Here is a 57,671-nt window from a genome sequence, read left to right on the forward strand (position 1 = left end):
TTACTTATGATTCTCTTTCATTTGGGTAAAAATTTGAGAACACACCCTAATTAATGTAAATCGTCGAACCTTCACACATTGCCGAGTAAACGTCAATGCAGTAACTTAATTTTATAATTTAATTTATAGTGATTTATTTACGTAATTTGATAAATGAATAAGAATTGTTTCTTTATCCGCTGTCTATATTATTAAATTCTTTTGGGGTAAAGACGTTTTTCCCAGCATGAATATCCTTAACAAGCATTGAAAAATATTCTCTAGGATTTATTCCATTTAATTTACAAGACTCTACAAGAGTAAACATAATAGATGCTGTTTTTGCACCTTGTTTTGAATGAGTTCCATACCAAGTTTTTCTTCCTATAACAGGACTTCTAAGTTGTCTTTCTTGGTGATTATTATCAATGGGCAATTCAATATTTTCGATAAATCTTGTAAGCCCTTCATAGTTTTTTAAAAAATAGTTTATAGCGATTGCTAGTGTACTTTGAGCAGAAACTCCTTGTAACAATTTTTTTCCTATTATCTTCATGTCTTCAAAGAGTGCTTTCATTTGATTTCTATTTTTTTGCAGTAGTTGAGGATCTTTTTTTCCATCTGATTCTAACCTATAAATTTCATGATACTGTTCAATGAAGAATTTACTTTCAGGGAATTTTTCAGCTTCCATGAATTTGCGACGACTATGCGCATTGCAATAAATATTTTTAATTAATGGAATATTTTTATTCTCTCGCTTTTTATTTACTTCTGTTGTTGATTTAACGTAACCGGAATAAATGTCACTGACTAAATATTCACACTTAGATTTGCCAAGAATCTCAGAAGCGACATCGCCTGATCTGGTATTCCTGATTTCAAAGTATGAGCTTTGTTTGTTGGAAAATCCCCATAAATACCAGCTCTTTTTTTCATCTCCTTCTAACATGCGGTGAGGGGTTTCATCCGCATGTAATACGTTTGAAGATAATATTTCTTCCTTTACTTTATTATATGCCAGTTCAACATATTCGGCTAGTTTATGTGTCGTACCTATTAAACTATTGGGTGGTAAATCCACAAAGCCTTCACGCCCTGCTATTGAACTGTATCTTTCAATAGGGATGAGATCACAGTACTTTGTCATTGCAACATCGACTATCATTTCGTCACTATAAACTGAACTTGGTATTATTTTTTTAGGAGTAGGAGCAGTCTTAATATCTCCATGACATTTGGTACACCGGTATTTATGTCGCTTTTGTTTTATTATGTAGTAATCTTTTGGCTCTGTTGTTAAAAACTCACTATCTTCAGTCATTCCAGAATCACGCATTTGTGAACCACAGCAGTTGCAAATAGGCAGTTCCTTAAATTCTACATGTTCTTCAATTATTTCTGCTTCAGGATATCGCTCAGATGGAAGTCTTTTAATTTCTTTGGCACGTTTTTTTGAGCTGTTTTTCTTTATATTATCAGATGGTTCCGAAGTATTTTTATCTTTTACAATCCTTTCAGATTTTTCTCTAAATATCCTTCGTCTAAGTAATACAAGTTGCCCCTCAACTTCAACAATTTTATCCAGTAACTCTTTATTATGCTTTTTTAAGCTATCTCGTTCTTCAAGAATGAGATTGTGTTTTTGAATAAATTCATTATGAGAATTTAATATTTTCTCAGTATATTTCTTTTGATTTTCAAAGAATTCAATCAGCTGTTTGCTATTGAATTTTAAAAGATCATTCGCGGTAATTTTTTCGAATAGATTTTTTTCCATTCGCGCAAGATAACACCTAGTTCATTAAATTTCAAGTGTTTGATTTGGTTATGTATTTTCTAATTTCTGCAGGACTTTCAACAAATCTTTTTTTAGATCTGTTCCTTCAAAAAATAAACTAAATTCAGCTTGAGTAAGAATAATTTCTTTTTTATACCTCGGATTTATTCTTGAAAATAAACCTTTTTCTAGCCTTTTGGATATGATTACGAGTCCAGTACCATCATAATAAAGGCACTTACAAGAAGACCTTTTCTTATTTATAAATAAAAATAAATGTCCCGAAAAAGGATCCTTACGAAGAACATTTTTTGCGCGATTAAATAACCCATCATACGATTCTCGCATATCCGTGGGACTCTTATTTACATATATCTTTGTTCTTCTATTAAAATTAATCATGCGCTTTTCTTTAAATAATCCAATAAAAAATCTATGTTTGAAAATCGAATCAATTTACCACCTGGTAACACTAACTCTGCAGCACCACATACAGATGTTGTTACTGTTGCATGTTCTGAATTTAAATTTTGTTCCGTTGATATCTTTATTTGTTTAAAATCTTCGTCACTAAAGTGACCTTCTCTTTTTAACCTTTTTGCTTTACCAATTAAAGATGCCATTTGGGCATGAGTAAAACCTAAAGTACCATAAAATTCCTTACTAGAACCTGTCCAATTCTCCCATGCTAATAACACTTCAAACAATATGTCATCGGGGACATGCTTTAAATACCCTTTATCTGATACATAAGAACTTAACTTCCTTTTTAAGGTTACATTCTCCATTATCATCTCCTTTCTCTTCTTTTATGATGACTATTTTAATCTAACAAATTTAATTTTTATTGAAATGTGGGCTTGTGCGATGATTTACTAATTAATTCTTAATAAATAAATATTTCTGAAGTTATTTACTCATGATAAGATAATTGAAATAAAACATATCAAAAAATTGTAAAATAAACTTATTTAAGTGTATAATTTTATAGATATTATTATAACTTTTTTTCCTGAGCATAACTAACAATAACTTCAATTTTCTGGAATGTTTTTTTATCTAATTTTTTCCCATAGTAGATATATTTATAATATGAATTTTCAAAGTTATAATTTTCTAAATCAATTTTGAACTCTTCAGTATCAGACATATCTTTCTTCATCGTAAGTTCTACATATTCTGAGTTTTGAAATTTATAGCTTTTGTCGAATATTCTAATTATTGTTCCTTCTTTTAAGCGATTGATTTTTATAGATCGAATGGGTTGATCGCAACGAAACTTATTTAAATCACTGCTTCCTGATTCAACAATAGAAAAACCACAAATTAAATTTTCAGTATCAAAAGTTAAATCCTTGTAAAATAGAATACCTCCAGAATTTAACCATTGGACATATTCCTTTGCATCACCACTAGTAACGTTATCTACAGCGACATAATTAGGCATTTTTTCTGTTTCAGGAAGACAATATTTTTGTTCACGGGTAAAAAGGGCTTTAAATTTATTATCAGAAGTTGAGTGCGGATAGAATGGAATACCATGAAATTGGTTCATGACAACCAGTCTCTCCCATTGATTATAAAAGTAACTGCTTTTTTTTGTACTTAAAGGTATTTCTGGCCAACGACTCACACAGGCATAATTGTGCGAAAGATAGGTATCTCCTAAGCTCCAATAATTTTCTACTGTTAAATCAGGTCCAAAGATTAAATGGATTTCTTTTCCATTTATTTCGTAGTAACCTGAATTTCTTTTATTATCAGTTATAATAACTAAACGTTGATTTTTTTGAATCAACTCTTCTAAACTAGGCCATTGTTTGTATTCTGCCCAAACGCTTGGATTAAATAAAAATTCTTCTAATCCTTGAATTTTTGCAAGTTCTTGCTCGAGCATTGATCTGCTACTATGATCCTCTAAAAAGATAGTAACAACTTCTCTTGGGTTATTGCGCAAAAAAGGAATTACTGAGTAACTGACTGTTTCAAAAAATTTTCCATAGTTGCTAAAGTAACAACTTTTATGGCATAGATAAATGCTATTTTCATAATCATATAGATCTAACATGAGACCTCTAACACCATACTTTAAAAGTTCACTTACCGGTAATCCATATTGATTCGAAAAAATATTGTCGTTAGAATATGCATTATGTGCAACAAGCCAAGTATAGCTACTAAAAGGTTTAGATGTGTCTTCTATCACAATATTATTTTTCCTATTTAGATATAATTTCTTTGCATGTAAACTTGGAAATATTGAAAACAAAAATATAAGTAATATAAATTTGGCTGAAACTTTTTTGATGCGCATATTTTTTCCTTTTTCTAATTTTTTTTACAGTAGATAAATTTTTGTTAAATTTCAAGATCTATATTTTATGCATTAAATATTTAATATATTTAGTAGAATAATTATTTATTGAATTTATTTGGATAAGAAAAGAAGCTCAATTAAAGAATAATAATATTAAAAAATTGAGCTTTTAAAAGAATTTATTGCGGATTTTTTTTGTCTTCATCACCTGGTTTAAGAGGTTTTTTCAATATATTAAACCTGTCTAAAACATTTGATAAAGTAGGAAGATTTTCTTGAATATTTTGGGCAACTGATTCTTTAGCTGCAAAAGCTGCTGATTGAACAGCATCTTGAACGAGTGAAACCATAATATTCATGAGGCTTGGACGTTTTGGAGGATTTGTTGTTTTTTGAGTTCCACGATCTTTGCGTTTATCAGAAGCTGCTTTAGCTGCCATCCGTGCTGCATCGATTGCTTCTTTCGCTCTTTCGTCCCTTCTTGCAAATTTATCTGCTTGGCGATTCAAGCTGCCATCCGTTTGTTTACTTGCCTGCTGATAGTTACTTTTTCTGTTGGCATCAAACGGCTTTTGTTGAAACGCTTGAGTTTTAGCTTCATCTCTTTGTTCACTTTCAGGCCGCGGATAAAGTTTGGTTTGTGACGCTGAAGTTGTAGCGGATGATGCAACTGAAGCTGACGAAGTTGCGGATTCTTTTTGGGCAATGCTTTCCAAATGAATTTTTTTGCCAACTTTTGGGAAAGATTCTGTTGGAACTGTATCTTCTTTTTTGAGGGCTGTGCGGAAAGATTCGCTTGGCATGCTTTCTTCCACAGGAGTAGCGACAATTTCTTGCTCGTAGGAAACACCAATTCTTTTTACTTTACCGCTAGCTTCTAGAGGATATTCAGAAGTATCCTTTAAATTAAAATAATTTTTATCAGGTGTTGCAATATGGAGTTTAAAGCCTAAAGAAGTTTCAATAGCTTTAATATTAAAACCATAGTCTTCACAAATGAATGAAACAGCTATTGGATTTTTTGTGCCTTCAATTCTTGAAAGTCGTTCCATGAATTGCTCAGGTGAGTTTGGCAAGTCAAAATTGTAAATGCAATTTAGTTCTTTAATACCCAAGTTTTTTGATAAGACATCGGTAGTTACAATTGCGTTTACTTCACCTGAATGGATTGCTTTTACAAGATTTTTTCGTTTCGAAAGATTTAACGGACTTGTAACAAGTTCTACTTTAATTCCGTTACCATGGAGTTTAAATGCAATCCATTCTGCTACAGTTTTAGTATTTGCAAATATTGCCGTACAACTTGGCTTGTGGGTTTTTAAATGGCCAAGTAAGACTTGAAATTTTTGGACAGCTTGTAAGCTATGCGCAAACTGCTTAGGGTTTCTTTCCTTAACTTGTGAAGGTAATGTATTGACGTACTCAGGCTCTTCCATAAATTTAAAAGCCAATTCCCGCACATTTGGTGCATTTTCATTGGCAATAATTACTTTCTGAGTTCTTTCTGCAGGTAGTTCTCCAAGTATTTTTTCCAAATCAGAAAGTGATTCTTCTTGAGTAAAACCATGAGTATCGTAACAAACACATAAACCAACTTGCTTTAATTTTAACGTTTTATTTTGAATGAATTTATGCAAAGTTTTAGGGGTAGCAAGTAGGACATCAAATGATTCGTTTGACGATAATTCATTTTCTGACTCAATTGCTTTTGCTAAAGATATACCTAAGCTTTTTAACAGATGTTTACTTAAAGTATAAATCTCTTCACATTTGTTATCTGAATTGCACAGAAATAGAACTGAAGGTGCTTGAATATTTCCTTTCGGAAGACTTTCTGCAAGAATTTTAGCAGCACTTGCTACAGAACCAACCAAAAAACTTTCTTTTAATTTTGGTTTTATAATTAAAACATCGGAGCCTCTTAAGGTAGCAGAAAGAGCTTTTTGCAATGTTTCGTTAGGTTCTTTGTGGCCTGCTTTTTTTAGAGCTTCAATAATGAAGTCATTTGCTATGATGTTTTCATATTTGATAACTTTTTTATTTTGTTCTGAAACTTCTGGGATGAAATAAGCAGGGACAGGTTCACTACTAGCTTGCAAAATTTCAATTTTTTGTTCTGTTGCAATGATAGGAAAATGCTGATCGGTAGCTTGTTTTTTGGGTTCATTTGGCAAGATTTCTTTTTCACTGACAGCAATTGCTAGTTCAGGAAATAAGGTTTCTTGAGGATGATACGCAACTTCTTTAACTACCTTAGCTTTTACAGCTACTGGAGACTCTTTTTTTGCAGGTGTTGGTTTTACCGGGCGAGAGGTCTCTACTTTAGTTACTTTTTCTACTTTTTTGGGAGCTGCTTTTTCTTTTTTTGCAGCAGTTTTTTCAGCTACCTTTGGAGCAGCGGGCTTTTTCACTGTTTTTTCTTGCTTAACAGCTTTGGGACTCTCTGTTTTTTTAGTTTTTACAGCAGAGGATTCCGCTTTTCCAGAAGCTTTACTAGCTTTCGATGTGGCAGCTTTTGTTTTTGTGCTTTTCTCTGCTTTAGCTTCGGAAACTTCTTTTTTCTTGGTCATGCGTGTCATTTAATAAACCCACTTTGTGAAACGAACTTGAGAAATCTTTATTGCTGTGCAATACCTATCCTTCTTGAGAGTAAGGCATACAGCCTTTTCTATACTGAGGATACTAAGATGATTTCAACTCTTCTGACAACTCTTTTAATCATAGATGCCTTAGTTTTAATTATCCTGATTATTGCTCTTCAGCAAGGAAATGAAGGCGGTTTAGGTGGAGCCTTTGGAGGAGGTAACACAACCGGCTTTTTTGGTGCAACAGGTGGTGTCAAACTTATCGTTAGGGCAACATGGATTTGTGGAGTTCTATTTTTTGTATTAGCAATATCTTTATCTTGGAAAAAGACTCATGATAAATATGAGCTCAAAAATCAATTGGAAAAATCGCTTTCCGCTCCTGTAACTGAAGGAGTTAAGCAAGAACCTATTGGGGGCTTACCTGCTAATAATCCGAGCGTACCTGTTACTCTTCCAAGTGTTCCTACAACAGAACCTAAATTGCCAACAGTACCAAATCCAGAACCGTCCTTACCTGGAAAACCTAAATAAGCTTGCAACTGGCTTAAAGCTATTAGCGAACTTCTTTGGAAATGAAAAGCTCTATTTTAATAATAGAGCTTTTTTGTTTAATCTAGAGAAAGATTTTTTCGCATAAAATAGGTTTGAAATTCCTTAAAATACCCAAGTTCTTCATAGAATTTAATGGATTCTTTGCGCAAAATTTGGGTTGCTAATAGTATCGAAGCACAGTTTTTAATTTTGGCCCATTTTTCAACTTCAAGCATTAATTTTGTCGCTGTTCCTTGCCTTCTGAATTCTGGTAATACAGCAAGTCCGCCTATTTCAATAGTTTTACAGGTGAGTAGGGAGGGTGCCTCAAAAAAATGAATGAATCCAATTAATGTAGAACTTTTTAAATCTCTAGCAATTCTTACTTGATGTGCTGGAAAATCAATCAAGTCAAAAAAGCGGGATTCTAAATTTTTGAGCGAACCTTCGAAACCCAAAATATCACAAAGTGGAATTAATCCATTTAGATCGTTTTTTTCTAGATTTTTGATTTCAATATTTAGCATAAGGTGACTTTCTTGCATTTAAATTTGGTAGGAATTTTTCGAATAGAATTTAATTTTGAGAAAAAAATTCTCTCTAAAATATTAGAGAGAATGCATTTTAAAGATTAATTTGTTTTTGACAATAATTTTTTACTGCGGATAAATCTGAAAACTCATAATTTGGCAATAATTGTAAGTCTTCTAGTTTATTTAATACTAGGAAAGATATCCAGCAATGGGCATAACTTGTTGGGTGTGGAGAATTCCAAAAGATAGCGAATTGATTTACTTCTTTTTCGCTATTTTTACAGGATTTACTTAATCCACTTAGATAAGCGTCATGATTTGTTTTTAACGCATTTTTTGCTGCATCAAGGTAACTGCCTTTGTAACAATAGTCCTGAATATATTTGCCTGGTTCATTTGGAATTTCATATTTTGAATCCAGATTTGTAAATCCATAATCAAAATTTTCTTGAGTATAAATATTTTTTCCTTCTAATAATAAATTAAAGTCTTTATAAAAATCTAATAAGTTAATATTTGCATTTCCATTTGTGCTTTGTCTTAAATTATTTAAGGAATTAGTTAAATAAGCATTATAATATTTTATTACTTCAGATATATTTTGTGAAAATTCTCTTTTATCATTAATATCATCTAAATTTGGATCATATTTTACATTCAAAGTTATTGGTGTCTTTCCAAAATCTGGTAAATTTATAACAAGAAAGTTTTTTGCCCCTCTGGATATCAAAGTATTTATTTGTTCAGTTATATTATTTACAGCTCTTTCTGAAATTGTTCTTGATCCATTTATGCCATCAGGATATTTAAAAAAGTCTTCGGAATAAACAGTTTGTTCAAATTTAGAGATATAGTCATTAGCTCCAACCCAGATAATAAAAAGTGTTTCATCAGGATTAGTTATTCTAAAAGATTTATTGGCATAAGAATTATCAGTTAAATAATTATTTACATAGTTATTTACATAGTCCCTAGAGCTTCCAGTTACTAAATTTCTTCCTGCTGCGCGGAGGTATTCTAAAAAGTCTTTGACGTAGAAATTATTGTTACCTTCTGTTTTAGCACCACCAAAAGCAAAATTTAGAATTGGTAAGTGAGCGATTCTTTTTAGATAATCATTCCAAATAAAGCCATCGGAAAATCTGCCATACCAAAAAGGATAAGCTGGCATGACTTTCATCCATCTTTTTAAATTTCCGGTATCGGAAAGACTATCACCAAATAAAACTACTTGTTTAATTTTTCCTTTTTTATTGTCATCTTTTAAAAAACGGATTGGATATTCATAAGCATTATAATTAGAAATACTAGCTTTAATGTCATAAAGTTTGTAACTCTTTTTTGAGCGCCAGAAAAAAGTTCCTTTATTAATTGCATTTAAGCATTCTGCTTTAGCTTCTTCATAACTTTTGTCTTCAGCATAAAAGAAACCATCAACAATTTTTCCTTGCAATTTTACATATTCATTATTTGTTACGTTGGTTGCCCAAAAATAATTGCTAGCTGCTCCTGGTATTGCTGTGCTTGGACGCATTAAACTAGGATTATTACTATTTTCACCTCTATTTGTGTCATAATAGTAACAGGCCATGTAAAAGTCACTAGCTAAAGCTGAGGAAGAAGGAAATAGAAAACTGAATAGGAAGTATTTTTTTATGAATTTACTTAGATGACAAAGCATAATAACTCCTTCTTTTTGGCAAAAAGTTCTGCCACTTTTTGCAAAGCAACATTCATGCCAATTTGATGACAAAAAGATGAAGTAAATTATGTAAATGAATTAATTGACTGATTGGCTAAAATTTTATTGATTTTAGAAAAGGAAAAAAACCACATTTTTCTTAAAAAGAAGAAGGTGGTTTATTTTTTTTATGAAGAGTTCTTATTAAAAGGGAATATTTTAAACCATTTCTAATATTCCTGCTGCTCCCATTCCTGTTCCAATACACATGGTAACGACACCGTACTTCTTTTTATGTCTGCGCATGCCATGAAGAATTGTTGCTGTACGGATAGCGCCAGTTGCTCCCAAAGGATGTCCTAATGCAATAGCACCACCTAAAGGATTAACTATTTTAGGATCAAGCTCTAGATCTCTAATAACAGCAAGGCTTTGAGCGGCAAAAGCCTCGTTTAATTCAATCCAATCTATGTTACTTTGTTTTAGTCCAGCTTGTTTTAGTGCTTTTGGTAATGCTTCTTTGGGACCGATTCCCATGATTTCAGGAGGTACTCCTGCTACGGCAAAAGAAACAAATCTTGCAATAGGTTGGAGATGATATTTTTTGATTGCCCTTTCACTAGCCAGTAGGACAGCTCCAGCTCCATCACTCATTTGTGAACTATTTCCTGCAGTAACACTTCCTCTTGCGGCAAAAACGGGGCGCAATTTTGCTAGAGCTTCCATTGTTGTGTCCGCTCTTGGACCTTCATCCGTTGTAATGACTTTGTTATTGGTGAGAATTTCTCCAATTCTGCCAGGAAGCGCTTCTGTGGTGGTAAACGGTAAAATTTCATCGTTAAACTCACCTTTTTTGATAGCCTCAATGGCACGTCGATGACTTTCATAAGCAAAGGCATCTTGATCTTCACGCGAAATTTTCCATTTATCTGCTACCTTTTCAGCAGTCATTCCCATGCCAAAAGCAATTCCAATATTTTCATCTTTAAATATCGCAGGATTCATAACAACTTTATGGCCCATCATAGGGATGAGGCTCATGCTTTCTGTACCAGCAGCAACCATTAAATCAGCTTCGCCCATGCGAATGCGATCCGCAGCCATTGCTACAGCTTGAATACCTGAAGAACAAAATCTGTTGATTGTCATTCCTGGTACTGCGTGTGGATATTTCGCAAGTAATAATGCAATACGCGCAACATTCATTCCTTGTTCTGCTTCTGGCATTGCGCAGCCAACTATTACATCGCTAATTTCAGCAGGATCCATTTCTGGATTTTTAATTAACAAACCTTTTAAACAATGGGCAAGTAAGTCGTCAGGTCTTGTCAATTTAAAGACTCCACGTGGCGCTTTGCCGACAGGTGTTCTAATTGCTGTACAAATATAAGCATCTTGAACTTGTTTTGACATGAACAGACTCCTTTTTAGTTTCTGAGAGGTTTTCCATTTTTTAACATGTATTCGATTCTTTGTTGTGTTTTTTCGGTTTTGAGCAGTTCGATAAAGAAACGATATTCTAATTCTAGTAACCATTCATCAGAAACGCTGTTACCTTGTTCTATTTCTCCACCAGCAAGAATTGTTGCTACTTTAGATCCAATATTAAAATCATGCTCTGAAATAAAACCACCTGCTTGCATATTTACTAATGCAGCTTTGAAAGTAGCAATTCCACCCTTTCCTGTTACGATAATATCTTTTGATTTTAAAGGTGGCCTGTATCCTGTTTCATACATTGCTTTTGCTTCTGCTATTGCAACATATAAAAGTTCATTTGGATTAAAGACAATGGTATCTGATGGGCGTAAATAACCAAGTTCTTTTGCATCTTCTGCACTTCGGGATACTTTTGCCATTGCAATGTTTTCAAAATATTTTTGTAAGAATGGAAAGATGTTTCCACCTTTCGCATCTTTTGCAGCTCGTAAAGCGAATTCTTTACAACCACCACCAGCAGGCAATAACCCGACCCCAACTTCTACAAGTCCCATGTATGTTTCTAAAGCTGCAACAGCTTTACTACAATGCATAACAAATTCACAGCCACCGCCTAAAGCTAAGCCTTGTACAGCTGCTACTGTAGGAACAAGAGAATGTTTTAGTGTCATTGAAGCTTCTTGAAAACGCTTCACCATTTTTTCTAAGATTGAAAAATTGTTACTTTGTAGAGCTTGAGTAACTTGTGTCAGATTTGCGCCTGCACTAAAAGGAGGTTCTGTTTGCCAAACCACTAAACCTTTTAATTTTTGCTCTGCAATTTTTACAGATTCAATCACTCCATCTAATACATCTGAACCAACAGCGTGCATTTTACTTTTAAATGAAAGTATTCCAATTTCATCATCTTTTGTCCAGAGACGAACTCCTTCATTTTCAAAAACTGTATCTCCATAACTATGTTTTTCACCTAAAACTTTTTCAGGATAGTATTGTCTTAAGTAAACGGGAAGTTGTCTTCTTGGAGCATTTGCATTAGTTGAGGGTGCGTAACTTCCTTCTGAAAAGTGAACGGCTACTCTGTTACTATCAGTTACCCATGTCGGTAATGGAGTTTTTGTTAAAGCTTTTCCTGCTGAAATATCGCTTTGAATAGCTTCTGTAATCATTTTCCAACCAGCAGCTTGCCATGTTTCAAATGGTCCAAAAGTCCAACCGTAACCCCAACGTACAGCTAGGTCGAGATCTCTTGCATTTTCACAAATATCTTCTAAATGAACAGCGCAGTAATGAAATAAATCACGAAATATAGCCCAAAGAAATTGGGCTTGTGGATGAGTTGATTTAATAATTTGTTTAAATTTCTCTGTAGGATCTTTTATTTTTAAAATTTCTTGGATGCTTGAGTCGAGTTCTTGATTACTTGTTCGATATCCTTGTTTTTCTAAATCGATTACTTGGATTTCTTTTCCTTCTTTTTTATAAACACCAGCCCCTACCTTTTGTCCAATAGCCCCTTTAGAAATTAGAGCTTGAATCCAGTTTGGTACTTTAAAGAAATTATGCCAAGGATCATTAGGAAGTGTATCTCCCATGGTTTTTATGACATGTGCTAATGTATCAATTCCAACAACATCAAGTGTTCTGTATGTAGCACTTTTTGCTCTACCTATTGCAGTTCCTGTAAGAGCATCGACTGTATCAAAACCTAATTTAAATTGTTCTGTATGATACATCGTAGCTAACATAGAAAAAACACCAATTCGATTTGCGATAAAATTTGGTGTGTCTTTCGCACGAACAACTCCTTTGCCTAAAGTAGTTGTTAAAAATGTTTCTAATTGATCTAATATTTTTGCATTAGTAGAATTTTGGGGAATAATTTCTACTAATGTCATATATCTTGGAGGATTAAAAAAATGAATTCCACAAAAATTTTGGCGCAGATGATTTGGCAAAGCTTCAGCCAGAGAATTAATTGAAAGACCAGAAGTATTTGTTGCAAAAATTGCATGTTTTGCAATGTGGGAAGAAACTTTTTGATATAAATCTTTCTTCCAATCCATTCGTTCGCTAATTGCTTCAATAATAAGATCGCAATTTTCTAATAAATCTAAATTTGTTTCATAATTTGCTGGAGTAATATAATTTACTTTTGATTTTACTGAAAAAGGAGTTGGTTCTAGCTTTTGCAAAAAGGCAAGTGATTTTTGCACAACGGCGTTTAGATTGCCATCCTTTCCTGGAAGATCAAATAATACCACGTCGACATTGGCATTTGCTAGATGCGCAGCAATTTGTGATCCCATAACCCCAGAGCCTAAAACAGCTACTTTTCGAACTAAGAAACGATCTTCGTTTACCATTTTTAACCTCATAATTAAAACGTAACAGAAACAAATACTACTTCTAGGTTGCGCTGGAGTTTAAACTTTTAAATAACTTTTGACAATATTTAATTAAGTAAAAGAAAAGAAATGGTAAAATATATTTATTTAAAATTATTGGAGGAATAAATGGTAAGTTTTAAGTTAAAATCAACATCTAATATTTTTCTTACTGTTCTGGGAAGCGGAATTGGGAATGTTGTTGAATGGTATAGTTTTTTAGCTTATGCCTATTTAACCCCAGTTTTATCTAAACTTTTTTTTCCTGATGTAAATGAAAAAAAAAGCATCATTTATGTTTTTTTAATTTTTGCAATTGGTTTTTTAGCAAGACCTTTTGGGGCAATTTTTTTTGGATATTTAGGAGATAAAATTGGCAGAAGAATGACCTTGATCACTTCTCAATCGCTTATGGCAATTCCTAGTTTGTTGATCTGTTTAATTCCTACACACGAGCAAATAGGTTTTTCAGCAGCTATTTTACTTTCTATTCTTAGATTTATTCAAGGTTTTTCTATTGCAGGTGAATATACAACTTCTCTTTGTTATATTTCTGAAATGAGTCCAAAAAATAAACGAGGTTTATACACTAGTACTGTTCCTTCTAGTACTGCAATTGGAATTCTTTTAAGTTCATTTATTACTTTAGCAATTATTCACTACTTTGAATCAAACAATACATTGTATACTTATGGTTGGAGAATTAGCTTTTTTATTGGATTTCTCTTAAACTTAGTCGTCATTTTTATAAGACTTATGTTAAAAGAAAGTACTGCATATACCAGTCAAAAAAAAGAATTAGGGAAAATCACACCGAAGAAATTTCTCTCGCTTTTGGTAAAAAAAGATGTTTTAAAAGTTGTACTTTCAGTTGTTTTAATGGTTGTTGCTTATGCTTATTTTTATCAATTAGTATATATTTGGAATCCTACATTTTTAGAAAAATTTATGAATAAATCAAGTGATTTTGCTTTGTTTATTAATGGTACTTTTATGATAGTTTTTGCTGTTTGCATCATACTAGGTGGATATTTGTCAGATAAAGTAGGAAGAAAAAAAGTAATAATCTTATCTTCAGCTGCAATTATTTTATTTTTTGGCCCTTTATTTTATATATTAAAAACTGAAAATACTGACTTATATATTTATCTATATATGACTTTTCTTTCTATTTTCTTTGGTTTTTACGTAGGTTCATCAAGTACACTATTTGCTGAAATATTTGACATAAAAATTAGATCAACTGCATTGTCTTTATCTTACAACATTCCTTATGCAATTGTTGGTGGTTTAACACCTGCATTATTATCTTATGTTTTGTTTAATTTCAATTATTTGCTAATCGTTCTTATAACTGCAATTATTATGTTTATTGCTTTTGTTACAGCAGTAAAGGTTAAAGAAACATATAAAAAATATTAGTTTTATACAAGTAAATGCTGGATAGACATTAAAGCGGCAATTACTTGTTGTGATAAAGTATTAAATTTGGAATTTTTTCCTATAATTTCGTCTTCTGAGAATTTTTCACCATTATGAATTCGAGAAACAATATTTCCTGCTTCTGAATGAAAATCAGCATGAATGGTTTTTAATTTTTTAAAATTATTATTACTTGAAAATTTATTTTCCATTGAGTAAATCCATTTTCCTAAGTCACATAAGTTGTCTTTACAAATATCATCAGATTTTAAAGAATTATCAGGATTTTTTAGGTAATTTACAAGTTTTACTTTCCAACTGGAATGCGCTTTAACTGCTTCATCATAATTCATAAGGTAATCCTATATTAAAAGATCAAAGCTTTTATGAAGATTCCTTAATTATATAGGATATTATTTTTAATTCAAATGCAGAAAAGAAAATTTTGGTATTATGATATTGAAATTTTAAAGTTTAGGTAGCTATGAATTTGAGAAAAAAATTACTTTATGGAATAGAATTATTCCATAAAGTAAGAAAACAGGCGTTTTTGAATTTTGTTTCGTAAATTTTCAGGAACAGTTCCTATTTTTCTAGTAAAAATATTTTTTTGTATTGTTAGGATATGATCACAAGTTATATAAGATTCGCAAAATAAACCAGTTTCTTTATTGCCATCAATAGAAATAGCAGAGTAGTTACCTGTACTATTCAGTAGAATAGGTAAAATAGTTGGTGCGTGATAAGTATCTAAAAAATTTTGTCCTGTAACAACTACACAGTAAGTAAAATCATTTTTATCTTCTGAAAATTGAGTTAAAGTTACTGGATCGGTAATTTTTGATAAATCTACTCGCCATATTTCCCATTGTCTCATAATTATTTTCCTTTTAAAGGTATGCTAGAATAAGGTACTAGCCTGAAAAAAAGTAGCAAAAAGTATATTTAATGTCATTAATAATTAATATTGGTATGAAATAAAATCTTTATTGATAATAGATACTTCTTCTTTTCTTCATTTTATTGTCATAAAAAATCAATCAATTTCTAATATTTTGTTACATAAATTCGATGAAATAAATTATTTTTGTTGGTTGATTGCTTTGCTTAACTTTATTTTGTATTTATTTTAATAATTTCAAATAGTTAAAAAATATAGGTTTTTTTCTTCGCTCTTGGTATGAATATATTTTAAGTATTGAGGGTTTCTAATTCGTCTTCGAAGGAGCATCATGCAAGAGTTTGATTTAATTGTAATTGGTGGTGGGGCAGCTGGTTTTTTTGGAGCTATTTCCTGCGCTGAAAAATGCGAGTCTGACCCAAAACCTAAGATTTTGATCTTAGAAGCTACTAATAGGGTTTTAACCAAAGTAAAAGTATCTGGCGGTGGGCGTTGTAATGTTACCCATCATCAATTTGAAGCCAAATTATTAGTCCAAAATTATCCAAGAGGGCAAAAAGAACTCTTAGGACCTTTTCATAAATTCCAGCCAAAAGATACGGTAAATTGGTTTGCTGAACATGGTGTTACTTTAAAAGCCGAAGATGATGGAAGAATGTTTCCAACTTCAAATAACTCTCAAACAATTATTGATTGTTTAGAAAGAACTGCAAGTCAATTATCTATTTCGCTTAAGAAAAATTCTCTTGTGGTTGATATTAAAAAAAATGCCTCAGATTTATTTTTCCTTGAAACAAAATCTGGAGATAAATTTATTAGTAAAAAAATCTTAATTGCAACTGGTAGCGCTCCTTTTGGAGTAAAATTAGCTGAAATATTGGGACATAATTTAGTTTCTCCTGTTCCATCACTATTTACTTTTGAAATTTCAAATCCTTTAATTAAAGAATTATCTGGAACAAGTTTTCAAAATGTGCAGTTGGATTTAAAAGTAGGTGAAAAAGTTTTTCACCAGAAAGGGCCTTGTTTAATAACGCATTGGGGGCTTAGTGGACCTGCCGTATTAAAATTATCAGCATTTGCTGCAAGAGAACTTTTTCAGACAAATTATAAAGCTGAATTAATTGTTAATTGGGAACAAGGTCTTTCTTTCGAAAAAGCCATTTTAAATATTGAAAAAATTAAGAAAATTCATCCCAAAAAGAAAATAGTGAACGAAAACCCTTTTTCATTTAGCAAAAGATTTTGGGATTCATTATTACTTTATTTAAATATAGATGAAAACTTAATATATGCGGATTTAAATAAAAAAAGTATTATGGATATTGCAAAAGCAGTAACTGCAACAAAATTATTTGTTAATGGAAAAGGAGTTTTTAAAGAAGAATTTGTTACAGCAGGAGGAGTTAGCCGAGAAGAAATAGATTTTCGTACACTGGAAAGTAAACTTGTTAAAGGATTGTATTTTGCTGGAGAAATTCTTGATGTAGACGGAATTACTGGCGGGTTTAATTTTCAAAATGCATGGACAGGAAGCTGGTTAGCCGGGAATGATATAGCTAAAAAATTGTTGGAAAAAAGTTCTACTTAAAAGCTTCTTTCATTTTATTTTTAAATTCAGCTGATTCTCTTACTGCAGCAACTGAATCCCATATTTTTTTTGCTTGTTCTGCATTGTCTGTAACAAATTTATGCGAGAGGATTAAAAAATACGGTTTTTTCTCTAAGGGAGGATTAATTTTCTCAAGTGCAGACAGTTCTTTGTTTGACTTAATTGCATGTTCTGCTTGCATAACTATGACAGCAGCGGCGTCTAAATTGCCGTTTGCCACTTTTGTTAGTAAGGCCACTGAATTTTTTGCTGAATCGTCAAGAAATTCAATATTTTTTTCTTCCTTTTGTTTCTTTAATAATTCCAATATTGAAAATCCACTTTGTGCTCCTACTTTTTTTGCTCCAGTAATTTTTTTCCCATCCCATATTATTGCGGAACCTTTTTTTACATACAAAGCATATTCGGAAATATGCAGCCTTTTTGATTCGTCAGGAACGCCTTCTTTTGCGTTCACAGGAATACCTGGATAAGTTCCATTTTGTAACCTGTCTGCTTTATAGCTAGCAGCAAATGCTCCATCAAATTTGTTTTCTTTTAATTCTTCTAAACATCTCTTCCAAGGCATTGCTTGGATTTTGAATTTAAGATCTGGCAATTTTTTTTCGACAAGTCTTAATTCGATATGACTTAAGCCTTTTTCATTAGCTAAAATCCAAGGGAAAGAGTCATTATCTTCGTGACATAAGGTAATTTCTTTTGCATGGAGTTGAGTAAAAAACAAGCTAAACGTTATTAAAGTCAATTTAATGTTGTTAAAATTAATTATTTTTAATTTTTGCATATTTATCTCCTTTTTATCTTTATAAAAGTAAACTTTTATTTGTTTCTATAAATATGATACTTTGGAAATAATAATAATACAATACTATCGAATATTTTAATTAATAACGTGTTTTTGATAAATGCGATCTACTTTTAAAATTCCTGGCCAAGTATTTTCTATTGTAAGAATAAATTGATCTGTAGGTATAATAGAATGATTTCCTAATTTTGCTTTTATAATAACATTTCTATCTGGCACTTCTATTTTCATAAATAATAAAGTTTGTCCTTTGAACTGTTTCAGTATTTTTTCTAGTAAAATTAAATTTTCAGGTTCTTTTAGAAATTTTTCTTCTGTTTTTAGAACAATACCTTGGATTAATTCAATGCGTTTGTTTGAAATTCGTTCTATGCTTTGCACAATTCCTTTGACACTTCCTTCTTCAATGCCTTTTTTTAATTTGCATTCTATGATAATTGCTTCATTAAGTTTTATAGGTTCTTGCATAGCTGTAAATTGTTTATTAAATAAAGTAACTTCTAATTCGCCAAACCCATCTTCAATTTTTAAGACTAAAAAAGGATTTCCTTCTTTATTTTTTTTCTCTAGAAGCATGGTTACTATACCTGCTACTTTAACAATTTTTCTTTTATAATCTGGTACATTATCAGGTTCTAAATGAATAGCTGTTTGATCTAAGGAAATTTCAGTTATTTCTTTAATATCAGCACGCAATAAATCTGCAGGGTGCCCAGACATGTAAAAACCTAATGTGGAAAATTCATTGTTTAGTTGATCAAGATAATTCCAAGGTTTTGTTTTTTTCAATTGAACAGACAATAAGTGATTTAATATTTTCTTTGAACAAGCTTCAGTTTTAATTAAGGTTGGCAAACGGGTTGGTGCAAAGTCAAAAGAATATTTTGACTTTTTAGTTTCAATTTTTTCTTTATTATTCTCTAAAGATGCAGAATTTTGTTGGCTTGTATTAGAAAAAACGCCAAAAATATCATAGCCTGTAGATTCATCTCTTTCTGCTTCTTTTGCAATAGTTCTTAGCCAACTATCTGAATTAGCTAAGAGTTCTGCACGATTGGAAGCTATAGCATCAAATGCGCCAGCTTTAATTAAACTTTCCATCACTTTTTTATTTAGTTTTCTTGCATCTAGCCTAGCAATAAATTCTGGAACAGTAGAGAATTCTCCATGAGCTTCTCTTTCATTTACGATCATGTTTATAATTCCCGAACCTAATCCTTTGACTGCTCCTAATCCAAACTGAATGATGTTTTCAGCAGGAATACTAAATTCAAAACGGGAATGATTCACACACGGGGGAAGAATTTTTATTTTCATGCGTTTGCAATCGCGAACGTATCCAACAATTTTATCGGTATTGTCTAAATCGCAGGACATGATTGCAGTCATAAATTCAGTGGGGTAATAGGTTTTCAACCATGCCGTTTGATAAGTTACCCAGCCATAAGCCGCCGTATGACTTTTGTTGAACCCGTATTCAGCAAATTTTGCCATCAGATCAAAAAGTTCGGCTGATTTTTGCGGGTCATGTTTATTTTCTGTAGCTCCGGAAACGAAACGACTTTTTTGTCTTTCCATTTCATTTTTATCTTTTTTACCCATGGCTCTACGTAATAAGTCAGCTTCACCAAGTGAGTAATTTGCTAAGACAGCAGCAATTTTTTGTACTTGTTCTTGGTAGACTATAACTCCATAAGTGTCACTTAATATGGGTTCTAGTTCTGGAAATGGATATTCTACTTGTGTTTCTCCATGCTTTCTTTTCACAAAATCTTCAACCATCCCTGAGCCCAGAGGGCCTGGACGAAATAATGCGAGCACGGCAATAATATCAGTAAAACAAGTGGGTTTTAGATCTGCAATAAGTTTACGCATACCTGTAGACTCAAGCTGAAATATCCCTGTTACGTGGGCTGTAGAGATCATTTCATAAACTTTTTTGTCGTCTAAATCGATATACTCAATATCCAGATCAGTCTTTTTTCTTTTTCTTATTAGTTTTACAGCATTATCAATTACTGTTAAGGTTTTTAAGCCTAAAAAGTCAAATTTTATGAGACCTATTTTTTCGGCGTATTTGTTTTCAAACTGTGTTAATAATTGACCTTCCGATTCTAGCAAAGGACAGCGTTCATCTAATGCTCTATCCGAAATAATTACTCCAGCAGCATGAATTCCTAAAGAGCTTAAAGTACCTTCTACTTCTAAAGCTCCTTCCCAAAGCGATTTTGTTTTTTCTTCATTTTCTACTTTGAGGCGAATTTTTTCTTCTTCCTGAAAGGCTTGTTCAAGGGTTATACCGGGAGATTCAGGAATTAATTTTGCAAATTCATTGCTGTCATGAAAAGACCAGCCATTAATCCTTGCCAAATTTTTAATGGCGTTTTTCGCCATCATTCGACCAAAAGTAACAATTTGAGAAACTGCTCTATTGCCGTATTTTTGATAGACATAATTTAAAACATCACCACGTCTATCTTGACAAAAGTCAGTATCAATATCAGGCATGGAAATACGCTCAGGATTTAGGAAACGCTCAAACAGTAAGTTAAAGCGGATAGGATCGATATTTGTAATTCGTAACGCATACGTAACTAAACTTCCTGCCGCAGAACCTCTTCCTGGTCCGACAGGAATATTTTGTTCTTTTGCCCAATTGATAAAGTCTTGAACGATTAAAAAATAGCCTGAAAATTTCATTTTTAAGATAACTGAGAGCTCATATTCTAAACGTTTTTTATAATCTTCCCAAATTTCATCAGTAAAAAGTGTACCCATCCAAACTTGGACTGAACTTTTGCGTAACTCCAAACCTTCTCTAGATAAACGAATTAAACATTCATCTGAGGATTCGTTTTCTCTCTGCCGATAATCAGGCATAAAAATACTTTTTGTATCAATTTTTACGTTGCAGCGTTCTGCTATTTTAACAGTGTTACTTAATGCTGTAGGATATTTTCCAAACTTTTCTTTCATTTCTTCAACAGTAGTTAAATGAAAATCTATATGACTTGGCATTCCTCGAACATCAGACTTCTGTAATTTATTTTTAATTGCAAGTAATGACAAATGTGTTTCTTTGTCTTTTTTATTTAAATAATGAACATCAGCGGTTGCAACAATATTTAAATTATTTTTATTAGCTATTGCCACAAGTCTATCAATAATTATTTTTTGTTCCTCAAGTCCATTATCTATGAGTTCAACAAAAAGATTATTTTGACCAAATATGTTAATTAATTTATTTAAATATGAATCAGCTAGATCATAGTTTTCAGCAAGAACATGCTGAGCAAGTTCTCCTTTTAAACAGCTAGTTAAACATATTAATCCTTCGGAATATTTTTCTAGCTCAGACCAATTAATTGAAGTTGAATTAGAGAATATAGCATCTTTACCAGACGTGTTTGCAATTGTGCAAAGCTTTATTAAATTTGCATATCCAGTATTATTTTCTGCTAAAAGAATTAAATGGGAAATTTGTTTTTTATCAGCCATAAAAGCAGATTCAATATTTGCTTCATAGCCTATAATGCCATTTATTTTTTCATTTTGACAAGCAAGATAAAACTCTAGAACACCGTGCATACCATCATGATCGGTTAAAGCAGCAGCCCTCGCCCCTCGTTTACTTAATTCTTTAATTAGTTTTTTTAGTTTTATCGAACCATCAAGAATTGAATATTCGGAATGGATATGAAGATGGACAAATTCGTCAGAAGACTGTTGCACTGGTTAAGTTCTCTCTTTTAAAGAGTCAGCCACCCATTGAAGGAGATTCGTCAGAAGACTTTTGATTTGCTGCAATGCGTTGGCGGACTTCATTATAACACTTATCATACGCTATGCACCAAGCATGACTGTATGGTTCTTCTCCGCTTTTCTTATTGACGATTTTTTCGACCGCTTCAATGATTCGGTCGTCTTCAATGCGAAAACGGTGTATTGCTCGCGCAATACAATTTTGAACTTTCATATCTTCGCTATAAAAGTCAATACTGTCGATTTTCCAAATCGCTTTTAGTACTTTTTCTGCTAGAGAATCAGCTCGTTCAGGATCATCACCGAGGATGACCCGTTTCGATTTAGCCAAACGGATTTTAACTTCATCAACAAGGTTTTCATAGCTTTTGCCAGATGATTTAGCTATTTGGCTTTGTTGTTGCACTAAACGCTCTGCTTCCCTTGAAAGTCTGTCTTCAGTGCGAGAATCATCTTCTAAAACGTTTGTAATTTGCTCTATAACTTTTTCTTCTATGCGTTCTTCGGTATCATAGTCTAGTTCGATATGTCCAGAACACTTTAATACTTTAAAAACTCGTTCAGCTAGTCGCTCAAGTTGTTCTGAGGAGAGTTTCATCTTAGAAATACCTTTCATAAATTAGACTAAAAATAGATTTTAAACCTTTCCCTCTTCTAGTTTAGAGGGATTTCAATTACTATAGTTAACCAATCTGAAACGTGCGTCAATCAGATTTCTTCGAACCGTCCAAGTTTTTAGCTTCTAGCTGAGTCAAAGTGTCTTGAGCTTCTTTGCTTTCGTTTTCATAGTTTTTATCATCTGAACTTATTTCTATAAACTTTTTGTAATAAAATGCTGCTTTTTTTGGATTATTTGAGCTGTAAATTTTGCCTAGGAGATAAAGGGCTTCTGGATAATCTGGCTCAGAAGAATAAGCTTTTTCTAATTTTCCCTTAGCTTGAATGGTATTATTTGCTTTTAGATCACATTTTGCTGAATCGGTAAGTGTTGGGGCTAAAAAAGGTCTAGATTTTAAAACTATGTCAAAGATTTTCTGTGCTTTTATGCAATCATTTATGCCGGCATAAGCATTCCCTAAAACATTTAATAATAAGATTTTTTCTGTTTCAGCTGTTGTTTGATCTCTGCTAACAATTTTGAATTCAGATTTTTCAAACTCTTCCATTTCTTTTATTGCTTTTGTGTATCTTTCCTTTTTTACATCAATACTAGTCATAATTAGCATTAATTGGAGATCGAGAGGATTTTTCTCATAACTCTTTTTTATCATCCTCTCAGCAGAATCATATTTTCCAGTTTTTAAATAAACCCAGCTGATGGACTTAATTACTCGCAAATCATTTGGATTGATATTTAATGCATTTTGATAAGCTTTTATCGATTCTTTTTCAAATCCTACCCCTCTGTACGCTTCTCCAAGAAAATAAAGTAATTCAGAATCCTTTGGATAATTGGGAGCAACTTCAGTTAATAATGATAAGGCTTCTTTGAACTTATTAATTTTAACTAAAACTAATCCCAGATTTCTTTTGGCTGTAGCAGAATTAGGTTCAATTTTTAAAGCTGTTCTATACTGTTCCGCTGAACGAGAAAAGTCTCCTTTTTCAGCATATTTGTTTCCCATCGTAATATATTTGATGCTGTCAGATGAATTTGATGATGTCATACAACTAGAAAATAAACCTACTACACAAGAAATTGAAATAATTTTCAATATGTTACTTTTTTTCATTCAGACTGCCCTTTCTGCCAAATTTCAATTTTGGTTTTTCCATATTTTCTTTCATCAACTTTCGCCCAATCCTGTGAATTGGATTGTAATTGAATTTTTAGAAGGAGAGGCATTTCAAAAATGACAGTGCAAAATTGATTACAAATATTTGCGACATCTAGTTCTTGCAAGGCATTTTCGTACCATTTTGATAAATAAGGAGGATCAATAAAAATTATGTCGAATTTTTCTTTTTCTATAGTATTTTTAAGAAACAAAGAAGCATCATTGTTGACGAGTTGGAAATTTTCACTAGGAATTTGGAGTTGATGTAGGTTTTGTTGAATTATTTTAAAAGCTTGAGGGTTTTTTTCTACAAAAACTGCTTTTTTTGCTCCCCTACTTAAAGCTTCAATACCTAAAGCACCACTTCCTGCAAAAAGATCAAGAACAATTGAATTTTCAATAGAATCAGAAATAATATTGAATAGACTTTCTTTCACTCTATCGGCTGTGGGGCGGGTAATATCACTTCCTGTTAAAGTTGAGAGGTTTCTACGCTTATATTTTCCTGCAATGACCCGCATTTAATTACCTTATTGATTGGATATAGCTTGATTTAATTTCAAAAAAAAGTCGTGGTAAGCATGGACATCGAATTCATGTTCATCAATTTTTTTAATAGGAACAATCCCACGTATTGAGGAAATAATTCCACAACCTTTTACACCGCTCATATTTGCCCGATTCAACATGCTCCAGTCAAATGGTATTTTCATTTTTTTTAAACCAACAATTAATTGATTTAAAGTAACACCAGCTAAACATTGGCCTTTAAAAGGAGCAGAGTAAACTGTTAGTTCTTTGTTAAACCAAATAAAATTTGCAGTAGTTGACTCGGAAATATTATTTTCTGCATTGTAAAATAATGCGTCATCAAAGCCAGAATTTTTTGCATTTTCTAAAGCAATTAAATTATATAAATATGAGCATGATTTAATATCTATCAATCCTTGTGATCGCAAATCTTTAATACACATTAATGATATACCATTTTTATATTGATCTTGACTTGGGCCTGTTACATTTCTGCAAATAATTATAAAATTTGAATTAGGTAAACTATGAGATGTTTTTTTGATTGATAAATCAAAAGAGTTTCCCCCTGAGATTATAATTCTAAGTTGACATTTATCACTTATTAAACCAGATTCTTGAATATTTTTCTGAATCGTTTCTTTTACATTTAAAAGAAGTGTTTCTTTATCGGGAGGAAGAATAAATGCTTCCTTGCAGCTTGATAGTAATCGACTAAAGTGTTCATCCCAGTGAGTTATTATTCCATTTTTTATAAGAATAGTTTCAAAGATAGAATGCCCAAATAAAAAACCGCGATCGGAAATAGAAATTTTAGCTTCATTTAGTGGGCAAATTTTGCCATTTATGTTGGCGACTCCAAAAAATTCATTCTGCATGAGCTGAACTCCAAGAGAAAATAATTTTATTTTAGAAAAACAAAAGAAATGTAGTATGGTAGGGATAAAATTGGAAGAAAAAAAGAGGCCTCTTGTAATTTTCTAAGATAGGAGAAACCCACTTCCAAAAAAGTGGTAGCTTTGTGATTTTCTTTTAGGCTTCCCTCAATCGCACTATGTCGGAGGGCGTGCACACCAAAAAACCGTTAGCTTCCTATTACATTATTTGTAGGTTCTGCCATATTATTCAACAAAAACTACTAGAGGCTGTAGCAAGTATGCTCAGAAAAATATTTGGAGTCAAGTCAATATTGGGAATTTTCTTTTTGGTATTTTTACAACTGTTTATTTTTTTTTCAATTTGCATAAAGTTTTTTCACTATTAGCCGAAATGATTACAAAAAGATATAAGTTTTATGACATCGGAGTAAATTTGTGAGCGATGAAGTTGAACTCAATTTTGATCATTTTGAAAACCTTAATATTGTTACTAAATTAAGACAGATTATCGGTAACTGGTGGAATATTCAGCTCAATTTTACTGATGAAAAAGGGTATTTGCGAGGAGTTCCGCAGGGGCGATTTTTTAATCCAAAAAATCCAATTTGCAAACTTATCACAGAAAATAATGAGACTTTTAAGGACTGTGTAAAAGTTGCTAGAGTAACAACTATAGAATCAGAAGAAGCAAATGAACAATTAATTTCTACATGTCATGCAGGATTTAGTACTATTTCTTTGCCATTAAAAATTGAAGAAAAATATTTAGGATGTATTTTTGCTGATGGATTTATTATTGAAGAAACAGTTAATGAACAAAAAGAAAAATTAAGAAAATATTTGCAAAAAACACCAAATAAAAGCGCATTAGAAGTAGAAGAATATATAAGTACATTACCTATTTTATCTATGAAAGAAGTTGGATATTTAGAAGAGCTTCTTCAATTAGTTTTGGATGAAATTCTACAATTAAGAAAATCGATATCAGATAATCAAGAAGAATTAAATGCAATAAATTCAAGCTTAAAAAGAGATTGGAATTTTGAAAATATAGTTGGAAAAAGTAAAGCAATGCAAGATGTATTTAATTTACTAGGAAAAGTAAGTGAAAGTGAAGCAACTATTTTAATTACTGGTGAAAATGGCACTGGTAAAGAAGGAATTGCTAAAGCAATTCACGTTAATTCAAAAAGGAAAAATAAAAACTTTATAGTTCAGAATTGTGGGGCTTTAAATGATAATTTGCTTGAGTCTGAGTTATTTGGACATGTAAAAGGATCTTTTACGAATGCTATTAAAGATAAAAAAGGTTTATTTGAGCTGGCTGATAAAGGAACACTTTTTCTTGATGAAATTGGTGATACTTCTTCTACTATGCAGGTAAAATTATTAAGGCTGCTGCAGGAAGGTACTTTTATTCCTGTGGGTGGCTCAGAACAGAAAAAAGTTGATGTTAGAATATTAGCTGCAACTAATAAAAACTTAGAACAAATGGTGAAAAATGGAACATTCAGAGAAGATTTATATTATCGTCTTAATGTTATAAATGTTAAATTGCCAGCTTTACGAGAACGTTCTGAAGATATTCCTTTATTAGTAAAAAAATTTCTTGAAAACTATGCAAAAAGTAACAATGTACAAATTAAAAAAATTTCATCTTTTTGTTTACAAAGAATGGAAAAATATCTTTGGCCTGGAAATGTCAGAGAACTTGAAAATGAAGTAGAAAGATTGTGCGTTTTATCTGGTGAAAATATAGAAATATCAGAAGAACTTCTATCAGAAAGAATTTTTGGCGCAGATGAAAAAGAAGAAAATTTTCATAATATAGACAAACAAAGTAACTTAAAAGACGCTATAGAAAAATTAGAAAAAGAAATGATTTTAGCTCATTTAGAAAAGCTAAATTGGAATAAAAGTAAAGCGGCAATAACGCTTGGAATTAGTAGAGCAAGTCTAATAATGAAGTGCGAAAAGTATAATTTAGAAAAAAAGTAAATTAAAATTAGATTAAAATAATATTATTTTTATTGACTTTTAATAAATAATTTTGATATTAATTGTTCCTATTAAATTAACATAGTTAATTTAAAATAAGAATCTTTTTTAATTTAAATAAGTAACATGTATCTATAAAGTTTTATATTAAAATTTATCAGAGGATTGAAATGAAAAAAATATATAAATTAATCTGTAAAATGTCAATATTTTCAGCTATTTTAGCCCTCGTTTCTTGTACAAACAATTCTGGCAAAAAAAGTGAATCCAATAATAATCAAAATAAACCAGAGGAAAAACCTAATATAACCCATGATACAATGGAATCTTTGTTTTTGATTATCAAAAGTTCAGTTTTTGATTCAAAAGGTAAAATTGATACAATTACACCAATGGTTAAGGATATTTCAGGCGATGATGTTACGCTATATAGCTACACGGGTATAGTGTTTAGGTCAGAAACAAGAGACTATACAATTATAAAAGCAGACACAGGTTTCAAAAGTCAAAATAAATTAGATATCCCTTTGAACCTCCTTGAAGCACAAGGAATTGGGGCCAGTAAAGGAGCATCTGGAAGAAGTGGAGTTTCAACGGCGAAAAATTTATCTAAAGCAATAGGTTATTGTATTACTTCAGGTGGACCAATGTATGTTATAAATACTGCTAAAATTGGTGCTTTGAATACTGCTTATGACTTCGATAGTATTGTAGTTAAAAATTATCCATTTCATGTTCATGATTTTGCAAATGAAGTTAATGTTACATATATTCCTAAAGAAGCTATAATAGGCTGGTATCCAAACACATTTTGCACTAGAAATAATATACTAACCAAAACCGATGCTGAAATTGATGCGTATGTAAATTTACATTTTCATGGATCTAAAGAGCAGTTTGCTGAAGATGTCTATAGAAATAATAGTGAATTTATACAAAATCCTGATTATGTTTTTTAATATTTATATATTTATTATGAAATTTAATTTAATTCATTTTCTAACGTAAACTTAATAGATTTGACTTCATCTTTAGATAAGTTAAATCGATCTTTTGAATTTATTTCGTATTGATAAGCCTCTTTTTCAGCTAAATAAGTACCTATCATTAGATCTTCGCCAATTTTATTTTTACTTGATTTAGCAAATAATATAGCTGGTATTCTGCGAAGTGTATCTATATAATTAAATACTTCAATTTGCAGAAAAGATTGATTGCTATGAATTTCAATTTCATGAGCCAAGGTAGAACCTAAAATACTCCAACTATCAAAAGCCATATTTCCAATAAATACTTCACGATTTTTAGAAAAACTTTCACCAACTGTCAAACCTCTAAAGTTTAAATCAGATACTAGTTTAGGATAATTTGTATGTTCATTTTTATTAATAGAAAATAAAGACATAGCTAATTCAATATTTTCTTGAGTCATACTTGGTTTTTCATCTGGATAAATAACCTTAATTAAAGACATATTTTGTTGCAAAGATCTGTACTTTTCCTGCTCAAGAAAGCTAATAAAACTAAAATAAAAGAGAAAAAGTAAAAATATAGAAGGAATAAAGATATTAAAAATGCTTATATTACTAAAATTATTTGTTTTTTTATACATGTAAATACTCATTAAAAGAAAAGAAAAAATACTTATTAATTACATTAGAAAGATCTGTGCCAAGTTTTAAAAAAACATTAATTACATATAGTTATATTCAATAGTAATGAAAAAAAAGTCAGTAGAATTATTTTTTTGTAGAGAATATAGACAATATTCAACTTTTTCTGTGTAAATTTTAGACAGAATTTAAATCTATTAAAGGTGATAATTATGTTGATAAAAATTCTATTTTTTTTATTAATTGGAACGGTTTTTTTTACCAATTCAAAATCATATTCTTTAAATATTGAAAAATACGAAGAAATAATTGAAGAAACTTTGCAATTCTTATCTAGTGAAGATATTCATGAAAACAAAGAAAAAATAGAAATAAACTATAAACTTATTAAGGAAAAAGTCCAAAGTGATTTAAAAATTGGAAAAATTGATACTAATTTAAATGAATTTTTATTTATCCACGGTATTTTTTATAATGATCTTTTATCATTACAATCTGTTATTATGAATAGAGAAATTTCGCAGCTAGATGGTAAACTAAAAAAGCATTTAAATTTAGGTATCATTAAAAAATTGTCCTTGGCAATTCAAGAAAATAAAATTGCAAAGCAGACAAAAATACTAGTACAGAAAAATATTCAATGTTTTTATTATTTAAATGGCTATCTTGTTGAATTTGATAAATATTTTACAGTTCCGGCAGGAGTGCCATTCTACTTTGCAATAGATTGTCCTAGTAATATGTTCGAAATAAAAAAGGTAGTAACTTCAGAAACTCAGATAGAAACAAAAATTGAGTTTAAAAATCTACAAAAAAAACATGAATTTCCAACTACAATGCCTAATCCATTTCAAGCTTTTCATGATTATGATGATGATAATTTAACTGAAGATGAAAATCATATTAAATATTCCTTAGGTCTAGGATATTTAAATGATTTTGGCAGGTTGAAAGAATTAGGAGTAAGGAGTTTCAATTTATCAGAAGGTAAAATTCTGCTTCTGAATACCAAAGTAACATATAAAAACTTATTTGTTACTCTTAACTATGCCCCTATAAAATTAAATAGTGAAAAAAAATATGAATTTACAAATAGTTATACTAATGAAAAGACAGAAAAAAATGCAAAATTTACAGTAACAGGAAATTATTTTGATATTGGGATTGGTTATATTTTTCAACTATTAGAAATTAAAGATAAAATTGCCCTTGAAACAGCATTTACTTCTCAGCTAGCAATTTTGCAAAATGAATATTCTTCAATAAATTTATATGGTTTTGGCTTACAGTTTAATTTTGGTCCTGTTATCTATATTAATGAACATTTCTTCTTAGATATTAAAACTGGAATAAATTATTTTTCTGGAGAAATCTATGGATTTCAAATACCTACAAATTTTAGTGTTGGATTAAAATTTTAAACATTGATTTTTGATTAAAATAATATTAATTTTTAACTTCTATTTTCAATATTATTGTTAGTATTGATCTCTATTTATTTTTTTTAGGTAGTTATGATTAAAAATATTTTTTATTCTTTATTCTTGATAACTCTTATTTTATCTTGCGGAAAAACTGAAGAAAGTTCTGATGATGTTAAAAAGGAACAAGTTTTAGTGGATACAGAATTTAAATATTATGTTGAAAATGTAAAAGAAAAACTTAGAAAATATAGTGTAAGCGAAAATAAAATTAGCAAAATAGATGATGTTACTATCGAATTTGGTGATATTCATAGAAAAAATGGAAAAGAAAAAGTAGCAGGATTTTGTGTTGTAAAATATACGAAAAAAATTGTTTATTCCCAACGAATTACGATAGATATTTCTCAATGGCATTCTTTTAGCAGCAAATATAAAACAGAAATAATAGCCCATGAGTTAGGACATTGTGCATGGGGTTTGAAACATGATCATACTGAAGATCAAATTATGAGTGAAATATTAACAAATATAACAGAGCCAAAATGGCATATTTTTGCTGAACAAATTATTAAATCATCTGATAATATCAGAAATATTTAATTTCCTCTATCTAAGCTTCCCGATCTAAATATTTAAGCCACTAAAATCATTGCTCTAAAAAAAATAAACTACTTTTTTAGAGCTCTAAAAAACTTTTTATAAGTTATTCTTTCCATATTTTAATAAATTTTTTAAGGTGTATCTTTCTAAGGGCTTTCAGCTTGGGCTCTCATTCAAATATAGAGGTAAAAACATGTCAATATTACGTTTTCAAGGTCGTTCACCTTCTCAACCTAGAGCTATCAAAATTACACCAAAATACTTAAAAAATCCTATTGGTTCTGTATTGGTAGAATATGGAGAAACGAAGGTTTTGTGCTCTGCAACTGTGGAAGAAACCGTTCCAAACTGGATGCGAGGAACTCGGGGGCAAGGTTGGATAACTGCTGAATATGCTCTGTTACCAGCTTCTACCCTAGATCGTACAAAAAGAGAAAGACAGTATTTGTCAGGAAGAACACAAGAAATACAAAGACTAATTGGAAGATCTTTGCGCTCAATAGTGGATTTAAAACAACTAGGCGAGCGTACTATTATAATCGATTGTGATGTTCTGCATGCTGATGGAGGGACTAGAACTGCCGCTATAACGGGTGGATATGTTGCTCTAAAACTGGCTATTGAAGCTCTTATTAAACAAAACAAAATAAGAAATAATAATAATCCTTTGAAAGATGCTGTGGCTGCAATTTCTTTAGGTGTTTTTGAAGATCAAATTTTTGTCGATCTAGATTACCAAGAAGATTTAAAAGCAGATGTCGATCTTAATGTGGTTATGACTGCCACAGGACAATTATTGGAGGTTCAAGGAACTGCAGAAAAACGTCCATTTACTCGTGAACAGTTAAATAAGATGTTAGATCTAGCTTCAGATGCTTTAAAAGAAGTATTTGATGAACAAAATGCTGCATTTGCTTGAGGTTATTTATGAATAAGGGCATAGAAATTAAACCAGAAACTTTTCAAGTCGAAAGCTTAATACCAGCTTTTGGACAAGCTAATGTTTCGTCACCACTAAAAGGTTCCTTTCAGACTGAAAATTTTATTGATGATGGGAAAGATAGAATTTTGGTTGATATTTCTTTAGAAGGATTGCTTAAAGCATCTCGCCCTGATAATGGAAAAATTTTGTTTCAACCCCCCACTTTTGAACTTGCAGGTCCAAGAGAAAAAATATTTTGGAATCCTGAGAATTTAAAAGTCGCGATTGTGACTTGTGGGGGATTAGCGCCAGGTTTAAACAATGTCATACAAAATTTAGTTACATTTTTGTTTGAAAGGTATCGGGTAAAAAATATCTATGGAGTTCCTTATGGATACCAAGGTTTTACACATGATCCTTTAACAAAAAGATTTGCTTTTGGTTGGAGACGACTAGATGCTCTTTCCGTTCAAAATATTGATTTTGAAGGAGGGAGTGTTTTAGGAACTGGTAGAGGGCATTCAAACCCTGTATCTATTGTTGATGCATTAATGCTGCGAGACATTAATATATTATTTACAATTGGTGGTGATGGCACTCTAGCTGGTGCAAATGCAATTCATGAAGAAATAAAAAGAAGAAAAGTTCCTATTGCATTAATTGGTATTCCTAAAACGATAGACAATGACGTTCTTTGGGTAAGCAAAACGTTTGGGTTTGAATCTGCTGTAGGAAAAGCTGTGGAAGCATTACGTTGCGCTCAGACAGAGGCTCGATCCGCTTTTCATGGAATTGGTTTGGTAAAAATTATGGGGCGTAATTGCGGTGCATTAACCGCAACAGCGGCTGTTGCAATGAACGACATAGATTTTGTGCTTGTGCCAGAAGTTCCTATCGTACTCGAAGGGCAAAATGGACTATTAAATGCTATAGTTAGAAGAGTTATAGAAAAAGGATATATTACGATTGCAGTAGCTGAAGGAGCTGGGCAAGATCTATTTCCTCCTTCTGAAATACAAAAAGATCTTAGTGGAAATATTAAATTAAAAGATATCGGAAAGTTTTTGCAACAAAAAATAACTGAAGAATTTAAAACAAGAAATATAGAAACTACTTTGAAGTATATTGATCCCAGTTACATGTTACGTTCTCAAACCACTTCAGCAGATGATTCTGTATTTTGTGCTAAATTAGGACAAAATGCTGTACATGCTGCTATGGCAGGAAAAACCGGTTGTATGATTGGTTATGCTTTCGAGCACTTTACGCATGTTCCGCTCACAGCTGTTACATTAGGTAAAAAGCACTTAGATATTAATGAGCCTCTTTGGCTTTCAGTTTTGGCATCTACAGGTCAGCCTGCGCAGTGGAGATAAAGTAATTTTACATTATTTACCTTAATTAAATTTATAAAACTGCTTATTTATTCTATCCGGCTCCGTATCAAAACAATAAATTTTTCAACTATAAAAAAATATTTACTTTATTGGAACAATTCTTAATTTAATTAAAAAACTATTAAAGACAAATATTGTTACCCTTAGGGAAAATATAAATTGTGTAAGTAGCTGTTTCGGAGCATGTATATTGACTAGAAGAATAGATGCTAACATTTGTTGCCACCCAATTCTGACAAGAATTTAAAGAGCAAAAGCCACCTGCAGAGCCTTGGTTGTAACCTAAAGTATTTATGCAACTTGAATTGTTTTGACATGACCAACTAGCAAAATACCTAGGCTCATAATTATAGTCATTGCCTTTATAACAACTAGATAGAGTTAAGATGAAATCAAAAATCAATATAATATAAATTTTTCTTAACACTTCTATTCCCCTAAACTCTATAAAGATATGATTATATTATTCTTTAGCAAAAAATGTTTCTGATTGCGATAGGTACCAGCCTAATAATTTATTTTCATTGCCAAAAGTCAATACATTTTCATTAAATCGATATTTTTTATTTTTAGCAATTTCTTTTAAATCATCGAATTTAATTTTAGATTCATTAAAAGAGAAAATTTTTATATTACTATTATCATTTATACATAATACAACTTCAGAATCCGTAATAAAATATAACTTATCTTTATCAAATTTGAAATTTAAAATATTTGCTTCAATCAATTCTAGTGTATTTGTACTTTCAGAAATGTAATATAAATCTCTTACCAATGGGTTATATAAAAATATACCATTCTTATTTTTTCCAATAATTATTAAATCATTTTTATTAATTCTATTTGGATTTAATGGATTAATAAAAATATTATTTTTTGTATCAAACCAAGCTTTATTGTTTCGAGTTAAATAATTTTCAATCTCAACAAAACTTACCTTTTGGTCATTTCTATTTAAAATATCACTTAAAAAATTTTCAATATTAGAGATGTTTTGTTTACTAAAATCGTAACTAGAAATTAAGTTTTTTCCTATATTTTCATCAAATATTTTATACACACCATTTTTTTGCTTTACTACAATTTCTTTTGGTTTACTACCTGGTACAAAATGCAGGAGTTTATTCCCAATAAAAATTGTATTTCCAAAGAAAGTTGTCTCACCTAGAATATCAGTTGCATCGATAAACCATTTGTCGTTACTATTCGCCTCAAATTGATATTCCGCATAATTAGAAATTTTTAAATAGTAATCACCACCATTGCCTTTAAATTTATATTGAATTTTATTCGCTAGATCGTATGGTATTTTGGGAACTACAAGAATATTTTTAGTAGGGCTTAATGTAACATCTATTTCTGTTGGAATATAGCGAATATCAAAATCATTTACTACATGCTGATAAAACTTCCAATTAAAAAATTCATAGATAAATTTAAATTTATTTGAACGTTGAATATTCCGAAGTTTTTCTAAGCTTGGAGAATTAATATGGTGAATACCAGGAACTGCTGCATAAGAATATTCAACATAGGCTTCTGGCATAGTAGGTAATAAAATTGGTTTTGAGTTGCTGTATGATAATTCTTTCGATGAATCAAAATTAAATGCTGAAAGCAAAGAAAAAGTTTTTTCTTTATTACTTGAAATTGAAGGAGAATCGGTTAGTCTCGGAAGTGAATAAAATACTCCGCCATACTCTTCCCAATTTTCTGTTTCATAAACAAAATAATCTCCAAAATTAATTTTTATTTTACTAGAATCGGATAAATCTATCTTTTTTATTGGGACATGTTGAACAGGATATTTTTTTTCTCCTGATATTATAATTGGGCTACGGTGAACTAAGTTGTTGGAATAAAAATTAGCATAAGAAAATTCAATATATTTTTGATAAATATTGTTTTTTCCAAATTCTTGATAACTATTGTAAAAATTAATTATTTTCTCACTATTAGTTTTTACACTTTCAATTGTGTTGACACTGTCAGAATTAATTAATTCATAGTAAACATCGATATCTTTTATATCATCTAGCATGCTATCAATTGATGATGAAATTGTTTTTTCGTTACTGAAAAAAGAGTTTTTAATATTAGTAATATTTTTTGAGTGATCATAAAAAAACTGAGAAAAATTTACATTCGTTGTTTTTTCTATTCTATCAGCATAAAAATCATTGAAATCAAAATTTATGAATTCTATATTAAGTAAGTTCTTTTCTAAAAATTCCGTAAAATTTTTGGTAAATGTTTCTAATTCATCTGGAATAATAGTTAAATTTTTTCCTAACTGAATTATTAGGTTTTTTTTATCAACGACATCAAAATCTACCAGACTAAATCCAGCTAAAAAATGTGCGAATAAGTATTTGTTTAAGTTTGAATTATTAGTATTTTTAAATTCATTAACAATTTGATTAATAATATAAATAGATTCAAAGTCCGAACTTTTTACTTTTTGTTTAAATTCATAGTCAGAGTAATATATAAAATATTTATTTATATTTCTAATATTAGTTTGAATGACGCTTAGCAATTGAATAAATGAATTTAAATCTTCGTCAGCATCAATATTAATATCAATTGTAATAAATTGTTCAGTGCTGATTAAGGTTAATTTTCTCTCATCATTTTCAATAAGAATAGGAAAAAGATCGGTTTCAATTTTGTATTTATTAACTAATTTTGTATATGTTTTTAAAAAATCAGTAGCAATGCTTTTTGATAACAATTTTAAATCATAATATTCTTTTGATAATTCTTCATTTTTGAATTGCTTATTTTCATGAATATAATTTTTAATTACATTTTCTTTATTTTCGTTTTTATCTGTTTTTTTACTGCAATAAACGTTAAAAAGTGCCACAGATGTAAGGAGAAATGCTTTAATAGAGTTATTCATTTGTTTTATCCTTTTTAGCCTATTTTATTTTTAAAAAAATCAGAAATTTTTTGTAAAAATGTTGGTTCATTTTTAAGATCTTTACTCATAAAAGAGTCACTATTTTTTAAATACCATCCGGTAAAAATATCATTATCATTAAAAATAAGAATTTCGTCGCTCAAATTTAAATTGTATTCAGCGGCTATATCCTTAATAATTTGAGGGTTATTCTCCGCTGCTTTGATAGAAATTAAATGTTTAATATTTTCTTTAACTGCAATTCCTATGTTTTCCTTTGTTTTATAATATAAATTATTATTTTCAAAATAAAATTCATTAATTTCATCATCAACAAGATCTAACGGATTATTATGAATAAGAGCATTTTCTTCATAGGGCATTGAATATAATTCTTTTCTCACTGGGTTATAGAAATAGTAATATTTAGTTGATTTCCCAACAATTACTAAATTTTGATTTAATCTGGTATACCTAGTGTATTTTCTTATTCCATTTTCCACAGGATTTGGTGCAATTATTTTATTATTATCAATTTCAAACCATGCTTTTTTATCTTTTACTTTATCGTAATTATCAATTTCAATGTAACCAGAAGGTTGAATTTGATAATTGATATTCTCTTTTATAACCTGTTTAATATCATTATTGTAATTATAATCAATGATCATGAGTTTAAATGTATTTGTATTTTGATCAAATTTTCTATATACACCATCGTGAGTTAAAACAATTAATTCTTTTGGAAATTTTTTATCTATAAATTTGATTGAAGTTTTCCCTATTTTTAGCTCATTTTCTAATAAACTAATATTTTTTTCTGTATCTTGGGCGTCTATAAACCATTTTTCCGTTTGACTTGAATTTATACTGTAATTCGAATCATTCGATATTTTTAAATAATAACTACCATTGCCGCTAATAAAATTATAATGAATTTTATTTTTCCAATCTTGCGGATAAATAGGTGAGAAAAATGAATAATCACTATCGCCAAGAAGGAGTTGAACAGTCGTTGGTTGAAAATCAAATTTCATAGAACGAATAGCATACTCTATTGGATGTGGATTAAAGAAAGTTAGCATAAATTTGAAATTTTTTTCTTGAATCTCTTGTAGAGCACTGAATTCTGATTTTCCAGTTTTACTTATAATAAATGGTGTATAATCAAATGTGTATGATATATATGATTCAGGTACCATTGGTAGAATAATAGGTGCATTTTCTATAAAAGGTATTTCTTTTTGCGAATCAAAAGAATATGCTTCATTTAAGGAAATAACTCGCTGTTTATCATTTGAAGAAGTTGGCTTGTCATCAAATGGATGTAAATTAGGAGAGTTATAAAAAGTCCCACCATACTCTTTCCACCTAGTTGTTTCATAAAGATAGTGTGTACCATAGGTAATTTTTACTTTATTTTTTTCTCTCAAATTTAATTCTTTAATTACTATATCATGATTTTTTGCGTTTTGTTTTAAATGTCCATTTTCATCCTCAATAAAGTGGTAGTCTTTATAGGCAAAATTATTAATAGGTTTTATTTCAATGTGTGAGTTAAATGTGGTTCTAAAATCAGTAAAAGTGCCTACTGTATGAAAATCTTTTTTATAGTGATTAAAACGATCGGCTATTTCAGCGGTTTGGGAAATAGCTTTTGCAGAAGCTTCTGCAAAACCTGTGAAACCAATTGCTAATCCTGCAAATGGAACAGCTAAAGCCCCAATAGCTGATGAAGCCGTTAAAGCCCCTGTTTTATACAGAATTAAATTTGATACACCCATTAACAAACCAGTAGAGTCAAAGAAAACCTGAGTACCATATTGAATTTGATCTGCTGTTGTTTCTGCTTTAATTAACTCTGTAAAACTTAATCCAACACTTACTACATTTAAAACTGAACTAGCTACTGATGAAATATTGCTAATTTTAGTCATTAATTTAGAAGCATTTATTTTCTGTTTAGTAAAAGCTTTGATTAATTCTGCCGTTTGAATAGTATCGCTTACTACTTGTTCACCTAAACTTGCTAAATTTACATAAGTATGAGCTTTTAAATATTCACTCATATTCTTGTTAAATTCAAATTTACTATCAATGCTACTTTTTTCAAATAAATCAAATAATGTTTGAATGACTAAGGCAGCCGTTAATCCTTGTGTTCCATGCACATTCAATAAATGAATATCATAATTATTATCAATGCTTCGAAATTGTTTTAAACGTGTATAATTTTCGGCTAAGTATTGTTTAAATTTGGAAATATTTTTAATTTCTTCATTGTCAGAAATTGAAATAGATTTTACTTCATAACTTTTTTTATTCATGAAGGAAATAGTTTTATTTGACTCATGAAAATCTTCTAGAAGGGGGAAAAAATCAGATGAAATATTATTTTTCTTTGCTAGGCTACTCACTGTATCCGAAAATTTCCTTGCAATAAAAGTAGTTTCATATATCGCAAAATATTTTTCAAATGAATAGTCATGTCTATTTAGATTTTCAAATGAAGGTTGATTGCTGAAATTTAAAAACGTATCTTTATTGTGCAAAAATTTTATATTATCATATATTTCTTGTTTGTACTTTATAAAATTTAAGTGTTTTTCTTCACCAAGATTTTTAATTTCTTGCAAATATTTTCGATAAATTTCTTCTAATTTATTTAACAATTTATGAGAGTTGTAAATATTTTCATCTTTTTTTATAAAATACCAATCAATTGCTTCATCTAAATCATCATATTCTGCACTGGTGATAATACTTTTTAGAGATTCTTTAATACTGTCAATATTTTCGTTTAATTCAATATTGGAACATGAACTGAAATTTGTAATTGCTGAAGTTTTATTATCCGCTGAATTTTTATTTTCTTTGCAACTTGCAAATAGAACTATACTTGCTAATATACTGGTATTAATTGTTAAATTTTTTGAAAACATTTTTTTTCCTTTTAGTTGTATAATTCTTTCATATTTTTTGGATGTATTTGTAGTATATCTACTTTTATTTCTGGTCTTAATCTATTAAAATAATGAAAAGCATTCGTGCATGATAGACAAACTGGTAATGAGGAATATATTGTTAATTTACCTTCTGTATTTATTCCTGTTTTTTCTGTTTTATTTAGTAAAGTTTCAAGAATTTTAATTTCAGCATCTGCTTCTCTTTGGTTGGTATTTATTTCTCTAAGTGATGAATCAATTAATTGATCTTTTTCAAGATTTGATTGCAGACTATTTACTTCATTTAAAAAGAAATTATTTTTATCTTCTACTTTAAAAGCAGGAAGTTTTGTATTTTCATTTGTATAATTTGCAAAATATTGTTTTGAATTTTCATTGTTTTTAAAAGTTATGTTAGAGCCACTAACTGTAAAATATTCATTTGGAATTTCTCCAATCAATGTGCTTGAGTTTGTACTTAGTTCTAAAACAGCGTAGGAAACAGTTCTTATTTTTGTTTTATTTAAGGGATTTAACTCGCTAAGAAATTTTTTTCTTGATTCTTCAACTAAATGTTTTTCTTTAAAAGTTGTTTCTAGTGGATTTTTTATTTTTACTTTAATTTTATCAAAAGCTGCTTTAAATGTATCAAAATGTCTTTTTCCTGGAGTTGTGTCTGTTAAAATATTTCTTGGCTCAATAAATGAATTTGGTTTGTCAAATTTTACTTGGAAAATTGCGCTTTTATTATTTTGAGCGTCTTCTTTTTTAATGAGTAAAGAATTATAAAGATTATACTGCTTTTTTGCCTCTTTTAATTCAATAGAAATAATATCTACGGGATGAATTTCTCCTGCTGAAATTTTATACTTTTTAATATTGTAGTTTAGAATTTGTCCATCTTGTTCTAATTTGTAGGAACTAGTTTGTTTGTTATGAAACCATGAATTTACTTCTGAAGCAATTGTTGGTACTAAAACATGTAAATAGTATACAGAATCAGCTCCTGTGAATTTAGTTAAAGCATCATTAATTGAAAATAAATTTGCTCCTTTGGTATCGCTTTTTACTGGAATAAATTCGCTCTGTTTGCTTATAAAAGTATACAATTCATTATTATTAGCTGTATTTTCAATTATGGCATAATTTGTATTGAAGTGAGTTTTTTCTAAAACAAGATCTGTATTAGAACTTAAATAAATTTTAGATTTTATATTATATTGTTTCGTATTTTTATAAAAATTTTGTAAATATTCATTTGTTTTATTCATTCCAAGTCTATGATTATAAGTGTAAATATTTAAAATATATTGTTCATTTTTTTGTAGAGTTTCTTTTGATATTCTATTTATAATTTTTAAGTCAGGGTCTTCTCTTCTCATTTCATTAATGTAAACTTCATTAAAGGCAGAATTTTTTACATTATTAAAACCATCTTCTGAATGTACGGCATAAAATTTTTTAACTTGTTTTTTACTTACATTTATTAATTCAGCATAGGAAGCGCCAATTATATTTTTATTTTTAGCATGATTTTTAATTTTATCTAACGCAACTTTGTATCCTCTATAAGCTTCAGATTCATTAGATAAAGGTATTTGTTTAATAGTTGGAATTTGTTTTTCTGTTATTTGACATTGCATAGGCAATGCTTGCTGCTGGAAAATAAAACCTAAAGGGATGTAATAAATAGCTATATTTTTTTTCACTTATTGAATCCTTGATATTATTGAAAAATATAAAAAATTAATAAATTTATATAATAAAATTAATTAATTAAATAAATTTACAAAAAGGATTCTATGAGTAACAAAATTTAATAGCATGCAAAAATAATATATAAGTAAAATTTTTACTAAATAGAAATAATATTATTAATTAAATTAAATGTATAGAAAATATTTTCGCAAGCATTAATAAAAATTATATAATTATTTAAAATTATAAAAAATTTTAATTTAGTAAATTTTATCTTTTAATTTAAATAAGTTATCTTAGAGTTTACTAATCTTTAGTTTTTCTGAAACTTAAAAATATTTTTGAGCAAACATCTTTTAAACGAATGGGAAATTTTTTCTGACAAAAAAGTCAAAATAGCTTTTAACTATGAATATTATTACATAATTTTTTTGGGAATTAATATAAAGTAATAGATATAACATTTAAATTTAGGATAGAAAGCTAAAATAATTAAAGAAACTAAGTTCTGTTAAGTTAAAATGTCTGAGGTACAATTGCCCGAATGCTGCATTCAAAAAGATCTTTAAAAGCATATTATTTTTTTATTCTTTTTTTATCATTAGTTTTACCCTTCCTTTTTTCAATTGGAATCTTGTCATTTTTAGTAATAAACTCAAATAAAAGAATAGACTTAGCTAATAAACAATTAAAAAGAAGTATTGAATTAGAACTAGTTGATTCGTTATACAAGTATCAAAATACAATTCAATCAATACTTCAATCGGAGGAATTAAAGTTTCTCTTAAATTCTACAATAGATAATGAAAGTAATTATCGAAAAAAACTAAGTGAACTTATTCTTTTAAAAACTTCAGAATTAGATTTTAAAAGAAGTGACTGGAATATATTTAATTCAAGAGGAAAACTGGTATATTCTAGTAAAAAAAATGAACGTTTTATTGAAAAAATTAATGATTTAATTCTAAAAGATAATGGATATTTATTTTTAGATAACAAAAAACAAACAATAAATTTTATTATTCCTATTAATTACTATATCCAAAAAAATAGTATCAAAAATAATGGTTTTGTATTTGTTGATATATCAATTGAAGAAATAAAAAGTAAATTTCCAGAGATAATAAATATTCATAAAATTGGCAATGAAATTGATATTAGTAATTTAAGTATTGAGACGAATTTGTCATATCAAAAAAGAACTAGTAATTTAATATTATACATATACTCTTGCATAATTTTGTTGTTTATTATAGTTTGTAGTTTATTTGGATATAAAATATTTAAGAAAAATATTATAAATAAAATTTTGTCATTAAAAATTAGAATCAGAAATGAAATTGATAAGAACTATAACAGCGATGTAAAAAATGAATTAGAATCTCTTTCACTGATTTTTGACTACTATTTAAGATATTCAAAATTTTTACAAAACCACTTACTTCTTAATTCAAAACTTTCTGCAGCAGGAAATTTAGCTCATTTTATAGCACATGATTTAAGAAAACCATTTTCAAAATTAAGATATTTTGTTGGTGAAGTTAAAAATTTTTCTAGTTTAATAAAATTAAGAAACTTTATAAATGAATTTGAAGTTTCACTTCTTGATTCAATAGACTATGTAGACCACTTTTTGAATGAAATTATGGAGGCTTCAATAGAAAAAGTTGAAAATGTTCAACTTGTTCCAATAGAAGATATTATTTTAGGAGCATTGTCGCAAATATCTTTTGGTAATAGAGAAGTAAACATTAATTTTCAATATAAAACTGATGATAATTTAGTTCTCCAAGTATCCAGACAAAGAATTATAAGGGTTTTTATTAATTTATTGAGTAATGCTTATGAAGCAATGAACTACAATGGAAATATTTGGATACTTAGTAAAGAAAAAGTATTTAATGAAAAGCTTTTTCTTGAGATAAGCATAGGTAATAGTAATTCACTTATTCCTGCTAATTTGATTGATAAAATATTTGAACCATTTTTCACACTGAATAAAAAAAATGGAACAGGATTAGGTTTAGCAATAGTGCAAAAAATAATTAATTTGCATGGAGGAAATATTAAATGTTTTAACATTCCTAATAAAGGGGTAGAATTTGTTTTTTATTTACCTGCAGAAAAAATGCACTACAGTAGTAATACTTTTCATTTACCAAATAGTTTTAAATTAGAAAGTAGTAAATATCAAAATCTTCAATTTGATTCTGATTTTGAGATGAAAAAAAGTATAATTATTTTAGATGATGATCCATTAATTATTAGAAGTTGGAAAAGATCTTTGAAAAATGTAAATACTATTTCTTTTCTTTATCCAGAAGAGTTATTAGAATATTTTTATAAGCACCCAAAAATGTTTAGCGATGAAATTGATTTTATAATTTCTGATTACTATTTTGGAAATAATTCTAATTTAAGTTTTAAAGATTTTGTATCTGATTTAAGAAATTTGTTTCAAGGTATAATTTTTTTGTCCACCGATAGTGAGAATATTGAAACAGCTTTGTTAGATAAATATCAAATAGTAAAGATTGAAAAAAAGATATATGGTTATGATCAATTGGTAGCAATTAAGAAAAAATTAAAGTGAATTAACTATTTCCGGTTATTGATAATTCTTTAATCCAAATGTTCGGTGATATACCTTTATGTGTTACTGTTTCATTGTCATCAATGTAAATAATATTATTTAAAAGAGATAAAAAATCTCCGGCAACAGTTGCAGATTCAATACTCACTTTTTTTTCATTATTTAATAAAAAACCATCAAATGGTAATGAAAATGAGCCTTGTAAAGCATTTACACCAGCATGTAGAGCTTTAACATTTTCTATATAAATTACATTATTTTCTTGGCTTAATGAAGAATATTGAGCAGAATTTATATTATTATTTTTACTGACGTGCAAAAAATAAGGAGAAATTGTAAGTTTTGATCCTAAATGGCAATGTCCAGTTGATTTAGTATTAAACTTTTGCGCAGTAAAACTACTGTGTAAGAAAGTTACAAGTTTTCCTTCTTGAATAATGTTGATATTGTTTGTTATTGTACCTTCTTCATCAAAGTAACAAGGATCAGGATTTGCTGAATGCAGTGGTGAATCTGATAAATTTAAAATACTTGCAGCAATTTGAGAATTTAAATTTTCAATTGTTAGTAAGCTTTTTTTATCCAAAATATTTTGTGCATTCATGAAATTACTAAATGCATATAATAAGTCTAAAAAGGCTTCTGGAGAAAAAATAGTTTTGTATTTACCAGACTTAATATTTGTATAATTTAAATGATTTTCAGTTTTTTTAATAGCCTTTTCAGCACAATCTAAAACATTTAAATTTTGAAATCCTTTCGAAATAGAAACATGTCCTGCTTCTCGGGCAATTTTATTAGGTTCTTGGGCTAATGGATAAAAATAGCAATATGCTACGTTACTATCAGCTACCTTAATGGCACCTAAGCTATTAAAGTAAAATCTTTTCGAATATGAATCTGCAACTTTATTATATGGGACACTTTTGAAAATAGACGAATGATCAAGAATTTTAGTTTCAGCCTCGATACTTTTTTCAACTAAATCATGCATTGTAACTTTATTTTCAAGATCATTTATAACTTGAATATTTTTAGAAGTGTTTTGGCTATTTTCGCTAAAATCATAAATATTTTCTGTTGAACCATATTCTGCGCTGGAGTGAGCTAAAATAAGAGCATCGGTTAGTCCGGCATATGTAAGATTTGAAGTACTTGTTACACCTGCTTGTTGTTTATCATTCCAAACACGAACAAGTAAATAAGATTTACTTGAAGAATTTAATCCAAATGGTTTTTTATTTTTTGCACTTGCCGAGCTTTCTTCCTTCGCTGAACCAAAAACATCATATTTTTTAATTCCCAAAGATCTAGCAATGGAATCGATATCTAATTTTATTTGTTCGATATTTAATGACATAATTGAATCCTTTATTATCGCCCACCAACGGTTATAGCATCTACTTTTATATGTGGTTGTCCAACGGTTACATAAATACTTCCACTTACTGACCCACAAAAACCTGCAGAAATATCTAAATCGTTTCCGGACATGGAAATTTTGTGCATAATATCTTCAGCTTGGCCAATTAAAGTTGCTCCCTTTATAGGTTTTGTTACTTTTCCGTTTTCTATTAACCAAGCCTCTTCAACTCCAAAGTTGAAATCTCCAGTTCCATTTACACTACCGCCACCTAAGTTTTTGCAATAAATTCCTTTTTCAATACTAGAAATCATGTCATCAGTGGTATATTTTCCGGGAGCAATATATGTGTTTCGCATTCTGCTTGCAGGTGCAAAAGTGTAATTTTGTCTTCTTCCGCTTCCTGTTCTAGGATGTCCTGTTAGTAAATTACCCATTCTGTCACTTAAAAAATTTCTTAAAATTCCGTTTTCAATTAACAAGGTTTTTTGCACAGGCATTCCCTCGTCATCCATATCTAAAGAACCAAAACCATTTTCCCAAAAGCCTTCATCCCAAGCAGTAAGATTTTCATGTGCAATTTTTTCTCCTTTTTTATCGGCAAAAGGAGTTGAATTTCTTTGGACAGCAGTCGTTTCTAATAAATGTCCACACGCTTCGTGAAAGATAACTCCTCCAAATTTATTAGCTAAAACAACTGGATATGTACCTGATTGAACATAATCGGCGTGTAACATATGACCAGCAATTTCAGCTAATGAATTTGTTAGGTGGTCGGCATCTATGTTTTTGAAAAAGTTTGGATTTGATGCGTCACCTAATCTTTTATGCGAGGAGGTTCTGTGTGCTTTATCAATACAAACAGCTTGGACAGAAACGCTTTGATTTAAACGAATATCTCTAGCAAAAATTCCATCGCTTGCAGCAACTAAAACTTCTTGCCAGTCTCTAAAACCATTGGTTGTTACGCTATTTAAATATTTAGTAATTTCTTTTTGCTTATTGTTTATTTGAAGTAAAACATCACAAATTTCTTTAACTGTGCTACTTTGATTTAACCAATTATTTTTGTTTTTTACTAAGCCATAGTCTCTTAGAGGTTCTAAATTAACTTCGCTTATAATTCTATTTTGTTGTATTTTCAAAGAATGGATATTCAAAGCTTTTTCGAGAATTCTTTTTAATCCGTTAAAACTGACATCATTTGTTGAAACATAACAATCTTCTTTGCCTTTAAAAACTCTAACACCAGCACCAAGCGCCAAGCTCGGGTTTATTGCTGTTACTTTACCATTTTCAACTAGTCCGCTTAAATGATTTCCTCTTTGTAAAAAAAATTCGATAAAATCAGCACCACTTGCTAATCCTATTCCAAGTAGTATTGAAAGAGGATAGCGCCAAGTATCATCAAATGAAGTTTGTGAACTAAGCATAGAATTAAAAGCTAAATTTTCTAGAGTAAGATTGTTAGACATTGTGTCCTCAAAAATGTTATTTAGATAAAATTAAGGTAAGTAAAGATCTTTTCGATATTTATCAAGAATTTGATCATACTTTCCAGAAGATTTTAACAATTTTCCTGAGTTTGTTAAGTTTTTAATAATTTCATTTGAAGCGTTTTTAGTTACTGCTAAGAAAAAAGTTACTCGCATTGGTGTGTATCCTTTTTTCAATTTTCTTAGATCTTGTCCAAGAACTTTTGTTGATTTAATTAAAGGAGCTTCTGACGAATATAAAGCATCAACTTCCCCATTGAATAACATGGTTATGCATTGATTTAAAGTTGGAACAGGGAAAAGATTTTGGAATCCTTGATTTATTAAATATTTATTCAGTACAGAATCTAACCAGACACATACTTTTTTTAGATTTTTAACTTCATCGACAGTTTCTGATTTCTTTTTATTTTCTTTGAGAGTAAAAAAAGAAGTTTCAATACTAATAATATTAAAAACATTATGATATTTTTTACTATTACTATCATTTAAGACAGCTATTGTAGCGTAAACTTCTCTACTTTCCTCAGTAGTTGAATTCATTTTTTTGTATATACTTGGATAAGCTTCAACTTGAGTTTTTATATTTAATTTACCAATTTTGAAAACTTCTTGAGCAACTTCAAAATAGAATTCCCCTGGTGAAGGAGGAGTTAACAGAGTTATTTTTTCTTTTGCAAAAATTTGGCAAGGTAATGAAACAAACAATGCAACTATATAAAGGAAAAATATAGTTCTGTTACTATTTTGAACTTGTTTTATTAAATCGAGCCTTTTAAAAAGATAAAGCACTTTTTCCTCGATAGTCTTCAAAAGTTATTCACGTTTAAGTTGTATATGAATTTCCTTTAATTGCTTTTCTGAAACAGAACTAGGTGCTTTCATCAAAAGATCCATTGCTTTTTGGTTTAATGGAAATGCTATCACTTCTCGAATATTTGGTTCATTTAAAAGTAACATGATCATTCTATCAATTCCAGGTGCAATCCCGCCATGTGGGGGAGCACCAAAAGCAAAGGCATTCCATAAAGCACCAAATTTATTTTCAACATCTGATTCTGAATATCCAGCAATTTCAAAAGCTTTTTTCATAACATCACGTCTGTGATTGCGAATAGCTCCAGAGGATAATTCAATTCCATTACATACCAGATCATATTGGAATGCTAAAATATCAAGTGGATTTTTATTTTGGAGAGCTTCCATTCCACCCTGCGGCATTGAAAATGGATTGTGAGAAAAATCAATTTTTTGTTCGTCTTCATTGAATTCATACATTGGGAAATCGACAATCCAAGCGAATGCCCAACTTTTTTCATCTTTTAAATTTAATTTTTCAGCAAAATAATTTCTTACTTTTCCACCAGCAGTCTGAGATTTTAATTTATCTTTTCCAACAATAAAAATGATAGCATCTTGTGGTTCTAACTTTAGTTGATTGCCAAGAGCTTTCTTTTCAGCATCACTTAATTGTTTTGCTATTGACCCCTTCCATTCGCCATCTTTTACCGCTAACCAAGGAAGTCCTCCAAGTCCTACATCTTTAGCGTAGGCATCAGCGTCGTCAAAAAACTTCCGACTTTGTTGAGCAGAATTAGGCAGGACAATTGCTCGAATAATACCTTTATTTTCAAGAATATTTTTGAATACAGCAAATTGTGTATGGGTAAAAGTTTCTTCAACATTTTGCATTTCTAACCCATAACGAAGATCTGGCTTGTCTATGCCGTATTTATCCATAGCGTCGTGCCATGGAATGCAAGGAAACTTCCTGTTTGCTCTAATATATTTGTTTTCATAATGAGCTAAGGGAAGAATTTTGCGTTGTGTAAACTGCTTATTTTCAAACAGTCCAATCATGAGTTCTTCTATGACGTTGAAAACATCATCTTGTGTAACAAAGCTCATTTCGACATCTAGTTGATAAAATTCACCAGGTGCTCTATCTGCTCTAGGATCTTCGTCACGAAAACAAGGAGCAATTTGAAAATATCTATCGAATCCGGAGCACATTAAAAGTTGTTTAAATTGTTGTGGTGCTTGGGGAAGTGCGTAAAATTGACCCGGGTGCAAACGGCTTGGAACGAGAAAGTCGCGCGCCCCTTCTGGAGAACTACTGGTTAAAATTGGAGTATTAAATTCATTAAAACCTAATGAATGCATCTTTTCGCGGATATAGCGAATAACTTGGCAGCGAAAAAGTATATTTTTATGCATTTTTTCTGTACGTAAATCTAAAAATCGAAAAGAAAGCCTTGTGTCTTCACTTTCTTGTTTTGGATTATGGGCAACTGGAAAAGGTAAAATATCAGATGGAGATTCTACTTGAAAAAAATCAGCTATGACTTCTATTTCTCCAGTTGGAATTTTTTGATTTATAGCACCTTCTCGTTTAGCCACAACGCCTTTAATTTGGATGACTGACTCTTGTCTAACTAAGCTAGCTTCATTAAAAAAAGGTGAATTTGGATGAATAACAATTTGAGTAATGCCAAAGTTGTCTCGTATATCAAGAAAAATAAGACCACCTAAATCTCGTTTTGAATGCACCCAACCCATTAAAGTGACTTTTTGATGAATAAAATTAAGATTGAGTTCAGAACAATTATGCGAACGAAGATTCTGCATTTTCAAATACCTTTCGAATAATATAAAAGATAACTAAAATTATATAGCATAAATATATTCACTGTCATAGTGAAGTAAAAAACAGATATTTAAAGAAATTTATCCACTTTTCCAAATTTTTTCGATAATTATTTTTTCTTGCTTTGAGAATTCATCCCATTTAGAAAGAATAAGATCTGGGCGATTGCGTGCTGTTACTTTTAATTGCTCTTTGCGATTAAATTCTTTAATTTTTTTGTGATCTCCAGAAAGTAAAACCTTAGGAATAGCTTGTTCATGAAATACTTCAGGATGTGTGTATTGTGGTGCTTCAAGAATTCCATCTTCAAAACTGTCTAATAGAGCACTTTCTTCGTTACCCAATACGCCTGGGATGAAGCGAGTTATGGAATCTATAAGACACATTGCGGGTAATTCACCGCCTGAAAGAACAAAGTCACCGATGCTAATGTTAATATCAGCATATTTTAACTCTAACCGATGATCGAAACCAGCATATCTGCCACATAAAAGAATTAAATGAGATTTCTTTGCTAGCATTTTAGCAAGTTTCGAGTCGAATACTTTTCCTGAAGGTGTTAAATTTACTACAAAAGAATCAGAGGATAAAACTGATAGTAAGGCTTTTTCAGTGATGTCAGCTCTAAGTACCATACCGTCACCACCACCAGCGGGCTGTTTATCTACATTTTTTCGCGGATGATCTGAAAAATCTCTTAAAAATACAGTATTTAAAGAAATTTGTTGATTTTTTATGGCACGCGCAATGATTCCTTCATTTTGTAAAGGAAGAAACATTTCTGGGAATAAAGTTATGACAGAAAATTTGAGATTACTGCTCACTCGGATTCTTCCTCAAGAAATTCGGGGACATACTTTATCTCAATTTTTTGTTCACTTTCCGAGATATTAGTGACAAAATTATCCAAAAATGGATATAAAAATACTTTTTTATATTTATTAACATATATTTCTAAATTATCTTGAGCACCAAATGAGGAAACCCCTTCAATTCTGCCTATAAGTCCTTTATTTTCAGTGTATACCTTATAACCAATTAGCTTGCCTACAATAAACTCACCTTCAGCTACTGGTATTTCACTTTCATGGACATAAATGCTTTTATTATACAAAGGTTCTATTTGTTCACGGGTAGTGAAACCTTCAAGATTAATAGCTAATGCTTGGCCACTATTATAAGTTTTTGCTACTTTTGCTTCAAAAAAACCTTCAGGCATTTCAAGTAAAAGGCTTTTATAGCCATCCCATTGAGACCGTCTATCAGGTGTTTTCAAAAAAAATGCGCCCTTCAAACCGTGAGGGCGGCCAATCTGCGCAAATTGAATATAACCTTTTTGTCGCAGTAATTTCTCTTCTTCTAAACTAAATTTTTTCATCATGACTCTGGATCTTTTATAAACGCACTTAAAGCTGATTCCATATCAGTCTTCGTTATATATCCCAGTTCTACAAAGATTTGTCCAATAGGTCTAATGTTTTTTTGTTGAATAGATAGTAGTTGAGCTACATCTTCATCCTTCAGCATACCGAGAGCGACTGCAATTTCACCAAATGGTTTGCCCATTTCGGCTTGCTTATTAAGGATTTGGAATATTTGTTCAACGGTTAGTTTGCCTTCATTTAGTGCAATTCTACCAATTGGTAACCATGTTTGCTTTTGAATATCTAATGCTGTCATAACTTGTCCTGGCGTTACATATCCTTTTTTTACAAGATAGGATCCAAAAAGCTGCATATGAACCTCGTAAAATCAACTGCGCCTGTGAAATCGGCAAAATTTTCTTAAAGAACTTGTCGACAAGATACATGAGAAAATTAGTGGAAAGGAAGGATAATTGGCAAATGTTATCACCATATATAAAACTTAATGATAATTGTGGGTTATGTTCAAAATTGCGCTCTGCAAATAGCGATAAAGACTTTCTTTTTGATGGAGGACATAATCTTTACATATTTAAAAGCCCATTTGCGGAAAAATGGCCAGGGGCTCTAATGCCTATTTTTAAAAGACATATATATGAACAATCTGATATTCGGCCTTCTGATTTACCAGATACTTTACACACTCTCGTTTGTTTAGAAAAAGCGTTACGAAAAGTAACAAATTGCAAACGCATGAATCTTGTAAAGTTTGCTAATATAAGTCATCATTTACATTGGCATTTGATCCCACGATATCATAATGAAAATTATTCAAACAAATGTTCGTGGGAATTAGAAAATATTTCCAGAGAAAAAATATATTCAAAAATAGAAGATTCTTTTTTTGAAAATGCATCTTTATATGAACAAATAAAAAATCAATCCCTATTTGAAATAAAAAATAGAGGTTCTCCTTATTTTGGTTGTGCTTTATTCTTAAGACCGATAGATAAAGAAATAAGAAATAAATTTTTTACTTTAAGTTTAGATGAAATAATACAGCTAGCAAGAAAAAATCCTGAACAGTGGGAATGTTTGTTAATGAAAAGAAATTATCATGACTTTGCTTGGGATTTTATTGGTGGAAATTGTGAAATTAATGAATATCCAGAGTTTGGAATGATTCGTGAAGTAAAAGAAGAAGTTGGTTGGAATATAACTAAATATAAAGAAGTAACACGACAATGGAAAATGGGAGCAATTAAAGGAATTGTTTATTTAGCTATACCTGAAAATGAAAATTATTTAGAAGATGATCCTGAAAGAGTGCATTGTGCTGAAGTTGAAACCGTAAAATATTTTAATTTAATTGAAATAATAAATAGCTCAAATTTTGTAGATAGTGTAAAAGGAAGAATTAAAGCTTTTATTGAAAATAAAGCTGATTTTGATAGTATTGATCAATAAATAGCAGATTACTTTTTATATTAAGAATTGCAGTGCAACAATTTGCTGCCTTAATTTAATTTGTGATTTGCTATCCAATGTTAGCTGTAAATCTCTATGTAAATTTTTCGCAAGGAGAGATTTATGGTTGATCTGTTATCCACTGAAATTCTTGCAAGAATTCAGTTTGCTTTAACCATCATGTTTCATTATTTATTTCCTCCACTTTCAATTGGATTAGGACTGATTTTAGTTTTTACTGAAGGAATGTTTTTAAAGACTAAAAATCCTATTTATGAAATCATTACAAAGTTTTGGGTTAAAATATTCTCTGTTAATTTTGCAATGGGCGTTGCTTCTGGTTTGGTCATGGAATTCCAATTTGGAACAAACTGGGCCTCATATTCAAGATTTGTAGGTGACATTTTTGGTTCTGCCTTAGCTGCAGAAGGTATTTTCGCCTTTTTTCTAGAATCAGGATTTCTTGCCATTCTTGTTTTTGGTTGGGATCGTGTAAGTCCTAAAATGCATTTCTTTTCAACCGTAATGGTTTGTTTAGGTTCAATGTTTTCTGCAGTTTGGATTATTATTGCCAATGCCTGGATGCAAACACCTGCTGGGTATCATTTAATTGGTGAAGGACTGCAAACAAAAGCAGTAATCGATGATTTTTGGGCTATGGTTTTTAATCCTTCCAGTATGCGCATGCTTGTCCACGCTATAATTGGTTGTTGGTTGATGGGCGCATTTTTTGTCATGAGTATTTGTGCTTGGTATATCTTACAAAATAAACATCTCGAAGTAGCGAAAAAATCTTTTAAAATAGCCTTAATTTTAGGGTTTATAAGTTCTGTGCTTGCTGCTACATCAGGACATTTTTTAGCAGAAAGAGTTGCAGAAACTCAGCCAGCAAAAATGGCTGCTATGGAAGGTCATTTTCATACTGGCACAGGTGGAGCGCCGTTATATTTATTTGGTATTCCTAATAGTGAAAAAGAAACAGTTGAATATGGAATCAAAATTCCAGGCGGACTAAGTTTTTTACTCCACGGCAATTTTTCAACTCCAGTTATAGGTTTGGATCAATTTAAACCAGAAGACAGGCCTCCTATTGGAATTACTTTTCAAACATATCACATCATGATTTCTTTAGGGATGTATATGTTATTTATAACTTCGATATCTTTATTGTTACTTAAATTAAATAAACTTTTTTCAACGAAATGGTTGATGAAAATATATACTATCTCTGTTCTAGCACCAATTATTGCAAACCAAGCGGGTTGGATAGCTACAGAAGTTGGAAGACAACCTTGGATTGTATATGGTTTAATGCGAACTCCTGATGGGTTATCAAAATCTGTTAAAGCTGAAGAAATTTTAATTTCAATAATACTTTTTACGATTATTTATTTGTTACTTTTGTTTGTTTGGATTTTTGTAATTAATAACAAAATAAAGCATGGTCCTGATGATGAAATAAATGCAAAATTAGGAATAAATAAGTAACAAGAGGTTAAAATGGATTTACATATTTTTTGGTTTATAACATTAGGAATTCTCCTTGCAGGTTATGCAATTTTAGATGGTTTTGATCTAGGTGTAGGTATTTTACATCCGCTTGCTAAAACTAATCATGAAAAAAGATTATTTCTAAACTCAATAGGTCCTTTTTGGGATGGCAATGAAGTTTGGCTAGTTACATTTGGTGGTGCTTTATTTGCTGCTTTTCCAGATGCATATGCAACAGCTTTTTCTGGTTTCTATCTTCCATTTATGTTGTTACTCTTTGCACTAATATTTAGAGCTGTATCTATTGAATTTAGAAGCAAACATGAATCTCAAATATGGCAAAATTTTTGGGATTGGAGTTTTTTTGCTGCAAGTGTATTAGCTACTTTTTTGTTTGGAGTTGCAGTAGGCAACTGTCTAAATGGAATTATTGTTGGAGCAGATAAAGAATACGCTGGGACAGTATTTGATTTACTTAATCCTTATTCAATTATAACTGGTATTTTAGCAATATCTGCGTTTGCTATGCATGGATCAATATATCTTTATTTAAAACTCGAAGGTGAATTAAAAGAAAGAGTTCATCGCTGGATTTGGCATACCTTTGGATGCTTTATTGTTTGTTACATATTTACTACTATTTATACTTTAGTTTTCATTCCAAGAGCTTTACATAATTTTGAAGAACATCCCTGGCTTTGGATAATCGTGGTTATTAATGTTCTTTCAATTGCAAATATACCTAGAGCAGTTTTCTTAGGGAAAGCTGGTTATGCCTTTCTTTCTTCCTCTTTTACATTGCTAGCTTTCACTAGTCTATTTGGGGCTGCTCTGTTTCCTAATTTAATTACTTCTAGTTTATCGGCTGAATATAGTTTGACTATTTATAATTCAGCATCTTCAGAAAAAACTTTATTTATTATGCAAATTATAGCTTTTTGTGGTATGCCTTTTGTTCTATCTTATACGGCTATTATCTATTGGGTGTTTCGCGGAAAAGTAAAGTTAGGTAAATTTAGCTATTAATTACTTTTCCTCTTGTATTTTGTTGTGATCATAAGGGCAATTTTGGCAGCCACATTTACAGCAAAAGCCTCTTTTTAAATGATATTCTTTAGTAAAAACCATATTTCCATCTTCGTTAATATAGTAATCAATCTCAGCAATGAGTTCGATTTTTTTTTGTCTAAGCATAGGATACTCGCATTTAAAAATATATTAAGTTGGCAAGATAGTTTTATTTTATAATCACTACTGTGATTATAAATATATAGTAAATAAACAGTAAAAGCAATGCCTTAATAATAGATTAGGGGAGAATGAAAGTACTATCCAAATCTTATTATTTCTTTTTTTAAAAATTAGATTTTAATTTTTAGGATATGCAATTTTAAAATTTTAATATTTTTAGAATAGTATGAAAAAAATAATAATTTATAGATTTTAAAAAATTTAATAATTAAAGATATTTACTCTTTAACTCCCTTTCATGTATAATTTATAGCTGAAGTTTACTAGCCAGAATCGATAGGAAGAAATTTGCAACTCGCTTTTGATGTGTTAATTACATTTTAAGTTTTTATGAACAAGGAAATGCTTTGTTCAACTTTTTAACGCCGTGGAGTATATCATGACCATGCTCAAGATTCATAGTCAAAAGTGGTTAAGTGAAGTCGAATTATTAGATTCCGATTTAGAGCCTTCTGAATTTTTAAAACCTGCTAACATAGAGAAATTTTTTGCGGGTATAACGGATTCAAATGCACAAGGAAATGCAAAAAGAGGGATACTAGACGAGATATCGAAAGGTTTAGAAAATACTGTTTCGTGGTTTTTATCGCAAATGCCTCCCCTGTATCTGTGGTCAACCTCGCAAAATGCAATAATGGATGACATACTAGAAATAGTTTCAGGCAAAGTTCTTGCAGAAAAACAAGTTGCAGAAAGATTTTCTGCTTCTTCACAGACAATTACTTTAATCGCTCCCGGCGAACATTCCTCAGCAACAGTAAAAATAGCTTCCCTTTTATATCGTCATCATGCTAAAAATGCTAGATTATTTAACACTTTGGATAAAAAAATTGGTTTATGTGAACTTTACCAAGCTCCTTATAACAATTCTTCTACTTGGGAATCTAAAATAGCCCAAGAAAAACTTGCTGCATTAAAAACAATTTTAGCAAATAAATCCAAAATTATGGTCGACGCCTTTATTCAATCTTTGGACAAGGATTATGTTGAAATAGCAACTGTAAAACAAATAGCTATTGCTTACGAAGCTGTAAATTATAACATTGAAAATGAAAATACGTTTGTAAATTTAACTACTATTGTTGATGAGCAAACAAAAGATGCGCGTGTAAGGGTAGATATCTGCTTAAAGCATTTTCCAGTCAATGCAGCTATGGAAAATATCATTGGTATTTTTACTAGATATAATTTTCAAGTGAGAAGACTTCTTGCTAATGAAATAAATATGCCAAACAATCAAAAATTTACAGTTCTGCATCTGATAGCGGCTAGTCCTACTGGCGAAGTAATTACAGATAATATGAAAGCTTGGGGAAAAGTTTTAAAAAGTTTAAAAACTCTTTCCTATGTTGATCATGGAGATGAATTTTCCAATTTATTATTAGGTGACAGTCCATTCAGTCTTAACGAAACAAACCTTGTAAGGGCAATGGCAAATTGGGCTCATATTTTCTTAACTAAGCAAAACCCTTATTACTATTCAACAGATAGAGTATCAAAAGTCATTGCAAATAATTTTAATTACATGGAATACTGTATCCGTTACTTTAGAGCTAGATTCGATCCTCGCTTTGAAGGAGATAGAAAAAAAGAAGCTGCAGTTTTTTATGATTATATCAAAGCAATATATTCTGATTTAAATGATATTGTTGAAAAAAATATTCTAAAAGAAGGCTTAAACTTTTTATCCCATATTTTAAAAACAAATTATTTTTTAATATCAAAAGGTGGTTTGACCTTTCGTATGGATCCTACCATTTTAGATAAACAATATTATCCAGAAACTCCTTATGGTATTTTTTACATGATAGGCAGAAACTTCAGAGCATTCCAAGTTCGCTATCGTGATATTTCGCGCGGCGGTATGCGCGTTGTTATGCCAAGAAATTCTGGCGATTATGAAAACGCATTGGCAGGTGTTTTTGATGAAGTTAACGGTTTAGCTTCAGCTCAACAACTTAAAAATAAAGATATACCTGAGGGCGGAAGCAAATGTGTGATGGTTGTCCGTCCTGGCGGGGATAAAAATGAAGCAGTAAAAGCAGCTATTTCAGGGTTATTAGACTTAATAGTAACCGATCCTAAAACTGGTGTGCTCGCTGATGGTATTATTGATTACTACGGTAAAGATGAAATTATTTATCTTGGGCCAGATGAAAATTTAACTGATGATCTCATAGTTTGGATCATTCAACATGCATTGCATAGGAAATATAAATACGCTTATGCGTTCATGTCATCAAAACCAGATTTTGGTATAAACCATAAAACTTACGGTGTTACTTCTGAAGGTGTGAATGTCTATGTTGATAATGTGCTTCGTTATTTAGGATTACAAAATTCTAACTTCAGAGTTAAAATGACAGGTGGACCTGATGGGGATGTCGCTGGAAATGAATTGAACATTTTATACCGCGAATATGGTGAACGTTGTCGAGTTATTGCCATAGGTGATGGTTTTGGGGCGGCTTATGATCCGAAAGGATTAAACTGGCAAGAATTGCTTAGATTATTTAAAGAATCAAAATCAATTGTTGAATTTAATCCTAATAAACTTAGCGGAGATTCTAAGGCATTTGTAATCGCAGCAAATTCGAAAGAAAATACAAGAATTAGAGATAGTTTATATGCAACTGCAGAAGCCGAAATTTTTATTCCTGCAGGAGGCAGACCTTATACAGTGAAAGAAAGTAACTGGGATAAATATTTATTACCAAATGGAAGACCTAGTTCTCTTGCGATTGTAGAAGGGGCAAACATTTTCTTTACAAAAGAAGCGAGACAAAAAATTGTTGATAGTGGAGTTGTTGTCATTAAAGACAGTTCTGCTAATAAAGCTGGTGTAAGTTGTTCTTCCTATGAAATAATTGCTTGTTTAACAATTCTTCCAGAAGAATTTGCTGAAATAAAAGATATTTATGTTAAGCAAGTTTTAGACATAATTAGAAGAAATGCAGACTTAGAAGCTAAACTCTTATTCAGAGAGTGGTTAAAAAATAAAAATGAAACAGATTTAGTTAAATTAAGCTATGAAATTTCTGCTGAAATAAATCAAGCAAAAGATATATTATTAAATAAATTAAATGAACTTAATGATGAAGAATTATCTGCTGGTAAGTTTACTTTTGTTTTAATGAAACACTGTCCTAAAATTCTTGTCGAAAAATATAAAGACAGAATTCTAAATAGGTTACCAAGAGCGCACAAAATTGCTATATTGAGTGCACACATGGCAAGCCATGTTATTTATAGAGAAGGACTTAATTGGCTAGAATCAATGGAAACAGAGCAAATTTTTAAAGTAGCTCTTGATTACATTGAAGCAGAACGTAACATTGAGAAAATGGTTGCTGAGTTGCAACAAAGTAACCTATCATTTAAAGAAGAAATAGTTGAAGTATTAAAAGTCGCTGGTGCTAAATACCTCGCATCGAGTAAAGCATAAAAATTAAGCTTGGCGACTTACTACAAAAGGAGTGCGCTTTGCTTAATTCAATTACTAAAAAAAATATTTTTTTTATATTATCTTTGTTAGGTTGTTTGTTAATTCTAATTCCTTATTTAATTCC

Annotated in this window: 45 protein-coding genes and 1 other RNA gene (1 of these 46 cut by a window edge); 15 read left to right on the top strand and 31 right to left on the bottom strand. The window is 30.3% G+C overall.

Features of this window, described 5'->3' with window-relative positions:
- Positions 1-172: 172 nt before the first annotated feature.
- The 5 genes from QEJ31_RS09965 to QEJ31_RS09985 all read right to left on the bottom strand — a co-directional run bounded on the left by QEJ31_RS09965 (position 173) and on the right by QEJ31_RS09985 (position 6,655).
- The gene (locus tag QEJ31_RS09965) at positions 173-1,759 is read right to left on the bottom strand and encodes an IS66 family transposase (RefSeq protein ID WP_280589758.1); all 1,587 of its coding nucleotides are present in this window, start codon (positions 1,757-1,759) and stop codon (positions 173-175) included.
- Between the two features lie 48 nt (positions 1,760-1,807).
- The gene (gene tnpB, locus QEJ31_RS09970) at positions 1,808-2,161 is read right to left on the bottom strand and encodes an IS66 family insertion sequence element accessory protein TnpB (protein WP_280589759.1); all 354 of its coding nucleotides are present in this window, start codon (positions 2,159-2,161) and stop codon (positions 1,808-1,810) included.
- Positions 2,158-2,547 carry a hypothetical protein gene (locus tag QEJ31_RS09975; RefSeq protein WP_280589761.1) on the bottom strand — a complete coding sequence of 130 codons (390 nt, stop codon included), beginning with the start codon at positions 2,545-2,547 and terminating at the stop codon, positions 2,158-2,160. Before QEJ31_RS09975 ends, tnpB begins: the two co-directional genes overlap by 4 nt.
- Before the next feature lie 209 nt (positions 2,548-2,756).
- The gene (locus QEJ31_RS09980) at positions 2,757-4,073 is read right to left on the bottom strand and encodes a hypothetical protein (protein ID WP_280589763.1); all 1,317 of its coding nucleotides are present in this window, start codon (positions 4,071-4,073) and stop codon (positions 2,757-2,759) included.
- Positions 4,074-4,255: 182 nt separating this feature from the next.
- Positions 4,256-6,655, bottom strand: coding sequence for a helicase-related protein (locus tag QEJ31_RS09985; RefSeq protein ID WP_280589765.1), 2,400 nt, complete (start codon positions 6,653-6,655; stop codon positions 4,256-4,258).
- Positions 6,656-6,763: 108 nt separating this feature from the next.
- Here QEJ31_RS09985 and secG point away from each other — a divergent pair, with 108 nt between their 5' ends.
- The gene (gene secG, locus QEJ31_RS09990) at positions 6,764-7,195 is read left to right on the top strand and encodes a preprotein translocase subunit SecG (RefSeq protein WP_280589767.1); all 432 of its coding nucleotides are present in this window, start codon (positions 6,764-6,766) and stop codon (positions 7,193-7,195) included.
- A 77-nt stretch (positions 7,196-7,272) separates the two neighbouring features.
- Here secG and QEJ31_RS09995 read toward each other — a convergent pair whose 3' ends face one another.
- The 4 genes from QEJ31_RS09995 to QEJ31_RS10010 all read right to left on the bottom strand — a co-directional run bounded on the left by QEJ31_RS09995 (position 7,273) and on the right by QEJ31_RS10010 (position 13,215).
- A complete protein-coding gene (locus QEJ31_RS09995; RefSeq protein WP_280589769.1) occupies positions 7,273-7,722 on the bottom strand; it encodes a GNAT family N-acetyltransferase in 450 nt (149 codons plus the stop codon).
- A 97-nt stretch (positions 7,723-7,819) separates the two neighbouring features.
- The gene (locus tag QEJ31_RS10000; protein ID WP_280589770.1) at positions 7,820-9,409 is read right to left on the bottom strand and encodes an SGNH/GDSL hydrolase family protein; all 1,590 of its coding nucleotides are present in this window, start codon (positions 9,407-9,409) and stop codon (positions 7,820-7,822) included.
- Positions 9,410-9,628: 219 nt separating this feature from the next.
- The gene (locus QEJ31_RS10005) at positions 9,629-10,822 is read right to left on the bottom strand and encodes an acetyl-CoA C-acyltransferase (RefSeq protein WP_280589771.1); all 1,194 of its coding nucleotides are present in this window, start codon (positions 10,820-10,822) and stop codon (positions 9,629-9,631) included.
- 14 nt (positions 10,823-10,836) lie between these two features.
- Positions 10,837-13,215 carry a 3-hydroxyacyl-CoA dehydrogenase/enoyl-CoA hydratase family protein gene (locus QEJ31_RS10010; RefSeq protein WP_280589772.1) on the bottom strand — a complete coding sequence of 793 codons (2,379 nt, stop codon included), beginning with the start codon at positions 13,213-13,215 and terminating at the stop codon, positions 10,837-10,839.
- 150 nt (positions 13,216-13,365) lie between these two features.
- On the opposite strand from QEJ31_RS10010, the gene QEJ31_RS10015 reads away from it, so the two are divergent.
- On the top strand, positions 13,366-14,658 hold the full coding sequence (locus tag QEJ31_RS10015) for an MFS transporter (protein WP_280589773.1): 1,293 nt from the start codon (positions 13,366-13,368) through the stop codon (positions 14,656-14,658).
- A gap of 2 nt (positions 14,659-14,660) precedes the next feature.
- Here QEJ31_RS10015 and QEJ31_RS10020 read toward each other — a convergent pair whose 3' ends face one another.
- Together QEJ31_RS10020 and QEJ31_RS10025 are read right to left on the bottom strand one after the other, a co-directional pair.
- Entirely contained in the window at positions 14,661-15,011 is a 351-nt protein-coding gene (locus tag QEJ31_RS10020) for a CZB domain-containing protein (RefSeq protein WP_280589775.1), read from the bottom strand.
- 167 nt (positions 15,012-15,178) lie between these two features.
- Positions 15,179-15,535: a type II toxin-antitoxin system PemK/MazF family toxin gene (locus QEJ31_RS10025; RefSeq protein WP_280589776.1), complete on the bottom strand. Its 357-nt coding sequence runs from the start codon at positions 15,533-15,535 to the stop codon at positions 15,179-15,181.
- A 355-nt stretch (positions 15,536-15,890) separates the two neighbouring features.
- Here QEJ31_RS10025 and QEJ31_RS10030 point away from each other — a divergent pair, with 355 nt between their 5' ends.
- The gene (locus QEJ31_RS10030; protein WP_280589778.1) at positions 15,891-17,150 is read left to right on the top strand and encodes an NAD(P)/FAD-dependent oxidoreductase; all 1,260 of its coding nucleotides are present in this window, start codon (positions 15,891-15,893) and stop codon (positions 17,148-17,150) included.
- Here QEJ31_RS10030 and QEJ31_RS10035 read toward each other — a convergent pair.
- The 7 genes from QEJ31_RS10035 to ssrS form a co-directional block, all read right to left on the bottom strand.
- On the bottom strand, positions 17,143-17,955 hold the full coding sequence (locus QEJ31_RS10035) for a transporter substrate-binding domain-containing protein (RefSeq protein WP_280589780.1): 813 nt from the start codon (positions 17,953-17,955) through the stop codon (positions 17,143-17,145). The two genes, QEJ31_RS10030 and QEJ31_RS10035, sit on opposite strands and share 8 nt — an antisense overlap.
- A 96-nt stretch (positions 17,956-18,051) precedes the next feature.
- Positions 18,052-21,708 carry a DNA polymerase III subunit alpha gene (gene dnaE, locus QEJ31_RS10040; RefSeq protein ID WP_280589782.1) on the bottom strand — a complete coding sequence of 1,219 codons (3,657 nt, stop codon included), beginning with the start codon at positions 21,706-21,708 and terminating at the stop codon, positions 18,052-18,054.
- A 25-nt stretch (positions 21,709-21,733) separates the two neighbouring features.
- The gene (locus tag QEJ31_RS10045) at positions 21,734-22,336 is read right to left on the bottom strand and encodes a DUF507 family protein (RefSeq protein WP_280589784.1); all 603 of its coding nucleotides are present in this window, start codon (positions 22,334-22,336) and stop codon (positions 21,734-21,736) included.
- Positions 22,337-22,442: 106 nt separating this feature from the next.
- Positions 22,443-23,471 carry a tetratricopeptide repeat protein gene (locus QEJ31_RS10050; RefSeq protein ID WP_280589786.1) on the bottom strand — a complete coding sequence of 343 codons (1,029 nt, stop codon included), beginning with the start codon at positions 23,469-23,471 and terminating at the stop codon, positions 22,443-22,445.
- Positions 23,468-24,037, bottom strand: a complete 570-nt coding sequence (rsmD, locus tag QEJ31_RS10055) for a 16S rRNA (guanine(966)-N(2))-methyltransferase RsmD (protein ID WP_280589788.1) — start codon at positions 24,035-24,037, stop codon at positions 23,468-23,470. Before rsmD ends, QEJ31_RS10050 begins: the two co-directional genes overlap by 4 nt.
- A 9-nt stretch (positions 24,038-24,046) precedes the next feature.
- Complete coding sequence (locus tag QEJ31_RS10060) at positions 24,047-24,925, bottom strand: aminotransferase class IV (protein WP_280589790.1); 879 nt, start codon at positions 24,923-24,925, stop codon at positions 24,047-24,049.
- A gap of 82 nt (positions 24,926-25,007) precedes the next feature.
- Positions 25,008-25,197: non-coding RNA, 6S RNA (gene ssrS, locus QEJ31_RS10065), on the bottom strand.
- Between the two features lie 163 nt (positions 25,198-25,360).
- On the opposite strand from ssrS, the gene QEJ31_RS10070 reads away from it, so the two are divergent.
- Both QEJ31_RS10070 and QEJ31_RS10075 read left to right on the top strand, forming a co-directional pair.
- A complete protein-coding gene (locus tag QEJ31_RS10070) occupies positions 25,361-26,923 on the top strand; it encodes a sigma 54-interacting transcriptional regulator (protein WP_280589792.1) in 1,563 nt (520 codons plus the stop codon).
- 170 nt (positions 26,924-27,093) lie between these two features.
- Complete coding sequence (locus QEJ31_RS10075; RefSeq protein ID WP_280589794.1) at positions 27,094-27,882, top strand: hypothetical protein; 789 nt, start codon at positions 27,094-27,096, stop codon at positions 27,880-27,882.
- Between the two features lie 23 nt (positions 27,883-27,905).
- Here the strand turns inward: QEJ31_RS10075 and QEJ31_RS10080 are convergent, their stop codons facing one another.
- Positions 27,906-28,535, bottom strand: a complete 630-nt coding sequence (locus QEJ31_RS10080) for a hypothetical protein (RefSeq protein ID WP_280589795.1) — start codon at positions 28,533-28,535, stop codon at positions 27,906-27,908.
- A 213-nt stretch (positions 28,536-28,748) separates the two neighbouring features.
- Here QEJ31_RS10080 and QEJ31_RS10085 point away from each other — a divergent pair, with 213 nt between their 5' ends.
- The 4 genes from QEJ31_RS10085 (at position 28,749) to QEJ31_RS10100 (ending at position 32,858) form a co-directional block, all read left to right on the top strand.
- Complete coding sequence (locus QEJ31_RS10085) at positions 28,749-29,957, top strand: hypothetical protein (RefSeq protein ID WP_280589797.1); 1,209 nt, start codon at positions 28,749-28,751, stop codon at positions 29,955-29,957.
- A 93-nt stretch (positions 29,958-30,050) separates the two neighbouring features.
- Positions 30,051-30,560, top strand: a complete 510-nt coding sequence (locus QEJ31_RS10090) for a hypothetical protein (RefSeq protein WP_280589799.1) — start codon at positions 30,051-30,053, stop codon at positions 30,558-30,560.
- A 193-nt stretch (positions 30,561-30,753) separates the two neighbouring features.
- Positions 30,754-31,479 carry a ribonuclease PH gene (rph, locus tag QEJ31_RS10095; RefSeq protein WP_280589801.1) on the top strand — a complete coding sequence of 242 codons (726 nt, stop codon included), beginning with the start codon at positions 30,754-30,756 and terminating at the stop codon, positions 31,477-31,479.
- An 8-nt stretch (positions 31,480-31,487) separates the two neighbouring features.
- A complete protein-coding gene (locus QEJ31_RS10100) occupies positions 31,488-32,858 on the top strand; it encodes an ATP-dependent 6-phosphofructokinase (RefSeq protein WP_280589803.1) in 1,371 nt (456 codons plus the stop codon).
- A gap of 142 nt (positions 32,859-33,000) precedes the next feature.
- Here QEJ31_RS10100 and QEJ31_RS10105 read toward each other — a convergent pair whose 3' ends face one another.
- Genes QEJ31_RS10105 through QEJ31_RS10120 form a run of 4 tightly spaced genes read right to left on the bottom strand, consistent with a single transcriptional unit; the run spans position 33,001 to position 40,441 of the window.
- Positions 33,001-33,306: a hypothetical protein gene (locus tag QEJ31_RS10105; RefSeq protein ID WP_280589805.1), complete on the bottom strand. Its 306-nt coding sequence runs from the start codon at positions 33,304-33,306 to the stop codon at positions 33,001-33,003.
- A 36-nt stretch (positions 33,307-33,342) separates the two neighbouring features.
- Positions 33,343-35,787, bottom strand: coding sequence for a TcdA/TcdB pore-forming domain-containing protein (locus QEJ31_RS10110; protein ID WP_280589807.1), 2,445 nt, complete (start codon positions 35,785-35,787; stop codon positions 33,343-33,345).
- Positions 35,788-35,801: 14 nt separating this feature from the next.
- Entirely contained in the window at positions 35,802-38,729 is a 2,928-nt protein-coding gene (locus QEJ31_RS10115; protein WP_280589809.1) for a TcdA/TcdB pore-forming domain-containing protein, read from the bottom strand.
- Between the two features lie 11 nt (positions 38,730-38,740).
- Entirely contained in the window at positions 38,741-40,441 is a 1,701-nt protein-coding gene (locus QEJ31_RS10120) for a deaminase domain-containing protein (RefSeq protein ID WP_280589811.1), read from the bottom strand.
- Positions 40,442-40,974: 533 nt separating this feature from the next.
- On the opposite strand from QEJ31_RS10120, the gene QEJ31_RS10125 reads away from it, so the two are divergent.
- Positions 40,975-43,023: a HAMP domain-containing sensor histidine kinase gene (locus QEJ31_RS10125; protein WP_280589812.1), complete on the top strand. Its 2,049-nt coding sequence runs from the start codon at positions 40,975-40,977 to the stop codon at positions 43,021-43,023.
- A 1-nt stretch (position 43,024) separates the two neighbouring features.
- On the opposite strand, the gene QEJ31_RS10130 is transcribed toward QEJ31_RS10125, so the two are convergent.
- The 7 genes from QEJ31_RS10130 to QEJ31_RS10160 all read right to left on the bottom strand — a co-directional run bounded on the left by QEJ31_RS10130 (position 43,025) and on the right by QEJ31_RS10160 (position 50,266).
- Positions 43,025-44,383 (bottom strand): TldD/PmbA family protein, encoded by a 1,359-nt coding sequence (locus tag QEJ31_RS10130; RefSeq protein ID WP_280589814.1) that lies wholly within the window; start codon positions 44,381-44,383, stop codon positions 43,025-43,027.
- Positions 44,384-44,397: 14 nt separating this feature from the next.
- The gene (locus QEJ31_RS10135) at positions 44,398-45,819 is read right to left on the bottom strand and encodes a TldD/PmbA family protein (RefSeq protein ID WP_348524557.1); all 1,422 of its coding nucleotides are present in this window, start codon (positions 45,817-45,819) and stop codon (positions 44,398-44,400) included.
- 72 nt (positions 45,820-45,891) lie between these two features.
- The gene (locus tag QEJ31_RS10140; RefSeq protein ID WP_280589817.1) at positions 45,892-46,674 is read right to left on the bottom strand and encodes a transporter substrate-binding domain-containing protein; all 783 of its coding nucleotides are present in this window, start codon (positions 46,672-46,674) and stop codon (positions 45,892-45,894) included.
- A 24-nt stretch (positions 46,675-46,698) separates the two neighbouring features.
- The gene (gene aspS / locus QEJ31_RS10145) at positions 46,699-48,510 is read right to left on the bottom strand and encodes an aspartate--tRNA ligase (RefSeq protein WP_280589818.1); all 1,812 of its coding nucleotides are present in this window, start codon (positions 48,508-48,510) and stop codon (positions 46,699-46,701) included.
- 99 nt (positions 48,511-48,609) lie between these two features.
- Complete coding sequence (gene trmD / locus QEJ31_RS10150; protein WP_280589819.1) at positions 48,610-49,353, bottom strand: tRNA (guanosine(37)-N1)-methyltransferase TrmD; 744 nt, start codon at positions 49,351-49,353, stop codon at positions 48,610-48,612.
- Positions 49,350-49,907 (bottom strand): ribosome maturation factor RimM, encoded by a 558-nt coding sequence (rimM, locus tag QEJ31_RS10155; protein ID WP_280589820.1) that lies wholly within the window; start codon positions 49,905-49,907, stop codon positions 49,350-49,352. The genes trmD and rimM overlap by 4 nt, the downstream gene beginning before the upstream one ends.
- Positions 49,907-50,266, bottom strand: a complete 360-nt coding sequence (locus QEJ31_RS10160) for a hypothetical protein (protein WP_280589822.1) — start codon at positions 50,264-50,266, stop codon at positions 49,907-49,909. Before QEJ31_RS10160 ends, rimM begins: the two co-directional genes overlap by 1 nt.
- A 107-nt stretch (positions 50,267-50,373) precedes the next feature.
- Here QEJ31_RS10160 and QEJ31_RS10165 point away from each other — a divergent pair, with 107 nt between their 5' ends.
- The 3 genes from QEJ31_RS10165 (at position 50,374) to cydB (ending at position 53,877) form a co-directional block, all read left to right on the top strand.
- The gene (locus tag QEJ31_RS10165) at positions 50,374-51,360 is read left to right on the top strand and encodes an NUDIX domain-containing protein (RefSeq protein WP_280589824.1); all 987 of its coding nucleotides are present in this window, start codon (positions 50,374-50,376) and stop codon (positions 51,358-51,360) included.
- Positions 51,361-51,483: 123 nt separating this feature from the next.
- On the top strand, positions 51,484-52,848 hold the full coding sequence (locus QEJ31_RS10170) for a cytochrome ubiquinol oxidase subunit I (protein ID WP_280589826.1): 1,365 nt from the start codon (positions 51,484-51,486) through the stop codon (positions 52,846-52,848).
- A 12-nt stretch (positions 52,849-52,860) separates the two neighbouring features.
- A complete protein-coding gene (gene cydB, locus QEJ31_RS10175; protein WP_280589827.1) occupies positions 52,861-53,877 on the top strand; it encodes a cytochrome d ubiquinol oxidase subunit II in 1,017 nt (338 codons plus the stop codon).
- Here cydB and QEJ31_RS10180 read toward each other — a convergent pair whose 3' ends face one another.
- Positions 53,878-54,045, bottom strand: a complete 168-nt coding sequence (locus QEJ31_RS10180) for a DUF5522 domain-containing protein (RefSeq protein ID WP_280589828.1) — start codon at positions 54,043-54,045, stop codon at positions 53,878-53,880. It abuts the gene before it with no gap.
- A 436-nt stretch (positions 54,046-54,481) separates the two neighbouring features.
- Between QEJ31_RS10180 and QEJ31_RS10185 the strand changes: the two genes are divergently transcribed.
- Positions 54,482-57,547: an NAD-glutamate dehydrogenase domain-containing protein gene (locus tag QEJ31_RS10185; RefSeq protein WP_280589830.1), complete on the top strand. Its 3,066-nt coding sequence runs from the start codon at positions 54,482-54,484 to the stop codon at positions 57,545-57,547.
- A gap of 38 nt (positions 57,548-57,585) precedes the next feature.
- A protein-coding gene (locus QEJ31_RS10190; RefSeq protein ID WP_280589832.1) for an AI-2E family transporter crosses the window boundary here: on the top strand, positions 57,586-57,671 show its start. It continues 994 nt past the right edge of the window; only the first 86 of its 1,080 coding nucleotides appear in the window; it begins with the start codon at positions 57,586-57,588; its stop codon lies beyond the right edge, outside the window.

This window comes from Pigmentibacter sp. JX0631 (assembly GCF_029873255.1).
GTDB lineage: Bacteria > Bdellovibrionota_B > Oligoflexia > Silvanigrellales > Silvanigrellaceae > Silvanigrella.

What these genes read in the sequence shown, in the direction of transcription:
- QEJ31_RS09965 (WP_280589758.1), bottom strand. Translation starts at nt 1,759, where the DNA reads ATGGAAAAAAATCTATTCGAAAAAATTACCGCGAATGATCTTTTAAAA.
- tnpB (WP_280589759.1), bottom strand. Translation starts at nt 2,161, where the DNA reads ATGATTAATTTTAATAGAAGAACAAAGATATATGTAAATAAGAGTCCC.
- QEJ31_RS09975 (WP_280589761.1), bottom strand. Translation starts at nt 2,547, where the DNA reads ATGGAGAATGTAACCTTAAAAAGGAAGTTAAGTTCTTATGTATCAGAT.
- QEJ31_RS09980 (WP_280589763.1), bottom strand. Translation starts at nt 4,073, where the DNA reads ATGCGCATCAAAAAAGTTTCAGCCAAATTTATATTACTTATATTTTTG.
- QEJ31_RS09985 (WP_280589765.1), bottom strand. Translation starts at nt 6,655, where the DNA reads ATGACACGCATGACCAAGAAAAAAGAAGTTTCCGAAGCTAAAGCAGAG.
- secG (WP_280589767.1), top strand. Translation starts at nt 6,764, where the DNA reads ATGATTTCAACTCTTCTGACAACTCTTTTAATCATAGATGCCTTAGTT.
- QEJ31_RS09995 (WP_280589769.1), bottom strand. Translation starts at nt 7,722, where the DNA reads ATGCTAAATATTGAAATCAAAAATCTAGAAAAAAACGATCTAAATGGA.
- QEJ31_RS10000 (WP_280589770.1), bottom strand. Translation starts at nt 9,409, where the DNA reads ATGCTTTGTCATCTAAGTAAATTCATAAAAAAATACTTCCTATTCAGT.
- QEJ31_RS10005 (WP_280589771.1), bottom strand. Translation starts at nt 10,822, where the DNA reads ATGTCAAAACAAGTTCAAGATGCTTATATTTGTACAGCAATTAGAACA.
- QEJ31_RS10010 (WP_280589772.1), bottom strand. Translation starts at nt 13,215, where the DNA reads ATGGTAAACGAAGATCGTTTCTTAGTTCGAAAAGTAGCTGTTTTAGGC.
- QEJ31_RS10015 (WP_280589773.1), top strand. Translation starts at nt 13,366, where the DNA reads ATGGTAAGTTTTAAGTTAAAATCAACATCTAATATTTTTCTTACTGTT.
- QEJ31_RS10020 (WP_280589775.1), bottom strand. Translation starts at nt 15,011, where the DNA reads ATGAATTATGATGAAGCAGTTAAAGCGCATTCCAGTTGGAAAGTAAAA.
- QEJ31_RS10025 (WP_280589776.1), bottom strand. Translation starts at nt 15,535, where the DNA reads ATGAGACAATGGGAAATATGGCGAGTAGATTTATCAAAAATTACCGAT.
- QEJ31_RS10030 (WP_280589778.1), top strand. Translation starts at nt 15,891, where the DNA reads ATGCAAGAGTTTGATTTAATTGTAATTGGTGGTGGGGCAGCTGGTTTT.
- QEJ31_RS10035 (WP_280589780.1), bottom strand. Translation starts at nt 17,955, where the DNA reads ATGCAAAAATTAAAAATAATTAATTTTAACAACATTAAATTGACTTTA.
- QEJ31_RS10045 (WP_280589784.1), bottom strand. Translation starts at nt 22,336, where the DNA reads ATGAAACTCTCCTCAGAACAACTTGAGCGACTAGCTGAACGAGTTTTT.
- QEJ31_RS10050 (WP_280589786.1), bottom strand. Translation starts at nt 23,471, where the DNA reads ATGAAAAAAAGTAACATATTGAAAATTATTTCAATTTCTTGTGTAGTA.
- rsmD (WP_280589788.1), bottom strand. Translation starts at nt 24,037, where the DNA reads ATGCGGGTCATTGCAGGAAAATATAAGCGTAGAAACCTCTCAACTTTA.
- QEJ31_RS10060 (WP_280589790.1), bottom strand. Translation starts at nt 24,925, where the DNA reads ATGCAGAATGAATTTTTTGGAGTCGCCAACATAAATGGCAAAATTTGC.
- QEJ31_RS10075 (WP_280589794.1), top strand. Translation starts at nt 27,094, where the DNA reads ATGAAAAAAATATATAAATTAATCTGTAAAATGTCAATATTTTCAGCT.
- QEJ31_RS10080 (WP_280589795.1), bottom strand. Translation starts at nt 28,535, where the DNA reads ATGTATAAAAAAACAAATAATTTTAGTAATATAAGCATTTTTAATATC.
- QEJ31_RS10085 (WP_280589797.1), top strand. Translation starts at nt 28,749, where the DNA reads ATGTTGATAAAAATTCTATTTTTTTTATTAATTGGAACGGTTTTTTTT.
- QEJ31_RS10090 (WP_280589799.1), top strand. Translation starts at nt 30,051, where the DNA reads ATGATTAAAAATATTTTTTATTCTTTATTCTTGATAACTCTTATTTTA.
- rph (WP_280589801.1), top strand. Translation starts at nt 30,754, where the DNA reads ATGTCAATATTACGTTTTCAAGGTCGTTCACCTTCTCAACCTAGAGCT.
- QEJ31_RS10100 (WP_280589803.1), top strand. Translation starts at nt 31,488, where the DNA reads ATGAATAAGGGCATAGAAATTAAACCAGAAACTTTTCAAGTCGAAAGC.
- QEJ31_RS10110 (WP_280589807.1), bottom strand. Translation starts at nt 35,787, where the DNA reads ATGAATAACTCTATTAAAGCATTTCTCCTTACATCTGTGGCACTTTTT.
- QEJ31_RS10115 (WP_280589809.1), bottom strand. Translation starts at nt 38,729, where the DNA reads ATGTTTTCAAAAAATTTAACAATTAATACCAGTATATTAGCAAGTATA.
- QEJ31_RS10125 (WP_280589812.1), top strand. Translation starts at nt 40,975, where the DNA reads ATGCTGCATTCAAAAAGATCTTTAAAAGCATATTATTTTTTTATTCTT.
- QEJ31_RS10130 (WP_280589814.1), bottom strand. Translation starts at nt 44,383, where the DNA reads ATGTCATTAAATATCGAACAAATAAAATTAGATATCGATTCCATTGCT.
- QEJ31_RS10135 (WP_348524557.1), bottom strand. Translation starts at nt 45,819, where the DNA reads ATGCTTAGTTCACAAACTTCATTTGATGATACTTGGCGCTATCCTCTT.
- aspS (WP_280589818.1), bottom strand. Translation starts at nt 48,510, where the DNA reads ATGCAGAATCTTCGTTCGCATAATTGTTCTGAACTCAATCTTAATTTT.
- rimM (WP_280589820.1), bottom strand. Translation starts at nt 49,907, where the DNA reads ATGAAAAAATTTAGTTTAGAAGAAGAGAAATTACTGCGACAAAAAGGT.
- QEJ31_RS10160 (WP_280589822.1), bottom strand. Translation starts at nt 50,266, where the DNA reads ATGCAGCTTTTTGGATCCTATCTTGTAAAAAAAGGATATGTAACGCCA.
- QEJ31_RS10165 (WP_280589824.1), top strand. Translation starts at nt 50,374, where the DNA reads ATGTTATCACCATATATAAAACTTAATGATAATTGTGGGTTATGTTCA.
- QEJ31_RS10170 (WP_280589826.1), top strand. Translation starts at nt 51,484, where the DNA reads ATGGTTGATCTGTTATCCACTGAAATTCTTGCAAGAATTCAGTTTGCT.
- cydB (WP_280589827.1), top strand. Translation starts at nt 52,861, where the DNA reads ATGGATTTACATATTTTTTGGTTTATAACATTAGGAATTCTCCTTGCA.
- QEJ31_RS10180 (WP_280589828.1), bottom strand. Translation starts at nt 54,045, where the DNA reads ATGCTTAGACAAAAAAAAATCGAACTCATTGCTGAGATTGATTACTAT.
- QEJ31_RS10185 (WP_280589830.1), top strand. Translation starts at nt 54,482, where the DNA reads ATGACCATGCTCAAGATTCATAGTCAAAAGTGGTTAAGTGAAGTCGAA.